Source organism: Nocardia sp. 2TAF39, assembly GCF_052114905.1.
Lineage (GTDB): Bacteria > Actinomycetota > Actinomycetes > Mycobacteriales > Mycobacteriaceae > Nocardia.
Map to the genome: position 1 here is coordinate 1 of NZ_JBFRFQ010000033.1, position 57,671 is coordinate 57,671.

Below are 57,671 nucleotides of genomic sequence, written 5' to 3' on the forward strand. Positions count from 1 at the left end.
CATGGAAAAGCGGGCCTCCTCCGAACGAAAGAGCTGGTCAGGTGTGGTAACCACCAGCTTCGGAGGAGGCCCGCCCTTCACGGCGGAGCCACACGGGACAAATGGGAATTTCGATGAGCGTCAGTGGGGAAATTCAGCGAGCGCCGTCAACGGTGACGGCCGGCATGTGGTGTGGGGAGGAAGTTGGCGGATGACCGAACTCGGCGCCGCCCTGGGATCGGCCCAGCTCGACCATTTCGACCGCGACCTCATCCGGCGGCGCGCCATCATCGACCGCTACATCACCGATCTATCCGGCATCGGGCTCGAGTTCCCGGTCCCGCACGGGCAGGTGAGCGGTCACAAATGCATCGCCCTCCTCAACCACGGCATAGAACGCGATCACTTGCGCGACAAGGTGTCAGCGGCGGGTGTCGAGCTGGCACGTGGCGTCTATGAGCAACCTCTACACCGCCAGCCGGTCTTCGGAGGTCTGAACATCGGCGACAGCTTCCCGGCCGCAAACAATTTTGCGGACCGTCACATTTGCCTGCCGCTGTGGCGGGGAATGACCGACGGCATCGTCGATCAGGTCATCAAGATTATCCGCACATCCGTAGCCGAGGCTGGCCAGAAGCTACCGTGATGCTTGGGGTGCGGCTTGGCCCCAGTCGAAGCCGAGTTCGCCCTTGTCGGCGAGGATCTGTTGCCACCAGTCGCGGTGCTCGACATACCAGTTGACCGTGTCTTCGATCCCGGTTGTGAAATCGTGCGTCGGTTGCCAGCCCAGCTGTGATTCGATCTTCTCCGGATTGATCAGGTAGCGGCGATCGTGATTCGGGCGGTCGGGGATGTGCTCGATCCACGCGCCCGGGTCACGTCCGAGCGTGGTGATGACCATGCGCGCGATATCGAGGTTGGTGACCTCGCAGCGAGCCGAAACGTCGAAGATCGGCAACAAGCCCGGATCGGTGGCTGCCTCCGCCGGGATCGCGTCGAGCTCTGCGTGCAGGACACGATGTACAGCAGCGCAGTGATCGGTGACGTGTAGCCAGTCCCGGCTTTGCAGGCCGTCGCCGTACACGGGCACCTTGCGCCCGCGCAGGACGTTCGTCACCGCCAGTGGGATCAGCTTCTCCGGTAGTTGATACGGGCCGTAGTTGTTGGCGCAGTGCGTCATCCGGATGTTCATCTCCGGATAGGTCTGCATGTAAGCGCGCACCATCTGATCTCCGGCCGCTTTGGCCGCGCTGTAAGGGGTTTTCGCGTTCAGCGGGGACCGCTCGGTGAACCATTCGTTCCCGGTCGCCAGCTCGCCGTATACCTCGATCGTCGATACGTGCACGTGCGAACGTACTGGAATAAGGCGACTGCACTCGGCCATCACCTGGGCGCCGAGGGCGTTGCTGCGCATAAACGCCGACGGGCCGAGGATCGCACGGTCGTTGTGCGACTCCGCCGCGAAGTTCACGACGAAATCTGGTCGATGTCGCCGGTAGACAGCCTCCATCGTTTCCAGTTCGGCGATATCGGCCTGTTGGAAAACGATGCGGTCGGCCACCGGGTTCAGGTTTGCCGTATTACCTGCGAAACCGATGTAGTCGACCGCTACTACCTCGGCGGTCGGCTCCCACTCCAGCAAACGGTGAACGTAATTCGCTCCGATGAAGCCTGCGGCACCGGTCACGAGGTAGACGGACATGGATGCCGATCGTAGCCGAGAGCCTAGCTAATTCATGACCCGGCTGCCGCCATGCCAATTCATATCGATTCGATGAGAAGCCCGCCGGGTTGTGAACCTTGCTGGCTCTCCTTGCCTCTGTATCCGCAAGTCCAACCCGGCTCTTTCGTGCGGCCGATGTGCTGGCCTGATCGGGTTGGGATTGGGTTTTGCGGCCGGCCGTAGAACGAAGTGATACGGGGCCCGCTCAGCGGGCTGGCTGCCGTGTTCCACGGGCCCGGAGTTTTCGGTCCTTTCGTTTGGGGGGTTTGTGCTGGTCAGCCGGGTTGCAGGCGGGCTGACGCGGTCAGGTCGACGACCACAGCGAGAAGTCCCCGCCGGTGGTCATGTCACCGGCGCATGCCCGCGGCATCCTCGAGATCCACAAGACGTGCGAGCCGCCGTGCCCGCGGAAATGTGGCGCACTGCTGCGCTTGGCGCTCGAGCGTGCCCTGGGCCCGCAGTGAGCGCCGAGAACGACCACGGGACAGCGTCATCCAATTCCACCGCGACCACTTGGACGCGGCATGGGGATTCGCGACCCGGACGCGGCCTGTATCGCGCACACCAGGTGCGAGGTCGGCGTGTGCGCGACCATTACTGCCACCGTAATCAGGCTGCGCCAACGGAGACCGCGCACGCCACATAATCTCCCCGGTATCGGCCGGGATTCGTAGGAAAGTAGTAAGGATTGAACTGGCCGAAGGAGGGCGTGTGAACGACCTTGATGGCCCCGGTCCGCATGGTGTCTCGCACGGCAACGGGAGCATCCCGGTAAACGCCGACGACGACAGCCAGGACTGAGCTCGACGCACGACAACGTCCCACCGGACTTGGGGCGGCTGTATCAGGAGCTGAAACGCTGTCCCGGTGCCCGTGATCATCACGGCAGCAAGGGTTTTCACCGCTAGGCGACGAATTTCACGCGACGCATCCGGTTGACGGTCGCGCGGTCGACGATGACGACGGAGCGCGACCCGTCCGTCGGCCGGCGTCGCTCGACCGTAATCGTCCGCATCAGCCGCCTCCAGCGCCGCACATGCAGTGTGAAGGCCACTCCGTTGATCCGACGCCCGCGGGCGTATTGACCGGCCCGCGCCACGGTCGCCGGCACATCGAGCATGATCACGTGCAGTTCCCGGCCGTAGCGCGCCGTCCAGTGCGCGATCAGCGCGCGTGTCCAGCGGAAGGTGGCGCAGTCGTGGATCACGACCGGACCTGCGGTGTCGCGCAACGCGGCATGGATCGCGAGGAAGTGCACGGTGTGGACCACCGGGCGCCACAGCGGATAAGGCAACCACCAGAGCCTGCGCCGCCAGCGGATGCGCGCCTGGTGCGAGTCGAGCACGGTCGCGCCGTCCGGGCCGTGCCACGGCGTATCGACGTCCGAGGTGGCGCCGAAGAACGTGCGCAGCGTGGTGCTCTTGCCCGCGCCAGGGACGCCGGCGACGACCAGCGCTGCCGAGCTCGGGTAACGCAACTCCTCGATCGCGCCGTCGCGCAGATCGTGCACGGAGTCCGGCGCCAGGGTGGATACCAGTGGTTCGGGGATGTCTATCGGCCGGGCTTCGAGCGGGGTGTTCACACCTTCCAGCGTCCGGAGTCGAGATTCGTTGGGCAACAGGGAAAACCCTGGGATTTCACTGAGATTCAGCGGAGGGGGAGCGCCTGGGGTGTCCACCTTTCCAGGGTCCCCAGTTCTGTGCTATTCGGCAATATCGGGCATTTCGGATAGTCTCTGGCTCACCCGCGTTTTCGTCCTGTCGAGCGCGCGCGAAGATGCATACGCTCACCTTGGCTGCCGAAAAGGCTCAGGATTTCCACGGCGCCCCGGCCCGTGCTGCCGAACCAATGTGGTTGGCGGGTATCGAATTCCGCGGCCTCGCCGGGGCCGAGTATGAGGTCGTGCGCGCCGAGCACCATCCGAAGCCGCCCGGACAGGACGTAGAGCCACTCGAAGCCCTCGTGCACCTTCGGGTCGGGCTCGGTGCGGTCGGCCGGGATGATCATCTTGAAGGCTTGCAGCGGCCCCGGCTGTCTGGTGAGCGGAACGATGGTGAGCCCGTTGATCTTGCGCGCCGTGGTATGTACCCGCGGGTCGGCGATCTTCGGCGCGGCGACCAGTTCGTCCAGCGGTACCTGGTGTGCCATGGCAATCGGCAGCAGTAGTTCCAGGCTGGCCTTGCGCTGGCCGGATTCCAGTCGTGACAGTGTGCTCTTGGAGATTCCGGTGGTCTCCGCAAGCGCTGTGAGCGTGACATCGCGGCGGGTGCGCAGCGCTTTGAGTCGTGGGCCGATGTCGGCGAGTGCCTGGGCGACGGTGGGTTGAATGGACATGTCTCCAGTGCACCGCGACTTCCCGGAATCGGCAACATTTGTTGCTGCTTCGGCGAAGTGGCGGCAGGCTGTCGGCAGAGGTGATCGCCGATGAGTGAGCGCAGCGAGCGAACAATGAACACAGCTGAGTTCTCGGTCATGGTGGAGCCGAGCGCTAGCGGCATGAGCGAGAGATATGACGTGGTGGTCGTGGGTGGCGGGGCGGCGGGACTGTCTGCGGCGCTGGTGCTCGCCAGGGCGCGACGACGGGTCGCGGTGGTCCGTGGCGGTGGGCCGCGCAACGCGCCCGCCGAGCACATGCACGGGTTCCTGTCCCGCGACGGGATGCCGCCCGCGAGCCTGCTGTCCGCGGGCGCGGACGAGGTTGCGGTCTACGGCGCCGACCTGATCAACGACGTCGTCACCGGCGCGGGGCCAGGCTAGGCGCACGACGGATACCCGATCCGGCTGAGCGGTTGCGGGGCGCTGCGGGCCCGCCGCGTGCTCGTCGCGACGGGGCTGCGCGAACAGCTCGATAAAGGGAATCCTCGGGGTAGAAAATGTCGGAAACTGAGAATTGGTTATGGATTACGGGTCCGCCCCCGGAACGACGGTAAAGTGTCAGGCGTAGGCGGAGTGTTCGGTGTCCCTCATCCACCGAAGACTCCGCCTTTCTCTGTCTCCAGTTCGGAAAGCCGCACGTCGATGGGCAAAAGGAACCCTCGCCGATGCTCACCGATGACCGGCTCCGACAAATGCCGGGCAGGTGTCGGGCCCGATCCGAACGACACCGCAACCGGCGCCCCTCGGGCATGCACAGCCCGAACGGACGACGCCGGAGCAGAGCGGGATCGACCGACCTGAAGTGCGCGGATCGGCGCGCTTTAGAATCGCGGGGTGACCAGCGCAGCCCCTGACAATACGCGTAATCGTGCCGATGCCCTCCCCAAGAGCTGGACTCCCAGCGAGGTGGAGGCCGAGATGTACGAGCGCTGGGTAGCCGCCGGATATTTCACCGCCGACACCTCCAGCGGCAAACCGGCGTACTCGATCGTGCTGCCACCACCCAACGTCACCGGCACGCTGCATATGGGTCACGCGCTCGACCACACTCTGATGGACACCCTCTCGCGCCGCAAGCGCATGCAGGGCTACGAGGTGCTCTGGCTGCCCGGCATGGACCACGCGGGCATCGCCACCCAGTCCGTGGTGGAGAAGCAGCTCGCGGTGGACGGCAAGACGAAGGAAGACTTCGGCCGCGAACTGTTCATCGAGAAGGTGTGGGACTGGAAGCGCGAGTCCGGCGGCGCCATCCAGTGGCAGATGCGCGCGCTCGGTGACGGCGTCGACTGGAGCCGCGACCGCTTCACCATGGATGAGGGCCTGTCGCGCGCCGTGCAGACCATCTTCAAGCGGCTCTACGACGCGGGCCTGATCTACCGCGCCGAGCGGCTGGTGAACTGGTCGCCGGAACTGCGCACCGCCATCTCCGACATCGAGGTCAAGTACGAGGACGTCGAAGGCGAGCTGGTCTCGCTGCGGTACGGCTCACTGAACGATGACGAGCCGCACGTGATCGTGGCCACCACCCGGGTGGAGACCATGCTCGGTGACACCGCCGTCGCCGTGCACCCCGAGGATCCGCGCTACCGGGCGCTGCTCGGCACCACCCTGGAACACCCGATCACCGGGCGGCAGATCCCGATCGTCGCCGACGACTACGTCGATCCCGAATTCGGGTCGGGCGCGGTGAAGATCACACCGGCGCACGATCCCAACGACTTCGAGATGGGCTTGCGGCACGGCCTGCCGATGCCGACCATCATGGACGAGCGGGGCCGGATCGCCGGTACCGGAACCGAATTCGACGGCATGGACCGTTTCGAGGCGCGCGTCAAGGTGCGCGAACAGCTTGCGGAAGAAGGCAGGGTCGTCGCCGAGAAGCGTCCGTACCTGCACAGCGTCGGGCATTCCGAGCGCAGCGGCGAACCGATCGAGCCCCGCCTGTCCATGCAGTGGTGGGTGAAGGTGGAATCGCTGGCCGAGGCCGCCGGCGACGCGGTGCGGGGCGGCGACACCGTGATCCACCCGAAGAGCCAGGAGCCGCGGTGGTTCGCGTGGGTCGACGACATGCACGACTGGTGCATCTCGCGCCAGCTGTGGTGGGGCCACCGGATCCCGATCTGGTACGGCCCCGAGGGTGAAGTGGTGTGCGTCGGTCCCGACGAGCAGGCACCCGAGGGCTGGGTGCAGGACCCGGACGTGCTCGACACCTGGTTCTCCTCCGGTCTGTGGCCGTTCTCCACCATGGGTTGGCCGGACGCCACCGACGAACTCGGGAAGTTCTATCCCACAAGCGTTCTCGTCACCGGCTACGACATCCTGTTCTTCTGGGTGGCGCGGATGATGATGTTCGGCACCTACGTCGCCGACGATGCCGTGCTGACGGCGGGCAAGGCCGGCGCGCGTCAGGTGCCGTTCAAGGACGTGTTCCTGCACGGCCTGATCCGCGACCAGTTCGGCAAGAAGATGTCCAAGTCCCGCGGCAACGGCATCGACCCGCTGGACTGGATCAACTCTTACGGCGCCGACGCCCTGCGCTTCACCCTGGCGCGCGGCGCGCAGCCGGGCGGCGACCTGTCGGTCGGTGAGCCGCACGCGCTCGCCTCGCGCAGCTTCGTGACCAAGCTGTTCAACGCCACCAAGTTCGCCCTGATGAACGGTGCGCGGGTCGGCGACCTGCCGGACCGCGCGCAGCTCACCGACGCCGACCGCTGGATCCTGGATCGGCTGGAGGAGGTGCGCGCCGAAGTGGATTCGGCGTTCGACGGCTACGAGTTCGGCAAGGCGTGTGAGGCGCTGTACCACTTCGCGTGGGACGAACTGTGCGACTGGTATCTGGAGTTGGCCAAGGTGCAGTTCGCCGCCGACGGCGCGCGCGCCGAGGCGACCCAGCTGGTGCTCGGCACCGTGCTCGACGCGGTTCTTCGCCTGCTGCATCCGGTCATCCCGTTCGTCACAGAGGCGCTCTGGCAGGCGCTGACCGGTGGCGAATCGGTGGTGGTCGCGCCGTGGCCGAAGAAGTCCGGCGTTCCCGGTGATCAGACTGCGGCGCAACGTATTTCGGACGCACAAAGGTTGATCACCGAGATCAGGAGGTTCCGCAGCGACCAGGGCCTCGGCGACAAGCAGAAGGTGGCGGCCAAGCTGATCGGGGTGGACGGCGCGAACCTGAGCTCCCTGGAGGCGTCGGTGGCGAACCTGGCCAGGCTCACCGAGCCGGGTGCGGATTTCGCCGCCACCGCGTCGCTGGAGGTGCGGCTCAGCGGGGCTACGGTGACCGTGGAGCTGGACACCTCCGGCGCGGTCGACCTGGACGCCGAACGACGCCGCCTGGAGAAGGACCTGGCCGCCGCGGAGAAGGAACTCCAGGGCACCGCCGCCAAACTCGGCAATGAAGCGTTCCTGGCCAAGGCGCCCGAGCACGTCGTCGACAAGATCAAGAGCAGGCAGCAGGTCGCCGCCGCCGAAGTGGCGCGCATCGGTGCCCGCCTCACCGAGTTGAGCAGCAAATGAACAGCGAACCGGAGCCGCAGTACGGCGACGACGAGCGCCACGGCGATGGCGCGCGGTTGACCTCCGGCCCCTCGCCGGTGGAACTGGCCGAGATGGCGCTGGTCGAGGCGGAACTCGACCGGCGCTGGCCGGAGACCAAGCTCGAGCCGTCGCTGACCAGGATCGCCACGCTGATGGACCTGCTCGGCTCGCCGCAGCAGAGCTATCCGGCGATCCACGTCGCGGGCACCAATGGCAAGACCTCGGTGACCAGGATGATCGACGCGCTGCTCACCGCGCTGCACCGGCGAACCGGCCGGATCACGAGCCCGCACCTGCAGCTGGCCACCGAGCGGATCAGCATCGACAACGCGCCGATCTCGCCGGCCGAATACGTGCGGACCTACCGCGAGCTGCTGCCCTATGTCGAGATGATCGACAAGCAGTCGGCCGCCGCGGACGGACCGGCCATGAGCAAGTTCGAGGTGCTCACCGGCATGGCATTCGCGGCTTTCGCCGAGGCGCCGGTCGACGTCGCGGTCGTGGAGACCGGCATGGGTGGCACCTGGGACGCCACCAACGTCGTCGACGGGCAGGTGGCGGTGATCACGCCGATCGGCCTGGACCACACCGACTACCTCGGCCCCGACCTGGCGTCCATCGCAGGGGAGAAGGCCGGGATCATCAAGCGCGCGCCGGAAAGCTTGATCCCGCGCGACAACGTCGCGGTGATCGCGGAGCAGGAGCCGGAGGCGATGGAGGTGCTGCTGCGCCGCGCCGTCGAGGTGGACGCCGCGGTGGCACGCGAGGGCGCCGAGTTCCGGGTGCTCGCGAGGCAGATCGCGGTGGGCGGGCAGCAGCTCGAATTACAGGGCCTCGGCGGCGTGTACGACGAGATCTTCCTTCCGCTGCACGGCGAACACCAGGCACACAACGCGGTGCTCGCGCTCGCCGCGGTGGAGGCGTTCTTCGGCGCCGGTGCCCAGCGGCAGCTCGACGTCGACGCCATTCGCTCGGGTTTCGCGAGCGTGACCAGCCCGGGCAGGTTGGAGCGAATCCGCAATGCGCCGACCATCTTCATCGACGCCGCGCACAACCCGGCGGGCGCGCGTGCGCTTGCCGCGACGCTCACCGCCGAGTTCGACTTCCGCAAGCTGGTCGGGGTGATCGCGGTGCTCGGCGACAAGGATGCCGACGGCATCCTCACCGCGTTGGAGCCGGTGTTCGACGAGATCGTCGTCACCAGCAACGGCTCGCCGCGCGCAATGGACGTGGAGACGCTGGCCGATCTCGCGGTGCAGCGGTTCGGTGACGAACGGGTGGTCACCGCGGCGACCCTGCCCGACGCGCTGGAGACCGCGATCGCGCTGGCCGAGGAGAGCGGCGAGCAGGGCGAAATGGTATCCGGTGCGGGTGTCGTGGTGACCGGCTCGGTGGTGACGGCGGGCGTGACGCGTGCGCTGTTCGGAAAGGACCCGGCATGAGTGAGCGCAGCGAGCGAACAGTGAGCACGGCCGAGTTCTCGGTCATGGCGGAGCCGAGCGCCAGCGAGGTGGAGGCATGAGCGAGCGCAGCGAGCGAACAGTGAGCACGGCCGAGTTCTCGGTCATGGCGGAGCCGAGCGCCAGCGAGGTGGAGGCATGAGCGAGGTGCGGGTATGAGCGTCAGGCCGGGAGGTGGCAGTTCGGGTAACCACGGAGGGTCCGCGAATGCCGAGGAGGACACAGCATGAGTGAACCCGTCGACCATGGCGAGCGGCCGGTGCCACCGCCCGCGACCGATCCGTGGAAGGGCTTCCGCGGGGTGATGGCAGGCACGCTGGTGCTCGAGGCGATCGTGGTGCTGCTCGCGCTGCCGGTGGTCGCCGACGTCGGCGGCGGGGTGACCTGGTTGTCGGGCACCTACCTTGTGGTGCTCGCGGTGGTGATGTTCTTGGGCGCCGGGCTGCAGCGACGCTCCTTGGCGTTGCCTTTCAACCTGGGCCTGCAGGTCTTCGTCCTGCTCGGTACGTTCATCCACGTATCGATCGGCGTCATCGGGGTGGTGTTCGCCGTGGTCTGGGGCTTCATCCTGGTGCTGCGCGCCGACGTGCGGGGTCGAATGGAAAAGGGTCTGCTGCCGAGCCAGCGCATGCCCCGCTCGTAGCCCGCTCGCGAGGTTCGATGATGGGGTGATTCGGTGATCCGACGCGCCGGGGGCAAGGCGTGGTCGGTCTCACGGTCGGTGGATTCGCTGACCGCTGGTTCGGTACCCGGGCGGGCGCCCGTTAGGCTGTGCGCCGTGACTGAGCAGACGTTGGTACTCATCAAGCCGGATGGTGTGGCCCGTGGCCTTGTCGGCGAGGTGCTGGCACGGATCGAGCGCAAGGGGTTGAAGATCGTCGCCCTCGAGCTGAAGCACGTATCCGAGGAGCTGGCCAAGGGCCACTACGCCGAGCATGCCGAGAAGCCGTTCTTCGGTTCCTTGATCGAGTTCATCACTTCCGGCCCGGTTGTCGCGGCCATTCTGGAGGGCCCGCGCGCCATCGCGGCGTTCCGGCAGATCGCTGGCGGCACCGACCCGGTCGAGAAGGCGGTGCCCGGCAGCATTCGCGGAGATTTCGCTCTGGAGACCCAGGAGAACCTGGTGCACGGGTCCGATTCGCCGGAGTCGGCCAAGCGTGAGATCACCCTCTGGTTCCCTGAGCTTCCGGCCTGATCGCAGTTCCTGATCGTCGTGTCTGTTGCGGCTGGGAGCAGGGCGAACGCGCTCCGGGCAGGACGGAGCCGAGCGCCGATGGCGAACGCCCGGCGCCTGGTGTGGGATACTGGCAACGGCTGCACTCGACACCGACTGTTCGCGCAGACGCGCGCACGGGAGGTGACGATCGCAGCCGGATGACACCACGGTTCGATGCCGATCATCGCTGCCATGGACAAACAGCCCGTTGCTGGGGCTCGCTGTTCGCGTCGGCACGCTGGATGAGCGCTCGATCCGCGGAGTTCAGCCACACAGCCAGGCGCCGCGTGACCAGTTAGCCCGAACGACGAACGACATGGTGATAACCGGGCACGCGGGGCGAGACCACTTGACCTCGCGCCACTGGGCGTGAGTCGAACAGACAGTGCCCCCGCGCCGGCCGCGTCACTCCTACCGGGAGGGACGCGCCCGGGGGCCCGAGGAGACTTCGTGGCCGATCAAGAGCCGCTGGAAACAACATCACAGGATGCCGAACAATTGCCGGAGCGAATCCGAGTTCACGCACTAGCCAAGCTGCTGGGGGTGACGAGCAAGCGCATCCTGGCGAAATTGACCGAGCTGGGAGCCGATGCCCGCAGCGCGCAATCGAATGTCGACCGTGCCGTAGCCGAGTCGGTGCGCGCCGCCCTGGTGCCAGCCGAGGGACCCCCGGCCGAGCCGACCGCGCAGGCGGATTCCGCTGTGCGGGCGAGCGACACCGGACCGGCCCCCGCCACCCTCGAGCAAACCGCGCGGCAACCGCGGGCCGAGGCGCCCTTCGCCGGTCCCGGCGTCGTCTTCTCCGCGCCGGACGCGCCCATCCACGGACAGCGGCCGGAGACGACGAGCGGCCCGGCGCACCTGCCGTCGACACAGCTGTTCACCCACTCGGTGCGGCAGGAGCCGGAGCCCGTCGCCCCTGTGGTGTTCGAGTCCGCCGCCGTCGTGCATGCACCACTGTTTCTTTCACCGGACGCCGCGGCCGTCGAGCAGGCCCGCAGGCAGCGCCGCGCGGAACGCGAGGCCCGCCGCGTCGAGGAGCCGACCCCGGAACCCGTCGAGGACGAGACCGAGGTCACCGAGGGCGACCATGAGCCGTCGGAGCAGCAGGATGACGAGGGTCAGCCGCGCCGCAGGCGTCGTGGCCGTCGTGGCCGTGGCCGCGGGCGCGGTGAGCAGCACTCCGATACCGACGGCGACGAGACCGACTCCGATGTCGAGGACGAGCAGACCGCCGAGACCGCCGAGCAGGCCGAATCCGCGGATGCCGCCGAGACCGCCGACTCCGAGGACGAGGACGGCGTGCCGGAGGGTGCGAGTCGTCGTCGCCGCCGTCGTCGTCGTCGCAAGGTGGCGGGCGAGTCCGGCGAGAACGAGCCTTCCGAGGACGATCCGCCGAACACCGTCGTGCACGAGCGCGAGCCGCGCAACAAGAGCCGCGGCCGCGTCGCCGTGGACGAGGTCCAGGGCATCACCGGTTCGACCCGGCTGGAAGCCAAGCGTCAGCGTCGCCGCGACGGCCGCGAGGCAGGCCGCCGCCGCCCGCCGATCCTGACCGAGTCGGAGTTCCTGGCCCGCCGCGAGGCGGTGGACCGGGTCATGGTCGTGCGCGAGAAGTCCTTCCCGGACCACCAGGCCGCCACGCAGGTCGCGGTGCTCGAGGACGACATCCTCGTCGAGCACTTCGTCACGAGCACCGGCTCCGCGTCCATGGTCGGCAACGTCTACCTGGGCAAGGTGCAGAATGTGCTGCCCAGTATGGAGGCGGCGTTCGTCGACATCGGCCGCGGCCGCAACGGCGTGCTCTACGCCGGTGAGGTGAACTGGGAGGCCGCCAAGCTCGGCGGCAAGGAGCGCAAGATCGAGCAGGCGCTCAAACCGGGCGACCAGGTGCTGGTGCAGGTCAGCAAGGACCCGGTCGGCCACAAGGGAGCCCGTCTCACCACCCAGATCAGCCTGGCCGGACGCTTCCTGGTGTACGTGCCGGGTGGCACCTCCACCGGGATCAGCCGCAAGCTGCCCGACACCGAGCGCAAGCGGCTCAAGGACATCCTGCGCGACATCGTGCCCGCCGATGCCGGTGTGATCATCCGCACCGCGTCCGAGGGCGTCAGCGAGGCCGAGCTGGCCCGCGACGTGGAACGGCTGCAGACGACGTGGCGCACGATCGACAAGCAGGCGAGCAAGGACGGCGGCGCGCCGAAGACGCTCTACGAGGAGCCCGACCTGCTGGTCAAGGTCATTCGCGACCTGTTCAACGAGGACTTCTCCAGGCTGGTCATCGAGGGTGACCGGGCGTGGAGCACGGTGGAGAAGTACATCGGTACCGTCGCGCCGGACCTGCTCGCGCGCGTCTCCCGGCACGAGAACAACGGCGTGGACGTGTTCGAGACCCACCGGATCGACGAACAGCTGGCCAAGGCGCTCGATCGCAAGGTGTGGCTGCCCTCGGGCGGCACCCTCGTGATCGACCGCACCGAGGCCATGACGGTGATCGACGTGAACACCGGCAAGTTCACCGGCTCCGGCGGCAGCAACCTGGAGGAGACGGTCACCAGGAACAACCTGGAGGCTGCCGAGGAGATCGTGCGCCAAATGCGGCTGCGCGACATCGGCGGCATGATCGTCGTCGACTTCATCGACATGGTGCTCGAGTCCAACCGGGACCTGGTGCTGCGCCGCCTGACCGAGGCGCTCGGTCGCGACCGCACCCGTCATCAGGTCTCCGAGGTCACCTCGCTCGGCTTGGTGCAGATGACCCGCAAGAAGCTGGGCACCGGCTTGGTCGAGGCGTTCTCCACCACCTGCGAGCACTGCCACGGCCGCGGCATCCTCGTGCACACGTACCCGGTGGAGCCCGGCTCCGGCGACGAGAGCACCGGGCGAACCCGCGAGAGCGGTTCGCGCAGGCGCCGTGGCCGGGACAAGGGTGCGGCGAGTGCCGCGCAGCCTCCGGCCGTGAACGGCGCCGGCCCCGTGCCGGAGCACGTCGAGGAGGATGCCGCCGTCAAGCGGGCGCACCCGGTCGCCCTGGCGATGGCGGCGCAGCACACCGAGGACACCGAGGGGGCGGAACAGCCGAAACAGGCACAGGAGGCCGCCACTGCGCAGTCGGTGGTCGCCGAGCCCGCCGCGAGCGAGGCCGCGCAGCCGGTCCAGACCGCGGCTGACCAGCCCGACGCGGCTGCCGAAGGTGTCGCCCTCGCCGAGGCCGAGGCCGAGGCCGAGGTCGCGGAGACGGTCCAGGCCGCGGTGGCCGTGCCCGCCGAAGAGCCGGAGACCGAACCCGCCGAAGTCGTCGAGGTCGTCGAAGAGGTCGAGCCCGCACCGGCCCCGGAGTCGCCCGCCGCGTCTACAACCAACGGGGTGTCGGAAGCGGCGGCCCGTCCGGCCCGTCGCCGCCGGGTCGCTCGTTCGGCTGCCGCGCCCGCCGCGGACAGCTCCGGCGCGGTGTTCGTGCTGCCCACCGGGGAGCAGGCGCCCGCGCCGGCCATCGACTATTCCGAGCCGGAGCCGGTCGAGTTGCCGCAGCGCAGGAGGCCGCGCAGGCGTGCGGTCGGCCGCGCGGCGGGGGCGCCCGACGCATCGCAGTAAGTCGTCGTGCACGTCCATGTGGCCCCGTCGGTTTATCGACGGGGCCACGTGCCTGCCACGACAGCGAATCCACAGCGTCGACAGGGCGGCCAGCAGGGCGCCGGTTTGGTTGTGGCGGTGGGCGTCCTGTAATCTTGGACAGTCGCTGCCCGGTGACAGCATGTTCTGTCTTCGTGGCCCGGTTCTCGACAGTTCGATACCGAGAGCCATCAGGCGCCGAGGCGGCGGCGATTACCAGACCATTTGTGTGGCGGTCTCCGGTGGGATCATCCGGCCGGAGGAGCTGCCGCGTGAGCAAGTGCCGAGCACTACAGGAAGAAGGGCAGCCGACCGATGGCAACGTACGCGATCGTCAAGACCGGCGGAAAGCAGTACAAGGTCGCGGTCGGTGACCTGGTGAAGGTCGAGAAGATCGAGGGTGCGCCGGGCACCGCCGTGGCACTGGATCCGGTCCTCGTCGTCGATGGCGCCGAGCTGACCACCGACGCCGCGAAGCTGGCCGAGGTCTCGGTGGCCGCCGAGGTGGTCGAGCAGACCAAGGGCCCGAAGATCCGCATCCACAAGTTCAAGAACAAGACCGGCTACCACAAACGCCAGGGTCACCGTCAGCAGCTGACGGTCCTGAAGGTCACCGGCATCAAGTAAGACACCCCCGAGGAGATTCAGCTATGGCACACAAGAAGGGTGCATCCAGCTCCCGGAACGGACGCGATTCCAACGCCCAGCGACTCGGCGTCAAGCGCTTCGGCGGCCAGACGGTCAAGGCGGGCGAGATCTTGGTGCGTCAGCGTGGCACGCACTTCCACCCCGGCGTGAACGTGGGCCGTGGCGGTGACGACACCCTGTTCGCCCTTGCGGCGGGCGCGGTCGAGTTCGGTAACAAGCGCGGACGCAAGACCGTCAACATCGTCGTCCCGGAGCCGGTTCAGGCCTGACCGCATAACGGGCACAGCCGGACGGAGTCCGTCCGCAGCCCGCGCTGGGCCGAGCGAAGGCTCGAGGCAGCCGAGCGAAGGCGAGGCAGCCGCCTCACCACTTCCGGACAACAACGAGCGGGTCAGGGTCTCGAAACCCTGGCCCGTTTTTCGTGTTTACGAACGACCAGCCCGAAGTACGACCAGCCCCGAAGGAGGATGATTCGGCGTATGTCCAAGTTCATCGACCGTGTCGTACTGCATGTGCGTGCGGGGACGGGTGGCCACGGCTGCTCCTCGGTGCACCGCGAGAAGTTCAAGCCGCTGGGTGGACCCGACGGCGGCAACGGAGGCAACGGGGGAGACGTGATCCTCGAGGTCGACTCCAACGTGCACACTCTGTTGGACTTCCACTTCCACCCGCACGCGAAGGCAGGCAACGGCAAGCCGGGCGAGGGCGGGAATCGCGACGGCAAGCAGGGCACCGAGTTGGTGCTGAAGGTGCCCGACGGCACAGTGGTACTCGACAACGACGGCAAGGTACTGGTCGACCTGGTCGGCGCGGGCAACCGCTTCATCGTGGCCCGTGGTGGCCGCGGCGGGCTCGGCAACGCCGCGCTGGCCTCGAAGGCGCGCAAGGCGCCTGGTTTCGCTCTGCTCGGCGAGGACGGCGAAGAGAGCGACCTGGTGCTCGAGCTGAAGTCGGTCGCCGATGTCGGGCTCGTCGGCTTTCCCTCGGCGGGAAAATCGTCGCTGGTCTCGGTGCTCTCGGCGGCCAAGCCGAAGATCGCGGACTACCCGTTCACCACGCTGGTGCCCAACCTCGGCGTGGTCGCCAGCGGCGACACCACCTTTACCGTCGCGGACGTGCCCGGCCTGATTCCGGGTGCCAGCGAGGGCCGCGGTCTGGGGCTGGACTTCCTGCGACACCTGGAGCGCTGCGCGGTGCTCGCCCACGTGGTGGACTGCGCCACCTTGGAGCCGGGCCGCGACCCGGTGTCGGATGTGGACGCACTGGAAGCCGAACTGGCCTCCTACAAGCCCGCGCTGAGCGCCGATGCCGGTCTCGGTGATCTGGCCGACCGACCGCGCGTGGTGATCCTGAACAAGATCGACGTGCCGGACGCCGCCGAGCTCGCCGAGATGGTGACCTCGGAGTTCACCGAGCGGGGTTGGCCGGTGTTCGAGATCTCCGCGGTGAGCCGGGCCGGCCTGCGCCCCTTGACCTTTGCCCTCGCCGAGCTGGTGCGCCGATATCGCGAGCAGCATCCGAAGGCTGCGCCCAAGCGCCCGGTCATTCGCCCGATCGCGGTCGACGAGACCGGATTCAGCGTGCTCGCCGACCCTGAGGAGCCGGGCGGCTTCATCGTGCGCGGCACCCGGCCCGAACGCTGGGTGCACCAGACCCAGTTCGACAACGACGAGGCCGTCGGCTACCTGGCCGACCGGCTCGCCCGCCTCGGCGTCGAGGACGAACTGGTGAAGCTCGGCGCCGAGCCCGGTGCGCCGGTGACCATCGGCGACGTGACCTTCGAGTGGGAGCCGCAGATCTCGGCGGGCATCGATATGGTGCGCACCGGTCGCGGCACCGACATCAGGCTGGAGCAGACCGATCGGGTGAGCGCGGCGGAGCGCAAGCACGCGTCCCGGGTGCGCCGAGGGCTGGTGGAAGAGGACGAGGAGTAGGACGTGTACGTCGGTCGAGTCGCCGCGCGCGGGGGTATGCGCCGCGTGTGCCGAGTTCGATCGGCTACGGTCCGGGCCGGGTCCGGGCATCCGCCGGGACCACCGTGGATTCGATTGTGGTGCAGGGAGTTCGGTGGCGATGCAGATGAGTTCGAGTACCGCCGAGGGGGATTCGGCGTCGGGTCTGAGTGCGGCCAGGCTGGCGATCGCGTCGGCGCGCCGAGTGGTGGTGAAGATCGGTTCGTCCGCACTGACCAGTCTGAAGGGCGGGCTGGATACCGCGCGCCTCGATCGGCTCGCGGACGCAGTCGAGGCGCGGATGCGCGCGGGCTCCGATGTGGTCGTAGTGTCTTCGGGTGCCATCGGCGCGGGCATCGCGCCACTGGGGCTGAGCCGCCGTCCGCGCGACCTGGCCACCAAACAGGCCGCCGCGAGCGTCGGGCAGCTGGCGCTGGCCCACGCCTGGGGTACGTCGTTCGCCCGTTTCGGCCGAACCGTCGGCCAAGTGCTGTTGAGCGCTGACGACTTCGCCCGCCGCGAGCACCACCGCAACGCGCAGCGCACCCTCGACCGGCTCCGTTCCCTCGGTGCGGTCGCGGTCGTGAACGAAAACGACACTGTCGCAACGGAAGAGATCCGCTTCGGCGACAACGATCGGCTCGCCGCGCTGGTCGCCCACCTGGTCGGCGCGGACGCGCTCGTGCTGCTGTCCGACGTCGAGGGCCTCTACGACGGCGACCCGCGCAAGGGTGCGGCAACCCTCATTCCCGAGGTCCGCAGCAGCGCCGATCTGGACGGCGTGATCGCGGGCAGTGGCGGCGCGCTCGGCACCGGTGGCATGGCGTCCAAACTGTCCGCCGCACGGCTCGCCGCCGACGCGGGCGTGCCTGTCCTGCTGGCCGCTGCCTCCTCGGCCGCTACCGCACTGACCACCGGCACCGTCGGCACCGCCTTCGCCGCGCGCCCGGTTCGCCTGTCCGCCCGCAAGTTCTGGGTCCGGCACGCGGCCGACAGCCGCGGTGCGCTGCTCATCGACGACGGCGCGGTGCAGGCGGTGGCGGATCGGCGCCGGTCGCTGCTCGCCGCGGGTATCACCGGCGTGCGCGGCCGTTTCTACGGCGGCGACGTCGTCGACCTGGTGGCTCCCGACAATCGCATCGTCGCCCGCGGTGTCGTCGAATACGACAGCACCGAACTCGCGGGCATGCTCGGCCGCTCCACGACCGAACTCCCGGACACCATGCAGCGCCCGGTCATCCACGCCGACGACTTGGTCAAGGTGTAGTCGCACGGCTTCTTCGGTTCCGGCTTTCGCGGCCGTCGAGGCGAGGCTGTGGTGTCTCCTGTAGGCGCGCCGGGCGTGCACATTCTGCCCGGCTGATAACCAGGCAAGAACCCGAACGCGACAGTTGGACACCGCTATAGCGTTGACCGCGAACGTTCGTCGGGTTGGGTGACACGCCGCCGGGTTCCGGCAGCGGGCCGGGAGTCTGGGGCACTTTCGGCGGCGGTAGCTGCTGTCGAGAGTGTGGGGTCGTGTGCCGGAACCGGTTGAGCCCGTCGGCTGAGCGACGCGGAAAGTCGACGGCCGCAGCCAACGGTTTTCTTGACCTTTGGGTCAACAATATATAGAGTCCTTCGCATGGGCAGGCCTCGGAACTTCGAAACCGATACTGTCATCGAGCGCGCGATGGAGGAGTTCTGGAGCCACGGGTACGGCGGCACCTCTCCCGCGCAACTCGCCGAGGCTACCGGCGTCGGTAAGGGCAGCCTGTACCACACGTTCGGCAGTAAACGGCAACTGTTCGACCAGGCATTGGCCCGCTATGGACGGATGGGCGTGGAGCGCGCCGTGGGGCTGCTGTTCCAGCCGGGAAGCACCTGCGAACGTATCGGCGCGTACCTGCGTGAGACCGTGGATTCCGATGTCGCACAGCCGGTTCGGCGTGGCTGTATGGTCGTGAATACGTCCGCTGAGCTCGGTGGCCACGATGAGGAGATCACCCGAGTCCTGCGTGGCATCGAGGAGGGTATCGTCGCCGTGCTGGCCACCCGGATCGAACAGGGCCGACGCGACGGCGACGTCGGTCCCGACGTCGATGCGCGGGCCACGGCCGAGTTCCTGCTCAACACCAGCGCCGGCCTGCGCATCATGGCCAAGACCCACGACATCGAAGCGCTGTATCGCATCATCGACATCGCCCTGACCGCCCTCTGACCGATCCGCTACGTTGCGGCGGCTCTCGTATGCCCGTGTTTTTGACCTGCAGTTCTAGAAAGGAAGTCTCCATGGATCTCGAATTGACCGGCAAGACCGCCGTCGTCACCGGAGCGAGCCGCGGCATCGGCCTGGCCGTCGCCGAGACCTTGTCCGCCGCGGGCGTACGCGTGGTCGGCGCCGCCCGCACCATCACACCCGAACTCGAAAAGGCCGCCGTGGCTACTGTTTCGGTGGACTTGAGCTCGCAAGACGGCGCGACTGCGCTCGTGGATACCGCGCTCGAGGAGCTCGGCGGCATCGACATCCTGATCAACAACGTTGGTGGCGGCGACCCCGACCGACTGACGCTGGGCGGGTTTCTCGACAGTACCGACGATCAGTGGCGGCACTTCCTGGATGTCAACCTGTTCAGTGCCGTCTGGGCGACCCGCGCCGCCCTGCCCAGCCTGCTCGACCGTCGCGGCGCGATCGTGAACGTCTCCTCGATCAACGCACACCTGCCGTCCGTCGGGCCGGTCGGCTACAGCGAGGCCAAGGCGGCGCTTACCGCCTTCGGCAAGCGTCTCAGCGAAGAGTTCGGTCCGCAGGGAGTCCGCGTCAACACGATCTCACCCGGCGTGGTGGGCACCCGGATCTGGCGCGGCTCCGAATGGGTGGGCGCGAAGATCGCTGCTGCACAGGGCATCTCGCACGAGCAGTTGCTGGCGGCGCTGCCGGAGCAGTTCGGCATCGCCTCGCGCCGAATCTCCGAACCGGAAGAGGTCGCGTCCCTCGTGACGTTCCTGGTCTCGGGCAAGGCTGCCAACATCGTCGGAGCCGACCTCGTCATCGACGGCGGGACAATCAAGACGAGCTGATCTGGCACCCTGCATCAGGACATCGCCCGGGCCGGCGTGTTGACCACGACCGTTCGCCGGTCAGGATCGGTTCACCGTCGGGTCGCGCGGCGCGGATCGACTTCAGCGCGGCAAGGCTGTGGTCGCCGCCTTTGCGGCGGCGGGTGACGCCCCACAACTGGTCGTCACCGACGAAGCCGCACCGGCTGCCTGCATGGCCCTGCGCATACTGATCGCCGAACCCTTACCGCGGCGCACCATCTGTTGCAGCCCTGGACCTTCCGCGTCGGTCAACCGACGCGCTCGAACGAGCTCCGCCACAAACCACCCACACTCTCGACAGCACCTATCACCGTGGACAGTGAACCCACCTCTGACTGCCGGACTCCCATGGGCGTGTCACCCGATCCGGCGAACGTTCGTGGTCAACGCACTATCGGCCGTGCGGGCGGACATGCGCCACACCTTGGAGACGACCCGGATCTACAACATATTGCGGCGCAGCGGTTCGCCACGGTCGGGGAGTTTGCCGCACCGCCGGAGGCGTGTGCGGCGAATCGGCCGTCCCGGCACGGGTTTTCGTCGTTGATTGATAGCATGCGAATCGCCGCCGAGCTACTGTGCCGGCGGTAGGTTAAGGGGTGTTGATGGAAGTGCAGGACGTCCACCACTCGTATGGCAGGCGGTCGGTGCTGCGTGGCATCGACTTTGTGTTGCCTGCGGGGGCGCTGGTGGGCATCGTCGGTGAGAACGGGGTGGGCAAGTCGACGTTGTTGAAGGTCCTCTCCGGAGGACTGCGACCGGACCGGGGGGTGGTCCGGCACCGTGGGCGGTTCGGTTACTGCCCGCAGCAGGTGGTCCTGAACGACGCGTTCACGGTTCGTCAGCACCTGGACTTCTTCGCCGCGGCCTATGCGATCCCGGACTTGCTGCGGGCCGAGGAGACCATGGAGATCTTGCGTTTCTCCGAGTACGCCGGTGAGCGGGTCGCGGCGCTGAGTGGGGGCACGCGGCAGAAGCTGAACCTGACGTTGGCGGTGATGCACGATCCGCAGGTTCTGCTGCTCGATGAGCCGTACCAGGGTTTCGACTGGGAAACCTATCTGCGTTTCTGGGATCTGGTCGCGGAGTTCCGTGACACCGGCCGGTCGGTTCTGGTCGTCTCGCATCTGGCCCACGACACCGACAAGCTCGATGAGGTGTGGCGGTTGTACGACGGCGTCCTACACAGCAGACAGGAGATGGCCGGATGAGCGAGGGTGTGCGGCTGTTCGTGATCGCCACGCGCTACGGTCTCGTCGAGCATGCTCGTAACCGGTTCGCCATGGTGTTGGTGGCGGTCTTCGTCCCTATATTGATCACTCTGGTGCACGTGGCCATCATCGACGTCGAGGTACCGTTCCGGCTTCGAGACACCGGTCTCGTTCTGCGCGCCAACGGCAATCAGCTCGCTCAGATCAGCGGAGCCCTGATGGCGGTTTCACTGATCATCGGGTTCATGATGTTCGCGGCGACTTTCAGCAGTGGAGCATTCGACAGGCGTCTGTCGATGGCCGGGTATCCCCGAGTGGCGCTGGCTCTGGCGAAGATTGCCTGTCTGGTGGTGGCCTCGGTGGTGGTGTGCGTGTACGCCACCGCTGTCATCTGCTGTTACTGGTCGCCCCGGCAGCCTGTTCTGCTCGCTGCGGCGCTTTTCTGCGTGGCGATGACCTACGGGGCGCTGGGTGTCGCGCTCGGCGCGCTGCTGCGCCGGGAGGTGGAGGGGATGTTCGCCATCGCGATGATCAGCTGTTTCGACATGGCCGTGCAGAACCCCATCGCCAGCGTCGGGGCGGACAGCGGATTCGTGCGCTGGCTGCCCTCCTACGGGGCGATGCAGGCTTCGACCGCGGCCGGTTTCTCCGACACCACGCCATATGGGGGTTTCGCCGTGCAACTGGCCTGGTTCACCGCGAGCGCCCTCATCGGACTGGCCGCGTTCCATCTGCGCACCCGCTCGTCGCTTCGACCCACGAGATGGATCCGCATCCCCGGACCGGCGAGGTCCGGACAGCCGGCGAAGCGCTGAGGGTGTGTCCCGCGCGACCACCACGGTAGATCGCGCGGGACACACTCTGCGGGGGCTTACAGCGCGGAAGGAGCCGGTTCGTCCGCTGGGTAGTAGATCTCACGGCGCAAGCGTTCCAAGTCCGGCGCTGCGGAAGCGGAGGTTTGCTCGTACCGATCGCTCTCGCGCGCCCAGAGCCCCACGCTCGCCATGTTTCGGTATACCTCCGCGTAGTGCTTCCCCTGGCCCGACAGGCCGGGAAGCACGCGCAGGAGCGCGGGGAGGTAGCGGAGCAGCGCCTCGAGCTGGGCGCGTTGTTCTGCCACCTGGCGCTGCAGCTGCTCGATGGCTTCGCCGCGGGTGCAGCCGGTCTCGTGCCGGACCGCCCGGACAAGGTTGTAGGGGACTTGGTCTGCCTCGTCCTGCTCCAACCCCACCAGGTCGTTCTCCACGAAGGTCACCCAGAAGGCGAGTTCCTCGAGACGGCGGATCACGGGGTGGTTGCGCAGCTTCGGCGGCAGTTCCCGGTTCTGGTGCACCTCCATGCAGGCGAGGGCGGTTTCGATCCCACTGGTCGACATCCGCAGCGGCAGGTAGTCGGCTGTGGGCGGGATGTAGCCGTTGATGCGATGGTGGGCTTCGCGTTCACAGGCTTCGCACCACGCCTCGAGGCCGTCGAGGAACTGCTCCTGCCAGCGGGTGCTGCGGCCCTCGCGCAGCCGCGGCCACACACTCGCCCACGACGTCGGGATCGCGCCGGGCCGCCACGGTTTCTCCGGGTCCTGGCGCAGTGTTGCCACCATGCCACGCCTCAGCGCGGTCACGGTTGCCGGGTCGGTCAGCTGCGGATCCTCGAACAGGTCGTCCCACGCGAGGAGTAGCACGGCCATGCGGTAGGAGTTCTGTTCAACGTCCGCGTCCGCTGCTGGGGTCCAGTGTCGCGGGATCCGGATCGCTCCTGTCCACCGGTGGTAGTCGGCCTCGGCCGGCGTGAGGGCAAGGCCGGTGTCCAACAGCCAGCTTTTCAGCCATTGCGCGAGCTGCGGTGAGAGCGCGTCGCTGTGAGCCCTGGATGGCTGTGTCGAGGGCCGGTGGACCGCGGGGCCAGGAGTTCGTCGGTCGAGCATGGACCGGGTGTAGGCGGTGATCGCGTGGCGGGCGCGCGGGTCAGCGGCCAGAGCGGCGAGCTGACCGGCGGCCTGGTCCATGAATTCATCGGCCTTTGCTTGTGCTTCGTCCACGGCGCCGGAGGCGATGACGAGCTCGTGGGCATGCGCGGCTTGCTCACGAGTCATTGTTCTGCACAGCATGTTGGCAAGGTCCTGGTCGCGGGCAGCGGCGCGGATCACGGGAAGGGTGTAGATGCCCTCGGGCAGATCCGCGTTGACCGGTTTACCCGTTTCTTCGGCGGTCGAGGTCAGGTCGAGGATGTCGTCATACAGTTGGTAGGCCAGTCCGAACTGTCGACCGAACCCGGCCAACGCCTCTTCCTCAGCCTCGGAGCGGCCGGCCTGCATCGCACCCACCCGGCATGCCAGCGACAGCACCGCCGCGGTCTTGCCGTCGATCGCGTCCAAGTAGGACTGCTCGCTGCGGGAGGCCACATACTGGTCGGCGGCCTCGGTCACCATGCCCGCGCACATCTGCTCGCCCGCGATCGCCCCCGCGAGAACTTCTCGTTGGCCGAGTTCGGCCAGCATGCGCACGCTCGTGAGTATCACGGAGTCCCCACCCAATACGGCCATATGCGATCCCCACACCACGTTGGCACTGGGACGGCCGCGACGCTGGTAGGCGTGATCGACGACGTCGTCGTGGTAGAGCGAACCCAGATGCAGCAACTCCACGGCAGCGGCGGCGCGCACCGCCCGGTCGTCGGCCGGGACCGTGGGATCGGTGAGCAGGTAGTACGACAGCAACGTCAAGGTGGGGCGGACCAGGCGGCGAGAGGTGTCAGGCCCTTCGTCGGTAAGTGCGGCCAGTTCGGGCCTGCCCTCCAGCTGCACGGGGCCGAGGAGGTCACGGACGCGGTCGAGGTCCGCCTCCAGGTGCGGGAAGACAGCCGAATCGATTTCACGTGGCACGCGGGCACTCCTGACTGGTTACAGCGGTCATCTACAACGCCGCCGATCAATGGCAATTTGACACCACCATCACCCGGAAGATGTTGATATCAGCGAATTTCGGTGTTCGGTGGCACCCGGCACTCGACGTCAGTACGGGACGACGCCGGGCTGGTTGGTCGTGGGTACCTGCTCGGGGTGTTCCTGCACCGGGCCGGTGACGCCCGGTTGGCCGCCTGGATCGGGCAGTTGTACCGGAGGCCCGGGGGGGCCGGGAATCGGCGGTGCGGGCTGCGGGATCTGTGGTGCGGCTGGGGGAGTCGGAAGTGTCTGCTGCGTCGGGGGTGCGGGTTCGGGGGACGGCGTCTGTTGTGTTGGGGGTGCGGGTAACGGTGCCTGCTGAGTCGGCGGCCCGGGGAGCGTGGACGGTTCCTGCGGGTGTGAGGGCGCCTGCTGAGTCGGCGGAGCCTGTTGCGTTGACGGCGTCGGCTGCGAATCGGGCGTCTGCTGAGTCGGCGGTGCCGGAGTCTGCGCCGGTGCTTGGGATTCCGGCGCGGAGGGCGCGGGTTGTGGTGTGTTCGGCGTCGAGTGGTCGCCGTACGGGCGCACGTGGGCGGGCGTCGAATAGCCTGGCTCCGCGGGTGAAACGGCCTGTGGTGCGAACTGAGAGTTCGGAGCGGGCGCCTGCGGCGGCGTGGGCAGGGCGGGCACCGACGTGCCCGCCAGGGTGTAAGCGGGCTTGTAGACCATGTTCATCGCGAGCACGGCCTCCTGCCGCAGCGTTTCCTGGGCGGTCTGCGCGTTGATGACGTGCGCGGCCTCCAGGAGCTTCGCCACGGTGCCGATCGGTCCGGAGTTGCCGGGTGGCGCCACCGCGAGCTTCACTGCCTCCGCGGCCGCGGCGACGCCGCCGAGCCGGGCGCCGACCTGGCCCATGACCGCGGCCAGCTCGTCTACGGACGCGGCGAAGCTGCGTGCGCTGGCATACGCGGCATCGGCGGTGGCGCCCTTCCACTCCGTCGAGTTCAGCACGCGGTCCACACTGCCCCGGGTGAGCGGGAACGAGGTGGTGAGCGTCCCGGCCACCTCCAGCCAGATCGCCGAGGCGCGCAGCACCTGGGCGGCGTCGATCTCCTGTGCCTTCGCGTAGATCTCCTCGTGCCGCATCGACTCGAAGTGCTCCATCGCACTGATGTAGGCGGGGTCCGAGCCGGTCATCGGGGCAACCTCGATTCGAGGGCGCGCAGGGCGTCGGCGTTCGCTGCGTCGGCCTCCTCGAGCAGTCCGCCGCTGATCAGGAACGCCTCCTTCATTCGATAGGCGGCTTCGATGTAGTGATCGAGCAGTGCCGCGGCGTCGCGCGCCTTGTGACCGAAACCTGCCTGCAGCTGCCGAGCGGAGTCGAATCCGCCGAATCCACCCAGATCCGAGGCGGATTCGAGGCGCAGTTTGAGGTGGATCAGCCGATCGGCCTGCCGGTCGTATTGTTCGGCGCACTGTCGCGCCGCCGCTGGATCGAACTGGACGCTCCCTGCCTGCGCTGCTTCCTTGAATCGGGCGATATCGGCTCGGCTGGTCTCGATCGTCATCGCTCACCCCTGAGATCGGTCGGTCCGACTCAGACTAACCGGAAGCCGAGTGCCGGGTCAGCAATGGCCGGCCGGTGCAACGGGACGAGACAGCCTATGCCGGAACGCGTTTTTGCAGTTGTGCGGCGATCTGTTCAGACGAGGCGGGGGTGATGCGCACTTCGTCGCCCGCCTTGATCAGGTAGCGCCCATCATTCCGCACATCGATCCACGTGTAGTGGATCGGCGGCGGCGGAATCGGACGGTCCAGCCGCGGCTCGATCCGGATGTATCCCTCTGCGGTGTGCGGCGCGAGGAGCAGCCTGCGGATCCGCGGCCCGGCCGGTTGCCGCGCCCGCACGATCTCCTCGTCGCGGACCGCGTCTGCCGGCGCGACTCGGGCAGGCTGCGTGCCCGGTGGGGTTTTCGGAAGCAGCGCCGCGATCCGCGTCCCCAGTTTGCCGCTGTGTCCGATCGAAACACGAACGCGGCCACCGAAATCCGGCGTCGCGCCGGGCTGCTGCACCGCGAGCACAGCGCGATCGTAGATCGTCGCGGCCAGCAGTCGCAGTTCACTGCCCGGCTCGTGTGCGCCGCCGATCGCCACGATCCTGGTGTGCGGCTTCGCCAGAATGCGAAGGCAGGCAGACAGATCCGGGTCGGAGCCGAGCGGCATCCGCTCGGCGAGTACGATCCGCAGCTTCTCGGCCTGGTCTTCGGTCCGTGGTGTTTCCAGGATGCGCAGCGGATACGGGTGGCGATCCAGGCTGGTTTCGCGCCAGATGTGGGCGAACTCGTCCGGAGTGAAGGTCCAATCCACGGCCGAATCACATCCTCACCGAACCCGCCAATGCTGCTCGTAGCCTAGCGGTCCGCAGGGCGGATCAGCCCTGTCGCACATGGGGACCCAGGACTATGGGCTAACACGACAGCGGATTATCGGATATACAACAAACGACCCCCTCTGCCTTTGCTCGGCTCGATCGTGCCGGAGCGCTGTGCTCGCAACGGTATCGGGGTGATGGGAGTGCGGCGTGCAGGTTCTCGGATCGTGGAGCGATACCGCGGCGATATCCGCCTTTGGCGGCGGGAAGGCCCGAGGGCTGTACCGCTTGCATCGGGGTGGGTTCCGAGTTCCCGACTGGACCGTGCTCGGCACGGACGTCTGTGCCCGGTTCCTCGCCACATCCTCTGCGGCGGACGTGACCGACGTCACTTCCGCTACGGATCTCGACGCGGCGCTCACCGCGGCCGCGGCGATGCGCGCGGTGATCGGCGCGACGCCCCTTCCACCCGAGATTCGTGCCCTGATCGCCGAGGCATACGACCGGCTCGGCGGGGGATCGATCGCGGTGCGTTCCTCCGTGGCCGCCGAGGACGGCGCCGAACACTCTTACGCGGGCCAATTCGACACATTCTTGAACGTCCACGGTCTGGACGCGGTGCTCGACCGGGTGCGGGACTGCTGGGCCTCGGCCTTCTCCGAGCGGTCGGTCCGGTATGCCTTCGCCGACGGGAAGCCGAGGGCGGTCGCGACCGCCGTTGTGCTGCAACGGTTGATCGCGGCGCGGGCGAGCGGTGTCGCGTTCACCGCGAACCCGATCAGCGGTGCGTCCGACGAACTCGTGATCAGCGCGGTCTACGGGCTCGGCGAGGGACTTGTCTCCGGCGCGGTGGACGCCGACTCGGTGGTGGTCGACAAATCCTCCGGCGCGGTCCTGGAGACAGTGGTAGGGGACAAGGACCGGTGCTACGCGTCGGCGGACGGGCAGGGCCTCGTGCTCACCGAGGTCGACAGGTCACGGCGGGGCGAGCCGACGCTGTCCGAGGCCGAAATCGCCGAGGTGATGGCGCTGGGCCGCAGGGTGGAGGATGCCTTCGGCGCGCCCCAGGACATCGAGTGGGCGATCGACGAGGGCGGCCTGTGGTTGCTGCAATCCCGGCCGATCACCACCGTGGTCGTCGTGCCGGACGGTGCGATACTTCGCGGGGCCGGTGAGGACATCGCCGACGACGAGCAGCGAATCTGGGACAACTCCAACATCATCGAGAGTTTCAGCGGGGTAACCTCCCCGCTGACCTACACGACCGCCGCCGACATCTACGGTCGGGTGTACCACGGCTACGCGAAATCGCTGCGGGTGCCACGCGAGCAGCTGCGTCAAACCGAGGACTGGACTTCGGTGCTGCTGGGCTATTTTCACGGTCGCGTCTACTACAACCTGCTGCACTGGTACCGGATGGTGGGCATTGCTCCCGGCTACCCACTCAACCGCAAAGTGCTCGAGGCCGCGCTCGGGGTAGACGAGCCGCTCGCCGATGGCATCGCGAAGTCGTTGCGCCCATTCACTTTCCGCTCTCGGTTTGCCAAGGCGCGATCCCGTGCGGTCACCACCGCGACCTATCTGCGCAGACTGTTCGGCATCGACGTGATGGTCGAGCGGTTCATGACCGACTTCTACCGCGTCTACGACGAGTACGACACCCTGGACTACGCCGCGCTCTCCGGCGAGCAGGCGTATGCCGCCTACCGCAGGGTGGACCGGGAACTGGTCGAACGCTGGGGTCCGCTGATGGTGCTGGATGCGATCCTGCTGACCTGCACCGGATTGATGTACCTGCTGACCAGGCTATTCCTGCCGAAAGCGCCGGAGTGGTTCCGCTACGCCGTGGTCGGGCCGGGCGCCGACGTCGAATCGGCCGAACCGGCGCGTGCGATGCAAGCGATGGCCGAGCTGGTGCGCGCCGATCCGGACCTGACCATATTGGTGAATTCGACGAAGCCGGAACGGATTTACCCCGCGTTGGCCGCTCATCCGGAATTCCGTACACGGGTCGACGAGTACATCGACCGCTACGGCTACCGCAGCCTCGACGAACTCAAACTCGAAACACCTGATCTGCGCGAGGATCCGGCGAGCCTGTTCGTCATGCTGCGCAGCGCCCTTCCGGACGCACCGCTCGGACGCGGAGACGACGTCGAGGCGTACCTCGACGCGCACCTGGGTGGTATCCGCCGCCGGATCTATGAACGGTTGCGTAGCAAGGTTTCCCGCTGCGCCGCGCACCGCGAGCGGCTGCGGTTCTGCCGTACGAGAGCCTTCGGTATGGTCAAGAGGATGATCCGCGTGATGGGCAGGGACCTGGTCGAGCGCGGCGTGATCGACGAGTTCTCCGACGTGTTCCACCTGACCGTGCAGGAGCTGCGCGCCAGCTACGAGGGGGCCGAGACCAACGGTCTGCGCGGGCTGGTAGCGGCGCGGAAGGCGCAGCGCATCAAGGATTCCGGGCTGGCTGCCCCGGCGCGGTTCGTTACGGTCGGCTCGACCTTCGGTCGCGCGGAACTGGCGAGCCAGGGGTGGGTTCCGATCACCGACACCCCGGCGGCCGAAGCGGGAACGGTACTTACGGGCACGCCCTCGGGCGCGGGCGTCGCCGAGGGAACAGCCGTGGTGGTCGACGAGCCACGCGACGTCGCGGGCGGAATCCTGGTGGCCTACCGCACCGATCCCGGATGGGTGGCCGCACTCCCCTCGGCCGCGGCGTTGGTGATCGAGCGCGGCAGCCCACTCACTCATGTGGCTATTGTGGCGCGGGAACTGGGCGTTCCGACGGTGGTCCAGGTCAAGGACGTCACCAAAAAGATACGGACCAGCACGAAAATCCGGGTGGACGGCACCAATGGAACGGTTACTGTGCTGTCCGAAGGAGACCACCCCGATGCTCAGTGACAAAGACGTTGCGGCAGTACGACATTGGCTGGCTGAGCCAGCGAGAACCACCGGTATCCACCTGGCCGACGAGACAGACGGGTGGGAGTTCCGCAGCTACGCCGAACTTGCCGAGCAGACCTGGTCCATCGCCGAGCTGATGCGCGCGCGCGGAATGACCAGCGGTGACGGCGCCTGCGTGATCATGCCGACCGGCTTCCCCTGTGTTGCCGCGTTCTACGCCGTGTGGGCCTGTGGCGGTGTCTGCACGCCAGTCGCACCGCCGATGTTCGGTGACCTGGCCCAGATCGTCGCCCACATCGCGGCGATCCTGACCGCGGCGAGCCCCCGGCTGGTGGTGACCTCCCCGGAGTTCGAGCAGCTGGTGCGGCAGGCGGCCGAGGCGGCGGGGCGCACCGACGAACCGCTCGTGCTCGATGCGGCGACGCTGCCCGCGCCACCTGAGGCGCGCGAGTTCGGCGAACCCGGCGAGTGCGCGCTGCTCCAATTCACCTCCGGCTCTACCGGCGCGCCGCGCGGGGTGCGGGTCAGCTGGCACAACCTGGCGAACAACATCGCCATGATCTCGGCGCTGATCGACTGGCGGGACGGCGAGGCAGGGGTCTCCTGGTTGCCGCTCTACCACGACATGGGCTTGGTCGGCGCGTTCCTGACCTTCGTGACAAATCAAGCCGAGCTGTATCTGATGCGCCCCGATCAGTTCGTCCGTGATCCGGTGCGGTGGTTGCGCGCCATGGCGCATGCTCAACATTCGTCCTCGCCATCGTTCGCGCTCGGCTACGTCGCGCATCGGGTGGGCCGAGCGGAAATCGCCGACCTCGACTTGTCCGGCTGGCGCACCCTCGCCGTCGGGTCCGATCCGGTTGCAGTGGCCGATCTGCAGTCATTTGCGAATCTAGCTGGAAGTCAAGGCTTTTCGACGAACGCCTACACACTGGCCTACGGCCTTGCCGAGGCGACGCTGATGGTGACCTCGTCGGCACGCAACCGGCCGATCACCGCGCTGCGGATCGACAACCCGAGCCTGCGGTTCGGCGAGCCGGTGCGCATCCTCGACGAGGAGCTGCTCGACGACACCCACCGCGTCGAGGGTGCGGGTTGGATCACCGGGCTCGGCTATTCGACGCCCGAATCGACGGTGCGGGTTGTGGACGAGGAGGGGCGGGAGCTGCCCGAAGGGGTGCTCGGTGAGATGGTGGTGGTCGGTGATTCGGTGGCCCTCGGCTACTCCGATGATTCGGCCACCGCCTCGACCCGGATCGACGACGGCGCGCTCTACAGCGGGGACGCCGGATTCCTGCACCGCGGTGAGGTTTTCGTGCTCGGGCGGATGGGGTCGAGCCTCAAAGTGCGCGGACGCTCGGTCTTCATGGAGGACATCGAATCGCGGGTTGCCGCGGAAACCGGGATCACCAAGGGCAAGCTCGCGGCCGTCGCGATCACCGATCCCGGCTCGCAGGGCATCGTGCTGTTCGCGGAGTCCGGGCCTGGGGAGTGGATCGCGGGAGCGCGCGGAATCATTCGCGGCGAACTCGGGCCCGCGCAGACGGTGACCATCGTCACCGGACCGCGCGGCATCATCCGGCGTACCTCCAGCGGCAAGCCGCGCCGGAGGTATATGTGGCAGCAGTTCCGTGACGGCGAACTGGCGGGAGCGGCGGTGCACACGTCCGATGGCAGTGTGGCGGCTGGCACGGTGGACGCGCACTCCGGTGGCGTGGGCGAGGTGAACGCGTCGGGCGACGAGAACGCACCTGTTGTCGGTCCCGGCGTCGCGGACAGCACACCGAAACCGACGTTGCCCGCCGACCGAGTGGCCATGCTGCTCGACCACGCCATGGACAGCGTCGAGGTCCCGGCGAACTCGACCATCCTGTTCGAGGGCTCGCTCGCCGAGGGTTTCGGCAACGAGGGCTCCGACGTGGACTTTCTGGTCCTGGCGCCCGGCGACGAGGAACTGCCGACCTTGCCGACGGTGCTGTTCGTCGACGGCCGCCGTGTGGAGATCCGCACCAGCTCGGTGGCGCAGCTGTGCCGTCGGCTCGAGCTGGTAGCGCACGCCGCGACCCCCGGTGAACTCGACGAGGATGTGCTCAATCGCTGCCAACGGTTTTTGCGCGCCAGCGTGGTGCGCACTGCGCCGAATGCTCCGGACGTCACCGAGTTGCGTGCTCTGCTACCGCATCCCGTCTGCACGGGCATCATCGCGGACTGGTGGCGCCGTCGTGCGTTCCACGCCCTGCGCTACGCCGCCGCGTTGCGCACCCTGAAGGCCCGCGACGAGGCCATCGGCTGGGCACGCGACGGGCTGCTCCAGGCGATGAAGGGGTGGGCGGCCCGCCGCGGCGAAACCTATCTGGAAACCAAGTGGCTACCCCAGCAGCTGGACCGGATCGGCGGCGGCGACCTGATCGACCGTTACCGCGACCTGAGCGCCCCGGCGGCATGGGCGGGTGACGATGAGGCACGCACCGTCGGCGGCACCCCGCCCAGCGTCCTCGGCACCGCGACCGCCCTGTCCGAAGCCGGCGCCTGGGAACAGCTGCTGGAGCTGGCCGCGGACCTCGGCGTAGCGGAACCGGTCGACGATCCACAGCGAATCCTGTTCGCCAGGGTCCCCGGCGTCACCACCTGGACGATCGGCCCGCGCATCCACGTCTTGCGCGGCGACAGCGACGTCTTCGCGCTATCCGACAGCGGCGCCCGAGCATGGCGGTCGGTGGTGTTCGGCCACTCGCTTGCCGACGTGCTGGCGCGCGCGCATCGCGACATCTCCGTCGAGCTGGCCGAGTTCCTCCGGCTCGGACTGGTCGGATTGCAGTGGCGCGGGGGAGAGCGCATCACGCCGGCGCTCGCGATGTGCGCACCGCTGCGGCCCTATACCCCGGTGCCCTCGATGATCGCGCCCGTGCTCGGAGTGGCGGGCGCGGCTCGTGCGGACGCGGTCGCCACGCTCTCGCCGCTGCCCGCACGGCGCTTCACCGAATGCGCGCTGAATCTGGTGTGGTCGAATATCGTGCTGGAGAACGCGCGCGAGGATCTGGCGGGCGCGGTGAAGAACACCCAGAGCGCGGTCGCCGACATCGCGGCGCATCGGTTGGTCGCGATGGCGGTGCGGGTGCTGTTGTGCGCCTTCGGTTTCCATCCGCTGCCCGCCGACGTCGCTCCCGCCGCGACGCTGCGACGGATCCTGCCCTCGTGCGCCGCGCACCGGGACGACCTGCTTGCGGGGCTGGAATCCGTTCAGCGCGTGCACTTCTCGGAGATCATCGCCGCGGGCGGAGACGCCATGGCTGGTCTGGCGATGCTCGACGACTTCGTCACCCTGGTGCGTCGGGTTGCCGCGGGAACCGATCCGGCGACAGGTGCGGCCGATTTCCCCGCCTCGTTCGACTCGCGCGAGCAATGGCGGCGCACGCTGGCGATCGGGTACGACTGGCTGCGCATGGCGGGCTATCTCGACACCGATCTGCCCCTGGACGAGGCGCGCGACCTGCTGGCCTCGGGTGGGCAGCAACCCCATCTACGGGAAAGAGGCCGGACATGACCGACGCCGATACCGCAGTGGCCGAACGGGTACGCGGGCTGGTCCGCGCCATGGCGCCCGATCACGGGGCGCCCGCAGGCGACGACCGGCGGCTCGTGGAGGACCTCGGCTTCGATTCGCTGCGGCTGATGGAGCTGACCGTGGTGCTCGAGCGGGCCTTCGGCCTGCCGCGCTATCGCCCGGAGGAGCTGGTCGGTGTCCGCCGGGTGGGCGAGGTGATCGCCCTGGTCGGGCGCAGCGTGGCGGAAGGCTCGTCGTGACGGGCGGCGACACGGTGCTGGTCACCGGTGCCACCGGACTTGTCGGCGCCGAAGTGGTCGCCCGGCTCGCCGCCGCGAGCAGACCGGTCGCCGCGGTGCTGCACAGCAAGGCGCGCATCGTCCGTAACGACGGCACCGAGATCGGCGCGGGCACGTCGGTCGCGGGCGACATCCGCGCCCCCGGCTTCGGTCTGTCCGACCGCGACCGGGACGATCTCGCCGAGCGGGTGGGGACGATCGTGCACTGCGCGGCGACCACGGCGTTCGACGCTTCCGAAATCGAGTACGACGAACTCAACGTGCGTGGAGCGGCGAACGCGATCGCCCTCGCCCGGCAGTGGGACGTGCCGCTGGTGCACGTCAGTACCGCGTATGTGTGCGGCATGCGGGGCGGGCTCGTCGCGGAGGGCGAACTCGATCTGGGGCAGTCGTTCGGAAACAGCTATGAGCGCGCAAAGTTTCGGGCTGAGCAGTTGGTGCGCGCCGCGAGCGAACAAGGTGTGCGCTCGGCCGTCGTGCGACCCGGCATCGTGACCGGAGCGAGCGACACCGGCGTGATCCGCGAGTACAAGAACCTCTACACCGTCGTCAAACTCATGGTCGAGGGCAAGTTGCGCTCGCTGCCCGGCCGCTACGACGCGACCCTGTCGCTGGCGCCGGTCGACCACGTCGCAGACGTGGTGGCCGCGGCGGTCTTGGATTTCGACTCGGCACACGGGCGCACGCTGCACGCGCTCGGCCGCGACACGCTATCGCTGCGTGAGGTTTCGGATGTCCTGGCCGAGTACCCGTCATTCGAGGTCGCGACGTTCGTGCCGGCGGCGACTTTCCGCGAGGACGATCTCGGCGCGATCGAGCGCGAATACTACCGGCGGATCGGGTCGCTCTACACCAGCTACTTCCAGCGCCGCCTGATCTTCGACACCACACATGCCGAGGTGTTGATCGACAGGCCGTCCCCGCCGACCGGCAAGGAGTATCTGCGGTTGCTGCTCGACCACTGTCTGGAATCCGGCTACCTCGGTGTCCCGCTCCCGAGTATCGAGGAAGTGCTGGCGGGCAACGACCTCGGCGGAGCAGGCCGGTGAACGCTCCGCTGCGCGAGCTGCTCGCCGCGCTGACACCGCAGCCGGAGAAGGTGGACGCCTACCTGGGCGACACCTACCTGCAGGAGACCGTCGATCAGCTCGATCGTCTCGGCATCGATGCGGGGAAGTTCGCCAGGGAGCACTCCCTGTTGCTGCTCAAGCCGGACGCGGTCGTCGCAAGGGCGGTCGAGCCCACCCTGGAGTGGCTGGGGGACAACGGGTTCCGGGTCGTGGCGGCCCGCCGCGTCCCGGTGGACCGGCACCTGGCCCGCGCATTGTGGTACTTCGGCTGGAACATCGCCTCGCCCGAGCGCAGGCGCCTGGCCGATCTGCTCGTTCGCATCGCGGACGTGCTGGTGCTGGTGGTGCGGGGTGCGGACGGCGACCTGCCGATCCCGGTCCGGCTCACCGAGGCGAAGGGCCCGACCGACCCACGCAAGCGCACGCCGGGCGAACTGCGTTACCTGCTCGGCCGCCACAGCTACCTGCTGAACCTGGTGCACTCGCCCGACGATCCCGCCGACGTGCTGCGGGAACTCTCCATCTACCTCGACGAGCGAAACAGGGCGACGGTGCTCGCGCAGATCACGACCGGCGCCGACCGTGCGTCCGACGCCGTCACGATCGCCCGAGACCTTTACGCACACACACCCGCCCGCAGTTTCGACCGCGCCGACGCACTGGAGCGCATCCTGCGTGATCTCGAGCGGGCCGGGGTATCGGTCCCGGCCGAGTTCGATCCGGCGGCGGACGCGGACTGCGCGCGCCTGCTGGACGCCGCGTGGGCCGAGGGTCGAGAGCTCGACCCGTGGTCGGTGATCGTGCTCGGGTCCTACGTACTTCCCATGCGGACCGGTACGCAGCCGCAGACGCTGCGGCCGGTGTCGACGCAAGAATGGTTGGAGGCACGACTGTGAATGTCCAAACGGTGAAGACAGCAACCCACCTCCGCACGATCTCCCGAGAGCTAGCGCACCGATGCGCGGTGTCGGAGGTGTTCATCACCTCGCTGGACGCCCTCGGCGAGGACGAATTCGTAGTCGGCGCTCAACTTCCCAGAATGCACGCCTATCACGGTGACCACGCCGGACGGCTGGGCCTGCGTTACGACCCACTGCTGGTCATGGAGGCGGCTCGGCAAGGCGCCATCGCACTCACCCATGAGTTCTACGGCGTGCCGCCGGAAATGGCCTTCATCGTACGAACTTTCAACGGCACCGGCGCTGACACGGCTGCGTGGGAGATCGCCACGACGCCAGCGGATCTGGTGATGAAGGTCCGGGTGCCCCGCCGCCACCACAGCGGTGACACGTTGATCGGACTGGACATGGTGCTCGAAATCGATGCCGGCGCCGAGCCGATGATGACGGTCGACGGATCGTTCTCCTGGACGACGCCGCAGCACTGGTCGGCACTGCGCTCCACGTTTCGCGACAGCCTCGGCCTCGACCCGTTCGTCGGGGCCGCCGTGCACACCGAACGCGCCGATTGCGCCGCGGTGGGCAGGGAGAACTGGCGCAACGTGGTGATCGGCCCGCCAGACCTGGACGGCGCGGTCGCTCGCGCGGCGCTGGCGCCGGACCTCAACCACCCCTTCCTGTTCGACCACCAGCTCGATCACGTGCCGGGTAGCTTGCTGATCGAGGCGTGCAGGCAGACCGCGCTGGCCATGCTGATCCCGCAGCTGCCGCGGCTCGAATGTGTCGGCAGCATGTTCGAGCGGTTCGTCGAGTTGGACCGTCCCGCCGAATGCGTCGCCGAGATCACCGGCAGCCAGGCCGATCGGACCGTGGTGCACTGCGAGATCCGTCAGTGCGGCGCGGTCGCCGCCGCGGTCGACCTCGAGTTCGCCGAGGACGACCTGGTCACGGAGCGGGACGGCGGGGACCTGAACCTGGACGGCATCTGATGGGCGTCGAACTGCTCACCACCACCCGGGCCTTCCGCCGCAGGCTGGACCTGACTCGCCCGGTGGCCCGTCAGGATGTGCTGGACTGTGTGCGGATCGCGGTCCACGCGCCGAGCGGAAGCAATCGCCAGCCGTGGCGCTTCCTGGTGGTGCAGGACTTCGAGACGAAGCAGCGGATCGCCGAGTATTACCGAAAAGCGTTCGCCGCCAACATTTCCAGCCGCGCCCCGCGTCCCGACCAACTCGACGACCTGTCCTCCGCCCGCCACTTGGCCGAGCATCTGCACGAGGTGCCCGCGCTGGTGCTGGTCTGCTCGATAGGTCGCCCGCCTGAACCCGCCTCGCCGCTGCGGCTGGCGAGTTTCTACGGCTCGATCTATCCGGCGGTGTGGAACTTCATGCTCGCGCTGCATGAGCGAGGGCTCGGCTCCTGCCTCACCACCGCGCATCTGTTCTACGAGCGCGAGATCGCCGAACTGCTCGGCATCCCGTTCGACGAGGTGGCACAGGTGGCGCTGATCCCGGTGGCGCATCTGCGGCCCGGGCCGTCCGCGGCCGGTCGACGCGCCCCCGCCACCGAGGTGACCATGTGGGACCGGTGGGGCACGGCGTGAGCGTCAGGCCTGGAGACGGTAGTTTGCGTAGCCACGGAGGGCCCGCGCATGCCGAGGGGGACACGGCATGAGCGTCAGGCCCGGAGGCGGTAGTTTGCGTAACCATGTAGGGCCCGGGAATGCCGAAGAGGATACGGCATGAGCGTCAGGCCCGGAGGCGGTAGTTTGCGTAACCATGTAGGGCCCGGGAATGCCGAAGAGGATACGGCATGAGCGTCAGGCCCGGAGGCGGCAGTTTGCGTAACCATGTAGGGCCCGGGAATGCCGAAGAGGATACGGCATGAGCGTCAGGCCCGGAGGCGGTAGTTTGCGTAACCATGTAGGGCCCGGGAATGCCGAAGAGGATACGGCATGAGCGTGCTCGCCTCCGCCACGCGGATCGCCCGCTTCACCGCGGTGATGTACAAGCCGCACTATCTGCTCTACGGCATCCTCTGGGTGCTCGCGCTGGAGGGCACCGCCGCGCTGGTGACCGGCCTGGACTGGCATCCGACCGGCGCCATCGTCGTCCGCATCGTGGTCGTCGCGTTCGTGCTGTTGTATCTCCGCATGGTCGACGAGCAGAAGGATCTCGAATACGACCGTGTGCACAATCCCGATCGTCCCTTGGTCACCGGCGCGGTGAGCGCCGCCGACCTGCGTATTGCCATGGGCCTCATCGCGGTCGGCGCCGGCGCCGCGAGTCTCGCGCTCTCGGTCGGATCGGCCGTAATGATCGTTACGGCGTTGGTTTACGGGCTTGCACTGTGGGGCATGGAGCGCCTTTTCGAGACGATTCGTACGAACATTCTGGTCAACCTCGTCGTCACCTATCCGGTGCAGCTGCTGGTCACCGCGTATGTCGTCGTTTCGGCGATCGACACCGGCGCCGTCGGCGCGCGGTGGCAGGCGGCGGCTGTCGCCGTCGTCTTCGCGGGGGCTTTTCTCCAGTTCGAGTTCGCGAGGAAGACGATGCGGGCCGGGCGTTCGGACGCGATGCTGTACTCGAATGTTGTGGGCGCCAGGGGTAGTGCGGCCGCCGCGCTGCTGTGCGCCGCGGTGGCGGTGGCGGGCGACCTCGCGCTGGTCCGACCGTGGGAATGTCCCGGGCCCGGGGTGTTGATCGCCTGGATTGCGTTGCCGCTGCTGCTGATTCCCGCCTTCGGTTTTTGGCGGTTCGTTGCTGGGGATCGGCCGGATCATCCGGTGCTTCCCGCGGTCGTGTTCATTCTCGCGCTCTATCTCGTCCTCATCGCACAGGCTCTGGTCCTTTCCTGAACGGCGCGGGGTTTCGGTGGTGTCGCGCTCGACCGTTCCGCCCGATTCTGGTGAAATTACCTCTGAGGGATTGGGACTCGAGGATGGTCCGAGCTCCGGACGCGGGCACGCCAGAGTTGCCGAGGAAAGGGTTGCGGTGCACACCACGATGCGGCGGATCAGCGGAGGCGGTGGCCTGCTGGTGATCGCGGTCGGACTCGTCCTCACCGGAGCCGGGCCCGCCTCCGCCGAACCGGCGGGCTGTTTCGTCGACCGCGGGGTCACCGACGCCGCCGCGCTCTGTCATAGCGGTGAGGGGTCTTCGGTGCTCGAGGCCGAGTGCCTCGGCTTCTTCGTCCCGCCTGCGCAGTCCGAACCGGTGTTCGGCTACTACAGCGGATTCGAGTCGCAGCAGACGCCGGTCGGCAGGGCGATGCGCGTCACCTGCGTTTCCGACAATACGGTGGGTATCGCGACCGCCGCGTACGTCATGCCTGCCGCGCCTCGAGCCGTGCGGCAGGAACGGAACAATGACGGGCGCTAGCTCGGCCGCGCCTCGAGCACGTTGTCGGGCGACAGGGTCGGCACGAGCCTGGTCAGCGTGAACCCGTGGCGGGCGAGGAACTCGCGGTACTCGGCCTCGGTTCGCTCTCGCCCGCCGGCGTTGACCAGCATCTCCAGGTCGATGTACTTGCTCGGGTGTGGACCGGTGTGTTCGGGAATGACCAACTCGATGATCAGCAACCGCGTGTCGGGCGTCATCGCCGCCCGCACCGCGCTCAGGATGCGTCCCGCCTCCGGCTCGGCCCAGTCGTGCACGATGTGTTTGAGGATGTAGGCGTCGCCGCCCTTCGGGACGGTGTCGAAGAACGATCCGCTCTCGACGGAGCAGCGGTCGGCCAAACCGAGTTCGGCGAGCCGGGCGGGTGCGGACTCCACCACCTCGGGCAGGTCGAACAGGATCCCGCGCGAGCGTGGTGCGCGGCGCAGGATTTCGGTGAGCAGGGTTCCTTCTCCGCCGCCCACGTCGACGATGGTCTCGTAGCGGCCGAAATCGTAGGCCGCGAACAGCGGTTCCATTGCCAGGGTGCTGATGCTCGTCATCGCGCGGTCGAACAGCTCGCCGAGTTCGCGATCGCTCTGCACGTAGTCGAAGAACGGCATCCCGTCCAGCTCTTCGCCGACCGGTTTGCCGGTGCGGACGGCATCGACCAGGTGCGACCAGTGATTGCGATGGCCGGGCGAGCCGAAGAACAGCACCGCGTCGCGCAGCGACACGTCGGCGTCGCGGCGCAGCGCCCGCGCCATCGGCGTCAGTGCGTACCTGCCGTCCCGGCGCTGGCTGAAGATGCCATGGCTGATCAGCAGTCGCAGCAGCCGCCGCAACGCGTCCTCGTCGGCGCCGACCGCGGCGGCCAGCTCCGCACTCGACTGTGGCCCCGCCGCGAGCCTGTCGGCTATCCCGAGCGCAGCCGCGGCATGGATCGCCTGGGTGATCCACCCGGCGGCGATCAGCTCCATCAGTGCGATATGTCCCGGCACCAGCTTGCGGAACGCCACCGCCAGCCCCGTGCGGACCGATTCGACAGCACGCACCAGCGGCCGCGGTGGGTTTTTCGGTGGGTCGGACGCCATGGTGACTCGTTCCGTCGAAGGTCGGCACTCTGCGCTTGTCTAGGAGGGTACGTCGCGGTGGGTCCGTTCGGGCGCACATACGGGAATGCGCGCTCTGACCTGCGGCCCCGGATCGGGCGATCGAGTATCGACGAGTCCCCGGGCCGACCCCCGGGGCAGGCCCCGGGTTCGTTTTCGCATTCTTCGCGCAGCCCTGAAGCCGAGTGTGATCGGTAGCGACCGTTCAGGTTTCAAGGGCCCGCGTTGCGAACGAGACGACAGTGGATCTACCGATCTCCCGACTGGTATCGCCTCGGAAAGACGCAACCTCGGTGATTTGTCTGCTCACCGATGTGGCCGGAAGATGAGTGCCCGTGTCGCAATGGGGGCAGGAGAAGCCGTCGAGGCCTGACATCCGGATGTCCATCAGTTCCGGTGCGGTAGCTCGCACTGTGTCGATTGCTTGCACTGACCGATGGCGACACCGGGACACCCTCGACCACCTACACCCGGCGGAGAAGATACCCGGCCGCCGCTGTTTTCATCCCGATGATCCGGTCGGCAAGCGCCTCGAGTTCCTCAAAGGAGGATCCGGTCGTGTCGACCGATGTCGGCATCGACCGTGGTTGAAACATATTGCTATATAGCCGATCTCGTGCTTGCAGTAAACACGCAGGAAGTGCGGTCGTCGAAGATCGATGTGAGCATCAATGGCCGAATGTGGGGCGTCGGCAACGAACGGCCGGAAGCAACGGTCCCGATCGGCAGGGCTGCGCAGGAGCGTCAGTGCCTGTCGAAATGGGGCGCCGCCAGGGCTTCTCGGACGAAGGATCGCGGTAGCTCGGGTGCCAGCGTAGGGTCCGCGTCGAGGGTAGCCAGTATCCGATCCATTGGCCAGCCCTCGTCGGCTGCGAAGCGGATCAACCCGTGCTCGGCACACCGTGTGAGCGCCGGGACGGCAAGGGCGATCGCCTCGTCCGGTCGTCCGGATGCGGAAAGACTTGCTGCCCATAGGAGTTCGGCCGATGTCGCCGCGCGGGGGCGGACGACGGCGGCGGTTTCGCGCATCAAGCGCTCGGCGAGCGTACACGCCAGCTCGGCCGCGGCGGGCGAGTGGTCGTCGAGCAACAGCCGAATCGCCGTGTCCTGCTGGAGTTCCGCTGTTAGTCTGTGTATCCCGTCCGGCTGACGGAGGTTGCGGGGCAGCTGGATGAGCTCGCCACGGTCATCCTGATCGATCGGTAGTCCGATGCGCACGCGTTCGTTCACGATGCGCGCGGCCAGCCGGGGCAGGGAGAGGTTGGCCGCGATCTTGGCTCCCTCCATCAGCCGTGCCTCCGCCGCATCCCGGTCGCCGCGCACCGCCTTCACCCTGGCTCCGATTCCGTAGGTGGCGTTCATGAATTCGACGAGGGCGCCTTCGGGGCCGAGCGCGGCGCTGTCGTCGAGCAGCTCGTCGGCGCCGACGAGATCGCCGCGGTGGTATTGCAGCGCGCCGAGAAGTGCGGATGCCAGCGTAGCGCCGTGCGTACGGGTTCCGATCGTCCGTGCCAGTGCGAGCGCCGTCCGCAGGTCGGATTCGGCCGCCGCAATGTCGAGCTGTTCGTAGGCCGCTATCGCGGCCAGGCAGTACCCGTAGACGACGGCGAATGGCCCGTTGCACTGCGGGCGATACGGTGCTGCCCAGTGTTGCCAGCGGCGCGCCTCGTCGAAGTCGAAGCGGTTCAACGCGCATGTGGACCCGGTGCTGGCGGCAACCATGGCGAAGAAGGGGTCGAGCTGCCCTCCCGCCCCGTCGCCACGCAAGAGCTGCTCGACCGCCTCCGGCAAGCAACCGTAGTCATCGGTGAAGTTCCCTGCCCCCGTGCGGATCAAGGACGCCTCCACTCGCATGGCGGCGGCGGCCTCGTCCGGTACACCCGCATCCAGGAGCGCATCGACCAGATCCAGTGCGGTGCGCGCCGCCAACGGTCGTTGTAGTGCGACGTCAGCCCAGGCCACCAAGAGCTGTACCCGTGGATTGGTTGTCGCGTATGCCGGTGGCAGTTTCGCGACGAGGCCGAGCACTGTCGCCATCTTCGCCTGTTCCAGCAGTTCTCGCCCGCGTTCTTCGATGATGCGGACCGCGCAGCCGACCTCGTTGGCGGCCAAGGCGTGGTCGACGGCCTCGTTGAGCATCTTGTGATCGGCGAACCATTTCGACGCTGTCTGGTGTAGCCGTCGGAGCCGGTCGGGGTCGTACCGGGTAAGCCTGTGTCGCAATAGATCTGCGAAGAGCCGGTGATATCGGAACCATGTGGAGTGATCGTCGAGGCGGTGCAGAAACAGCTCCAGATGTTCGGCTTCCTCCAGCATTTCCTGCCCATAGCCCACGCCCGCGAGCGCATCGGCGAGGTCGCCACAGATGGTCTCGGTCACCGAGGTCGACAGCAGGAAGTCGAGTAGGGCGGGGTCGAGCGTGTCCAGGATGTTCGATTCGACGTATTCGCCGATGGTGTAGTTGTGCCCGGACAGTCGCCCGATACATTCCGCGGGATTGTCCTTGCCGCGCAGTGACAAGGACGCCAGTTGCAGTGCGGCCGCCCAACCCTCGGTCGATTCCTGCAGGCTGGCGATGTCGCTCGCAGCCAACTCCAGTAAGTTGACGTCGACCAGGAAGGAATTGGTTTCTGCTTCATTGAATCGCAGGTCGTCGGAGTCGATTTCGACGAGTTCGTCGCATACCCGCATCCGGCTGAGCGGAAGCCCGGCGAGGCTTCGGCTGGCGACGATGATGCGCAGGTGGTGGCAGGCATTGTCGAGCAGGAATTCCATGGTCGCGAGGGCTGCGCGGTTGGTCACCCGATGCCAGTCGTCGATCACTATCGCGAATGTTTCCCCGCTGGAGTGAATCTCGTTGATCAGTGCGGTGCCGACGTAGCGGGTGGCGTCGATGGCTCGTTCCTCGAGAATCTGATCCAGTTCGCTGCCGAGCGAGGGCCGTGCGCGGCGGATCGCCTCGACCAGGTGTGCCAGAAACCAGACGGCGTTGTTGTCATCGGCATCGATGGTGAGCCACGCGACCTGAATCTGATCGGCTGCCAGCGTCTTCGCCCACTGGGCGGCAAGCGTGCTCTTTCCGAAACCCGCCGGCGCATGAATCACCGTCAACCGGCGCTGCTTGCCCTCCCGCAGGATCCGCAGCAGCCGGGGCCGGTCCACGAGTGCCCGCGGCGGTGTCGGTGGTCGGAACTTGGTCAGCGCCGTCGGCGGAGGCGTGGTCTGGCGCCCCACGCTCGCGCGTGACGGAACATACTCCAGCAGCGGCGGATGCCCGGACTGCCTCGGAGGGCCGGGGCCGGTGGCCGGGGCGCAGCGGCTCAGCACGTCCCGCAACTGACGTTGGTAGGCGACAGCGGATTCCGGGCGTGCCCGTGGGTCGCGTGCCATAGCTGCCTCGACCGCGGCGACAGCCTCGGCGGGAATCTCCGTTCCGCGCAGGTCCGGGATCGGTTCGGTCTTCATCCGCAGGAATTGCGCTATGACGCTTTCGTTGGTCCGGCGCTCGAAGGCCGCATGCCCGGTCAGTAGGCAGAACAGCGTCGCACCGAGACCGTAGATGTCCGAGGCCGGGTTAGGTATCTCATCGTCGAGCACCTCAGGTGCGGTGAATGCCGGAGTGCCGGTGATGCGCCCCGCCGCGGTCTCGAAACCACCGCTGATGCGGGCGATGCCGAAGTCGGCCAGCTGTGGGTGACCGTAGTCGGTGACCAGGATGTTGGCGGGCTTTACATCGCGGTGGATGGTCCTGGCGGCATGGGCGGCGGCTAGGGCTCCGGCGATGCGTTCCCCGATCGACAGCACCTCATCCCAGGGGATCGGCCCCGTCGAGCGTAGTCGGCTTTCCAATGATCCCCGGGAGTGGAAGGGCATGACGATGTAGGGTCGGCCGGTGGCCGTGATGTCGGCCTGCAAGATCTGCACGATGTTGGGATGCCCGTACAGACGACCCAGCGCGTGCTGCTCGCGGACGAAGCGCTCTCGCTCCTCACCAGTGAGTTCCGACGTGAGGACCTTGATAGCAACGGCGCGGTCCAATGATTGCTCGGTGCAGCGGTACACGACGCCGAATCCGCCCCGTCCGATCTCTTCGGCGTCGATGAATCCGGCCGCGGCCAGCTCCGCCATGAGGCCAACCTGCAGGTCAGGCTGGGTTGGGGTGGGATCGTATTCCGACATGGCATGCGCCCACTGTCACCATGCCGGATCCGCGTGCTCATGGGCCGCCCGGCGTCGCCGAAAGACGACGTCACCGTGGCTGCGAAGGTAGATAACCATATGATCACCTCGCGAAGCAGAAACCTTCACACTACTTCCGAGCATAGACACTGTGGCGATGTCAGCCGACGGTTGCGCCCGCGGACGGGGTGAGGCGGTCGTCGGCTGCGGTAAGCACCCACTTATTCATACCCTGTCCTTCCGCGCTCAGTACCCGAGTGCGGGATCGATCGGCGCCAGCAGCTCGCGTCCGGCGAGGAACCGCGTCACGTTCTCGCCGACGTGATCCGCGAACGCCGCGAACCGCAACTGTGGCGGGTTCGAATCATGCGGCGTGACAATGGCATTCGGCAGCACCCAGAGCGGGTGGCCGTCCGGAAGCGGTTCGGGGTCGGTGACGTCCAGCGCGGCGCCGCCGATCGCGCCCGACGCCAGCGCCGCCACCAGGGCGTCGGTGTCGATGAGGCTGCCGCGAGCCACATTGACGACCCAGGACGACGGCTTGAGCCGGGAGAGTTCGTCCGCGCCGAGGAGGTTCCTGGTGTCGGGGGTGGCGGGCGCAGCGATGACCACATGGTCGGTGCGCGGCCAGATCCGGGCGAGATGGTGGGCGGCGAGCGTTTCGACGGTGTCCGGGATGCCGGGACCGGTGACCGGTCGCCCGCTGCGGTTGACGGCGATCACGTGCGCGCCGAGCGGAACCAGCATCGGGATCAGCGCGCGGCCGATGCCGCCCGCGCCGACGATGGTCACCGTCTTGCCGCGCAGCGTGCCGACATGCGGAAAGAAGTCCTGTTGGCGCCAGCGCGCGGCGCGCAGGTGTTCGGGCAGATACCGGACGCCCGCGAGCAGCAGCATGAGCGCGTGCTCGGCCACGCTGGCCGCGAAAGCGCCTGCGGCGGAGGTGAATCGGACATCGGGATACTTGGCGAAGATGCCCGCGGCGAACCAGTCCTCGATGCCGGCGGCGGGGAGCTGCACCCATTCGATGGTGGCGGGCAGCTCGTCGGGGAACTCACCGGGACCCTCGGCCCAGATCAGCGCGCGCGCTTCATCGACTTCCGACACAGCGGCCCCCGCCTCCAGCACCGCCTTCTCCAACAGTGCGGGGGGAGGTTCGGCCGGGCCGATCGCGATCGGTACTGCCGGTCGGCTCATGGATGGACCTCCTTCGGTGCAGTATGGCGCGGTCAGCGGCGGTGCGAACAGGCCGACGACGACCCGGGGTCGCCGCAGCGACGGTAGCACCGTCGCGCGGCCGCCGGACGGCGGAGTGTCGCACAGCACCCGCCCACATCGGCTCGCGCTAGCTCTCGTCCAGGTCCGTCTGCGCGTCCAGCTCGGCGTCCACCTTGTCCCGGTCGGCCCACTCCAGCAGTCGATCCAGGTGGAACACCGCGTCGTCGATGCCTACGTGCAGGTCGCCGAGTTCGGCGAAGCGCGCGGGCACGGTGGACATGGTGAAGTCGCGCGGATCGATGTCGGGAATCTCGTCCCACCGCACCGGTGTGGAGACCGTCGCAGCGGGGACGCCGCGCACCGAGTACGCGGCGGCGATCGTGTGGTCGCGTGCGTTCTGGTTGTAGTCGACGAACAGCAGTTCCGGGTCGCGGTCGCGGCGCCACCAGGTGGTGGTCACGTCGTCGGGCGCGCGGCGCTCGACTTCGCGGGCGAACGCGAGCGCGGCGCGGCGGACGTCCTTGAATCCCCAGTCCGGCGCGATCCGGACGTAGATGTGCAGACCCTTGCCCCCTGAGGTCTTCGGCCAGCCGACCGCGCCGAGTTCGTCGAGCACCTCGTGCACGACGCCCGCCACCCGACGCACCCGCGACCACCGGCAATCCGGCATCGGGTCCAGGTCGATGCGCCATTCATCGGGCCTCTCGGTGTCAGCGGAGCGGGAGTTCCAGGGATGGAACTCGACCGTCGACATCTGCACCGCCCAGATGACATCGGCGAGCTCGGTGACGCAGAGCTCGTCGGCGTGCCTGCCGTAGCGTGGGAAGAACACCCGCACGGTGGTAATCCAGTCCGGCGCGCCAGCGGGCAGCCGCTTCTGGTGCACTTTGTTTCCCGCCAGCCCTTTGGGGAACCGGTGCAGCATGCACGGCCGGTCGCGCAGCGCGTTGACCATGCCGCCTCCGACGCTCAGGTAGTACTGCACCAGGTCGAGCTTGGTCGCGCCGGTTTCCGGAAAGTAGACCCGGTCCGGGTTGGAAATGCGGATCGTGCGGTCACCGACCTCGAGTTCGACCGCCGGCGCCGCAGACTTGCTGGCCACGCGTCCGACCCTAACCGATGCCCCGGACAGGTTTCGGACCTTGCACCGTTCTGGTATGCATACGAGTGTGAGCAAGTCGACGCGCGTGACGGTCACACTGGATCCCCAAGTGGCCGAATGGGCCAGGCAGGCCGCCGATCGCCAGAACCGCAGCCTTTCCTCCGTGATCAACGCCGCGCTGCGCACCACGCTCGTGCACGAAAGCCTGACCGCCCTGGTCATCGACGAGGAGGCCGAGTTGGGCGCCGCGTACGAGGACGTGCAGCTCACCCAGGCCGCCGAGAACGACGCCAGCGGCGCGGCATGAGGCGCGGCGAGGTCTGGCGCTATGCCCCTACGCTGCGCGACGGCACCTTTTTGCCGCGGCGTCCGACCGTCGTGCTGGTGTCCGACTCGGCGGTGATCACGTCGCATTACCGCTGGCTGCACGTGGTTCCGCTGCGCGACGCGGACCCGGGCCATGTGCTGGCCACTCGAACCGAGCACGGCTGGGCGGACACCCTCGAACTGCTCCGCGCCTACCGGCCGTGGCTCACCGAACAGCTCGGCGTCCTGACCGCGGCCGAGACGGAATCCCTCGACGCGAGGCTGCGGGCGACACTCAGTCTGTGAGGGTGCGCGGCGACGTGTGCGGCCGACCCCGCATCCCACAGACGGGAATAGCGGGGGAACCATTCGCGCACCTGGGCGAGGTCCGGCAACTCGCGTTCGTCGAAACCGACTCGACAAAGTCCTATGAGGCGCTCGACCGCGTTCGCGCGCTTTCGACCACCAGTCGATGCAGCACCTTCGCCGGACCGCATGCACCCTCACCACACAACTCGACTTCCGCGAAGGCCACCACCAAAGCCTCGCGGGGATGGAATCGCCCGCGAATGATGCTGCGGCCACTCAATTGCGAACGCCACTGCCGGTAACCGCGGACCACCCGCGCGAGCGGCTCGGCCCCGCTCCACGGGCCACTGATCCGCCGGTATTCGGCGATCAACGACCGCTGCGCCAGCTGCCGCGGTTGCCGGCCCGCCAAGGCTTCGAGGATCCGGCCCAGATCCGCGACGATGATCGAATACATCGGCTGCTCTTCGGATCCAGAAATCGACACGCCTGATTGCCCTGCAGCAGAAAGTATTTCGGCAACTTTGGCGGGATTCACCGCGGCTGCCCGATCGAGCTGGATCCAAGGCGCCGTCTTCGCCCCGTCCGGCTCGCCGACCGGGCGATCCCATGCCACCCGAGATATTTCGCCGCCGCCGAGTTCGGCGATCTCGATGCCGCCGAGGTTGAGGAACGGGTAGTGCCCAAGGATGTTGTCGATGGCCGCGGCAATTTCGTGGACTGTGGTTTCCGCGATGCCCGAGGTGTCGAACCCGACGACGTGCAGGTCGTGCCTGGCGGCGAGCGTCCGTGCTGCCGCCATAGCTGCACCGTCGGTCTCCACCTCGACGCGCGTCGGCTTTGCCGATACACGTTTCGGCTTGCGCGCCTTGGAATCCCGGTGTAGCTGCGCCGGCTTCGCCGCACGCGGCGGGGGACCGGTGGGGTGTGGCGGAATGGCTTGACCGGGTGCCCCGGAGCCGGGACCCGACCAGGGGGTGCCTGCGACGCTTCGCGGGGAGGGTGTCCTGCTCTGGCGACTCGACCACGGCGTGCCCGCCCCGCCGGTCGTCGCCGGGCGGGCGCCGGCGGTGGGAGTTGCGGTCGCCGGGGTCGCGGTGTCCCGGCCCGGCTGGGGCGTGGCGCCCTGGACGGCCCGCGGCGGGCTGCCGTGGACAGCCTGCGGGGCGACGGCGCCCGGGTCTACCTGCAGACCGTCGGGCGTTCGGGAGCCATCCACCGGCTCGTAGTCAGGGGATCCCGGTTGCCTGGGCGCACCTGGGTTGCCGTAGGGCTGGTATCCCGGCTGCCCGGATGTGACGGGGGCGTCGGCGGAGCCCGGAGACGCGGTGCTGCCGTTCGTGTTCGACTGGGGAGCGTAGGAGGACGGCACTGATTGGGGCACGAGACCGTTCTGCGCTACCGGCTGCTCGACCAACGGGCTGGTCGACGGGAGCCCGTCCGAACCGATGCCGTTCTGCCCGATCGCGTTGATCTGCCGGCCGATTTCCTGGTCCTGATTATCGAAAGTCTTTGTGACGCCTGCAATTCCGTCACTCAAGCCGCGGATGTTGTCGACCAGGTTCTGGAAGCCCGTCAGGCCCTTCTTCGCCTCCGGCTCGTAGGTGTCGCCGATGACCCGTCCCGGCTCGTCGTTGCCCCAGCACGCACCCTCCTGATGCAGGGTGTCCTTCAATCGGGTCAGATCCTGCTGTGCGGCATCGGCCAGTGCGGCGAGTTCGTTGACGAGCGCCTCCGCCAAGTCGGAATCTACGCGCAACGAATCACCCATGTCCGGCAACCCTTCAACCCCTCGCCAGCGGAACCGAGAAAGTGATTATCCGACGGATCGGATCGCCGCGGCACCCGCCTTCCCGATGCTAGGAAGGATGGATGCCGGCTGCGGTTGCACTACAACCGTTCGTGCCCGGATTCGAGCGGCTCACGCAAGCTGGGTGCGCCGGGCACCAGATCGGATAGGTCCGGCATCGCGTCGGCGGCAGCGGTGATCGGAGCGATGATTTCCTGGGTTTGCTCGCTCGCCAGCCGCGCCGCCTCCCGTGCTGCCTCGGTCACCGACCGGCCGAGCTGTTCCAGGCTGCTACGGACGGCTTCCGCTGCGAACCGTACGTCGGTGACGACACCGCCGGAGTCGGTGGTCACTTCCACCAGGCCGTCGGCCGACTTCGCGACGGACCGCGCCGCAGCCAACTTCTCCTGGACCTCCGACAGGTGGGCGCGCTGTTCGGCGAGTTGGTTCAAAATGTAGTCGACCTGGTTACGCATGCCATAGTTGGCCGAGCGCAGCCCTTCCCGCTCCCAGCGATCCATCGGTCACCCTCCTCCCATCTCGTCTCCGAACACCAGCCGTGGCGTTCGGCGAACCGCCGCTCGAAATCGGCCCGGTACACCGGAACGGATCCTCGCCGTAATCATATTCGACCTCGATCTCGCCGGAACTGGCCAGCACCACCAGTATTCGCCACCACGGTTCCGCACCTGACGAGTTTCGCTGAAGTGTTGGCATTGCCGAAGCCGCCAAGCAACCCCGCGGTCGGCGCACCCTGGCGCGAAACCGGCTTATCCTCCTATGTTTTCGTTGCTATTCGTACCGTTACGCGGCACGAGAAGCCGGTGTTACTACTCCTCTGCTCGGCGACAGTCGATGCTGGTCGGGATGTCGATTCAATCCCTTCGTTCGTGGAGGTACCGTCGTGGCCGAGTCCATCATTCAGCTCCGGACTTGTGACGGTTGCGTGGATCACTGGACGTTGCGTCGAATCCCGCACGGCCGCCTTCACGCTAGGGGCCACCCGATATCCCACGCCGGCGAGTGCGGCGCGTGGATCAGTCGTGTCGAGCCCGCGGCGAGTGGCTCGAGCGCTCGGGTGTAGACCGCCATCAATAGCCCGGCTCGATCTTTGTAGCGATAGAAGATGCTGCCCTGCATCACTTCTGCTCGCTCGGCGATGGCTTTGGTGGTCGGTCGCACAATGCCCTTCTCGCGCAGCAAATCGTAGGCGGCTGTGAGTACGCGGGCGTGATCGACCGACGCCGGCCTACCCGGCCGCGCGGACTTCGGATCGGACATATCAGCAGCATGCCGTGGCGTGTTTGAGTGCGCTCGAAAACAGGGGAGGTTCGATATGCCCAGCTCGCTGTTCGTAGATCCGAGTCAACTCCGTTTCATCGCACTGGAATTCGCCGCGATCGAGGGTGAGTGTTGGGGATCCGACGATCTGAGTCGGGTGTTCGCCGAGACGTACGTGCCGGGTGCCGAAGGTATGCGGGGGCTCGGGAACGCCGCGGCGAACGGGGCGACCGCCGCCGTGGTCGACCTGGCTACCTCGTTCGAGGACAACCAGGGCTATCCCACGTGGATACGCAACATGACCGATCCCGGTACGACCACTCGCGCCCCGGATAACAGTGGCGGCACTGCCGTGCCAGCGTGTCCGGCCGACCGTCCGGTGCAGACGTCGACCACCTTGCCCGACAACACAAAGACAGCAGCTCGACAGCCCGTGCAGTGTTGCACCGGCTGGTGCTCGAAAGCGCGCGAGAATGGTCGAACACCTGGTGAATCTGGACTTTCCACCTGACATGTTCCCGTGGATACGGGATCTGGTGCTCGGACATCTCCCGGTGGGGAGCCCGGCCGGGATGCGCCGGGTGGCCGACGCCTGGGCGGAATCGGCGCAACAGCTGACCGACAAGCTGGACAGACTGCAGACGCTCGCCGCCCACGAAGCCGCCTCGGCGATCGACGGCGACACCGGTGACGCGATCCGCAAGCATCTGAAACAGCAGATCGCCGACGTGCAGGCACAGATCGGTTTCGCCGACAACATGGCCGAGCTGATGTACGAGAACGCCAATTCGCTCGAGTTGGAGATTTACGCTGTGTGGGGCGCCGGGATCGTCCTGTTCGGGTGGGTGCTGGCGGATCTGGCGATGGCTGCTCCGGCGAAAGTGGCCATAGACCGCAATGCAGCCGAGGCCACGATGAATCTCGCGCGCGCCGACAACGTGCTCACGCTGACGCAACGGGCCGGGGCATTCTTCGCCAGACATTTCGCCCTGGCAGCACGCAGTGCGGTCCCTGGCGCGGTCCTGCAGGGCGCGACATATGCCGGTGCCGAATATTTGCAGATCGTGCAGGGGCGCGGTAAACCCGGGCGTCGTACCTCGATGGATTGGGGTCAGGTTGGGGTGGCCGCGGCCGCGGGTGGTGTCGGTGGTTTCGTAGGCGCGGAGGTCGGGCGCGTGGTCGCGCCCGTGGTCAGCCGGCAGGTGCTGTCCACGGTGGCGGCGGGGGCCGCGGGTGGGGTTGTCGGCGGTATCAGCGGCGGCCTGACCGCATCATGGATGACCGGCGGCCAGCTGGAAGGCCGGAATCTGGCCCAGATGGTGCTGACCGGGCTCGGGTCCGGCATCGTCGGCGCTGTCGGCTCCGCGGTGCGGGTCGCGCGCGTCGGCGCCCCCGCTGGAGTGCCGATGAGCGGGGACCTCGCCGGCCAGGTCCCGGCGGACAGGGGGGCGAACGTGCCTCAGCATGGACAATCCATGCCCGCCTCCGGTGACGGCCGGACACCCCGACCGGCCGAGCTGCACTCGGACAGCGCGAAGAACATCCCGGGCAGGCTCGCAGGGGAACTGCGGGCGGGGCCCGAACAAGACGCCGTCAACAGCTTCGTCCCGGGCGATAGCAACCCACCCCGCAAACCAGGCGAGTTCGTCTCCGGTGACGACAACTCACCTCGCCGACCAGGCGAGCTGCGGGAAGTCCGTCCAGAGGAACTGCAAGCGATGGCCGACGCCCAGCACTTGGAGAAGCTTGCGGCCGCGGACGGCGGCGCTGTCGCGCCAGATGTGAAACCGACAGGCCCGCAGCATGGTTCACCGGAAAGGCCGCCCTCGTCAGCGACCTCGGGTGGTGCGCCGTCTCGACCCGGCCGCCCGGAGGACTGGCGTGTGTGGAAAACGGTGTCCGAGCAGATCAAGTACTCAGGCGACGGGGCGCCGATGCGTGTGGACGGGCCCGTTGTCTCGGTGGAACCGGCTTTGTCGGCGGGGCATCAAGCGACCGGACAGGCACACGGCGGCGAGCCGGGCGCTACCGGCACGAGCCCGGGCAAGGCCGGCACCAATGTCATTGTGGAAGCCCCTGCCGGGCAACGTGACCATCTTGTAGTGGATGCGGCCTCCACCGCCGAATCGGGCGGCCGTGTCGAGCACCACAGCGGGAAGGTCGAGGATGGCGGCCACGTGTCCGCGCCCTGGGACGGATCGCCAGTCGGTGGCGAACAGGCTCATCCGACAGGATCGGGGGACGCACCGCATGATTCGCCGCATCAGGGTGGGTCCGACGGTGTCGCAACGAGCGGGCAGGGTACGCCCGTCGAGAATGGCGGCGAGCTGGTGCCGGCCCATACTGTGGACGCGGGTTTGCGTAACTGTGCCCCCGAAGCGGTATCCCACACCAAGGAGGTGACCGGGAACGAGGATATCGATCCATCGATGCTCGGCGAGGTTGGTCCGCAGGGGGTTCCTGGTGAACTGTACGCGCAAGCGCTGCACGGGGATTGGCAGCTTTTTCCCTCGACGAAGGCGATAGCCGACCACGTTCACAGCACCGGAGACACAGTTTCCGCCGGTCTGCAGTTCAAGAATGGTGCGGGTGCACACGCCGTCGTGTTCAGCAAGAACGCTCAGGCCCAGGTCTTGCTGCACGAACGGGTCGGCGATACGGTCCGTGAGTTTTCCGGTGATCGCGTCCGACAGTGGAAAGTCGACGCACATGGGCGCCGAATCGGCGACATTGCTCAGCACAGGGAAGCGGATGCGGTCAACCAATGGTTGAGCAAGGTGTCACCACATGTCTTCAGTGCCCACGGGATCGTGTTCAGAGCACCGACACACGAGGGTGCCGCCCAACAACCCGCGTTGCCATCAGCGCCCGGACAAGCACCCAAAGGACCGGGTCCACACGACAAGTTGGCCGGCATGACCGGGCTCCTCGAACGAGACTCACCCGCAGCCATCCGCACCGAACACCCCCTCGACCTCAACCTCGACTTCGACAACTTCAAGGCCGGATTCGATCGAGACCTGGCACGGATGGGCGTCGACGCCCCCGCAGATCCAACAAACCCAACACCAGAGATCGCGCAATCAGCACCGTCGCATCCCCCTGCGGCCGCGGATAGCACTGCCGCACAGACGATCACGCCGAGACCAGACCCGGATGCCGCAGTGTCGGTGTCGCCGCTCCGTACCCCTGAAGCAGACGATCTCACCCCGCAAACGGTCTCACTGAAACCATCCGCGGATGCCGCAGTGTCGGTGTCGCCGCTCCGTACCCCTGAAGCAGACGATCTCACCCCGCAAACGGTCTCACTGAAAMCATCCGCGGATGCCGCAGTGTCGGTGTCGCCGCTCCGTACCCCTGAAGCAGACGATCTCACCCCGCAAACGGTCCCACCGAGACCAGCCCCAGATGCCGCACTATCGGCATCATCACGCCAAGTTCAAGACCTGAGCAGTCCCGCCGCACAGACGATCCCCCCGAGAACGGTTCCGGAGGTCGGGCCTCTGACGAGGAGCCCGCAGCTACACCCGCCCATCTCCGAGGCGATGGACGGCCCGCCGAGAACTCTCGTCGCAAATCCGGCCCCGCACGGTGCCGACGGCGACGAACTTCCCACCGCACCCCCGGACGTCGTCTTTCCGGAGCCGCTCACCTTCCCGGACCCCCGGCCGAGCGTCGTTCCGAACCCACACGTTCACGGTGTGCCGGACATTCAGGCGGAAAGGCCCGAGGAGTCCCCACTACCGAAGCCGGCCTACGTGCCGGTACCAGGCATTTCAGACGTGCCGGAGGAGGATCTGCCTCGGGACGCCACGCCCGTGCTGCCGCAGCTGCCCGCCCAATCCCCGGAGCGTTTGCCTGCCGCACCTGCGCGCGTCACGTCGCCATTCATCGACCCTGACGAGACCGATGACCCGAACAGTCCGATTACGCCCTGGACCGGGCCGAAAACACCCGCGGAGTTAACGCCTCCGACGCACGCACCTGACGCACCTTCGACCCACTTGCCGGCCACGCCCGCAAAAGGACCGGCCGAATTCACTCCGTCCACCCGATACGCCACTCCACCGAACCCGGAAACCCCAGGAGCGCCCCAGGATCCGACAAACCTGCCTGGTCTGCGCCCCGACGACCTCAGCTACATCCCCGACATCAGCGGGATCCCTCACATCAGTGGGCCCCCGCCCCATCAACTCGCGGCACCGGTCGCGGCGGTAGAGCCCCGTCCGGTCCCGTGGGCCAAGGCGGCAATGGGCGACGACCACGATCGTCGCCCTGATCGCCGCCGCCGCAAGAGGCAACGGGACTCTCCGACACCTGCGCAGGAGACGCCTCCGACACCGGACACGGCTGTGGGCCCGTTATCTACTCCGTGGTCTGCAAACAATCTCGGGCCGGTGACGCCGGAGAACGCCGATCCGGTCCCGGACCCGACCCGACCACCCGGCACATCACCAGAGACGGGCGACGCCGAGGCGACGGGCGCGGAGTCGGTGCGCCCGGGGCCAGGTCAGGACGAGGTGGTGTCGGCAGAGGCGCCCTCCGCGCGACGGACCCGGTGGTGGCGGGGATCGCGTCGTAGCCGGTCATCGGCGTCGGACGCGAAAGTTATCAAAATGCTGATCATGAGCAGCACGGTATCGAGCGCTGGTGGCAGCGTTCAGGCCGCCGGTCTCGGGCTGCTTGCTTTTGCCTTGACCGGCTCGCCAATTCTCGCTGGCCTGATCGCTGCCGCGGGCAGAATATCCGTTCTTCTGGCCGAGCCTCTGGCGGGCGTAATCGCCGATCGCTTCGAAAGTCGGCGAACCATGATTGCTGCCGAGGCCGTAGGTCTTGCTATGGCGATCACCGCTGGTGGCGCGATCTTCGCGGGTGTCGCGGGGGCACCTCTCGGCTGGTTGCTGGTTGCTACGGTGCTTGTAGAGGGGGCTGCGGCCACAATCTACGATCGCACTCTGAAAGTCGTGGTAAATAAACTCCTCACTGAGGAGAATGCACTGGAAAATACTCGAAAACTCAACATAAGGCCGTATCTCTCCGACCTCCTCGGGAGAGTTGCCGGCACTACCCTGATGGGCATAATTCGTTGGTTGCCGAACGTGGTCAACTCTGCATCCTATGTGTGGAATCTGGCAACCTTGAGTGCACTACGAAATGACTTCCCAGAACATCAACGAAATAACTCTGCGACCTCCAGGGGAAGGTTTAGCAGCGTTAGAAGCTTCGGGAAAGGTGTTCGCACGGTTTGGGGAAATCCGTTCCTCCGAAAAGCGTCCCTGGCGCTGTCGATCACCAACCTCGCCTTTGTTGGGATCAATCTCAAAACGGTGAATTTGATCGCTGACTCCGGCATGCCTGGGTGGGCCGCTGGAACCGTGCTCAGTGCGACCGCCGTCGGCGGAGTGGTGGGCGCTAAACTGCCGAAACGGCTGTACGAGCGTTTCAGCTACACAACCCTTTTTGGGTGGGGGCTCGGCCTGTGGACATTTCCCGTCGTTCTCCAAGCGCTCACCGCCAACCCATTCGCTCTTGCCGTGAGTGGCTTCACCATCCCGGTGATCGGCGTGGGGCTGAACAACAGCCGTGCTTTGTATGAGCGGGCCGTCTATCCCCCGGAGGTCTATGGCAGAGCTTCCAGCGCAATGGGACTGATCACCGGTGTCGGCACGGCATTCGGCGGCCTGCTGGGCGGGGTTCTGCTATCCACATTCGGTACTGTCACGACAGGTTGGATACAGGCCGCTGTCGTCGGAACGGTGGCGGCGGCCTCAGCATTCGGCGGCTCGTTCAGGTGGGGTAAGAAAGTGCTCCGCGGCCTGTTCAGGCGGGGTGGGTAGGAAGGGATCGCGTGAGGCTCCCCCGAGTAGTGAACACGGAATAAGCAGCCAGGATGAACAGGATCAGTTGTATCGCGAGGTCCAGATCTTTCGCCGGTCCGACGTATCGGCCTGATCCGGTTCGGATTCGGTTTTCGACTGAGTTTCTGGTCGTCGAGCGTGGCTGGGTAGCCCTTCAGCGGGTTGGCTGCCGGGTCCTATGGATGCCGACGTCCTCCACGTCATGTTGTGAATGTTATTGTGCCCGAAGGGGATCCGATCCAGCAGGCGGCGACCGCACGAATGGGCGGGCGCCAGCTGCTCCTTGCCCGGCGCTATGTCGGCGTGGCCAGCGCGAACGGCAGGACCGCGTCGGCTCCTGTGGCGCGTAGCGCGTGGGCGGCGACGGTGAACGTCCAGCCGGTGTCGGTGACGGTGTCCACCAACAGGATCGGGCCTGTCACGTCGGTGAGGTCGGGCACCTCCCACGAGTCGAACAGCCCCGCGACCCGGTGTGCGGAGTTCGCTGCGGAGACCGCCGGCCGGTCCGGCCGGGTCCGCAGCGTGCCGAGGTCGCGCAGGCGGCCGACTTCGGCGAGCCGGGCGGCGAGGGTGGCCGTCAGCACGGGATAGCGGGGGGATTCCTGCGCCAGCACCGCGGTGGGGCGGGCTGGCCAGTTCCATTCGCGCAGCACGGCGATACACGCGTCGAAGACCGCGTCGGGGACGGGGGCGTCCGGGCCGTCGAGCAACGCGCGCAGGCGCTGCCCCCAGCCGAGGTCGGTGAGCCTGCCGAGGACGCGGCCGGTCTCGGCGCCACCGGTGATCTTGCCGGACAACGGGATTCCGAGCTTCGCCATGCCGGTGGGCCACTGCTTGCGCGGAGCGAGGTCGATGCCGGGGCGGTCGAGGCGAGCTCTGGTCGCGGCGACGGCATCGGCGGCCACGGTGCGGTCGGGGCGGGCGCCGGTGCAGTTGTCACAGCGGCCGCAGCCGGGCGAATCCGCTCGGCCCGCGGGCAGTCCAGGGTCGTCGAGCTGACGACGCAGGAACTCCATCCGGCAGCCGGAAGTCGACTGGAAGTCGACCATGGCCTGCTGTTCGATCTCGCGGGCGGCGGACAGACGCTCATAGCGTTCGGTGTCGTAGATCCACGGCTGTCCGGTCGCGATCCAGCCGCCGCGTACCCGGCGCACCGCGCCGTCCACGTCGAGCACCTTCAGCACCATCTCCAGTCGGGAGCGATTCAGCTCGACCAGCGGTTCCAGCGCCGCCGTCGACAGCGCCCGGTCGGAGTCCAGCGCGTCGAGTACCGCGCGCACGATATGTTCGCGCGGAAAGGCGACGGAGGCGAAGTAGCTCCAGATCCGCGCGTCCTCGGGACCGGGCAGCAGGAGCACCTCGGCGCGGTCGGTGCCGCGCCCCGCGCGACCGACCTGCTGGTAATAGGCGATAGGCGAGGACGGCGCGCCGACGTGCACTACGAATCCGAGGTCGGGTTTGTCGAATCCCATGCCCAGCGCGGAGGTGGCGACGAGTGCCTTCACCTCGTTGTCCAGCAGCGCGGCCTCCAACGCCTCGCGTTCGGCGGGGTCGGTCTGGCCGGTGTAGGCGGCGACCCGGTGGCCGTGCGAGTTCAGCACGTCGGCCAGATCGTGGGCGGCGGCGACGGTGAGTGTGTAGACGATTCCGGAGCCGGGCAGCCGGTGCAGGTGACCGCTGAGCCAGGCGGTGCGTTCCACCGCGTCGTCGAAACGGACCACCGACAGGTGCAGCGATTCGCGATCCAGCGTGCCGCGCAGGACCAGGGTGTCGGTGCCGATCTGGGTGGCGACGTCGGTAACCACTCGGTCGTTGGCGGTCGCGGTGGTCGCGAGCACGGGCACGTCCGAACCCAAGTCGGCGATCAGGGTGCGGATACGGCGATAATCCGGCCGGAAGTCGTGGCCCCAGTCCGACACACAGTGCGCCTCGTCGATCACCACGAGTCCCGCGTCCGCGGCGAGCCTGGGCAGCACTTGGTCGCGGAAGTCCGGGTTGTTCAGCCGCTCCGGGCTGACCAGCAGCACATCGACCGCCCCATCGGCGACCCGCACGTGGATCTCGTCCCATTCGGTGACGTTGCCCGAGTTGATGGTCGCGGCGACCACCCCCGCACGCTGGGCCGCCGCCACTTGGTTGCGCATGAGGGCCAGCAGCGGCGAGACGATCACCGTCGGCCCGCGACCGGCCCCGCGCAGCAGCTTGGCCGCGATGAAGTACACCGCCGACTTACCCCAGCCGGTCCGCTGCACGACCAGCGCCCTGCGTCGGCGCACGACCAGCGCTTCGATGGCGGTCCACTGGTCCTCCCGCAGCCGCGCGCCGGGTCCGGCCAGCTCGCGCAGCAGATGCTCCGCGCGATCGCGCAGGTCGG

43 protein-coding genes (1 of these 43 running past the window's edge) are annotated in these 57,671 nt (G+C 67.5%); 28 read left to right on the forward strand and 15 right to left on the reverse strand.

The annotated features are described in order from the left end of the window. A partial coding sequence (locus AB4Z47_RS20065) for a DegT/DnrJ/EryC1/StrS family aminotransferase (RefSeq protein ID WP_441952815.1) occupies positions 1 to 625 on the forward strand: 625 nt, incomplete at its 5' end. On the opposite strand, the gene AB4Z47_RS20070 is transcribed toward AB4Z47_RS20065, so the two are convergent. From AB4Z47_RS20070 to AB4Z47_RS20080, 3 genes are all read right to left on the reverse strand, one after another. Beyond that, positions 617 to 1,681 carry a dTDP-glucose 4,6-dehydratase gene (locus AB4Z47_RS20070; RefSeq protein ID WP_441952817.1) on the reverse strand — a complete coding sequence of 355 codons (1,065 nt, stop codon included), beginning with the start codon at positions 1,679 to 1,681 and terminating at the stop codon, positions 617 to 619. The genes AB4Z47_RS20065 and AB4Z47_RS20070 overlap by 9 nt on opposite strands. Before the next feature lie 925 nt (positions 1,682 to 2,606). Next, positions 2,607 to 3,284: an AAA family ATPase gene (locus AB4Z47_RS20075; protein ID WP_441952819.1), complete on the reverse strand. Its 678-nt coding sequence runs from the start codon at positions 3,282 to 3,284 to the stop codon at positions 2,607 to 2,609. A gap of 158 nt (positions 3,285 to 3,442) precedes the next feature. Beyond that, positions 3,443 to 4,036, reverse strand: coding sequence for a helix-turn-helix domain-containing protein (locus AB4Z47_RS20080; RefSeq protein ID WP_441952821.1), 594 nt, complete (start codon positions 4,034 to 4,036; stop codon positions 3,443 to 3,445). A gap of 162 nt (positions 4,037 to 4,198) precedes the next feature. Between AB4Z47_RS20080 and AB4Z47_RS20085 the strand changes: the two genes are divergently transcribed. The 14 genes from AB4Z47_RS20085 (at position 4,199) to AB4Z47_RS20150 (ending at position 21,607) form a co-directional block, all read left to right on the forward strand. Continuing rightward, complete coding sequence (locus AB4Z47_RS20085; protein ID WP_441952823.1) at positions 4,199 to 4,459, forward strand: FAD-binding protein; 261 nt, start codon at positions 4,199 to 4,201, stop codon at positions 4,457 to 4,459. 453 nt (positions 4,460 to 4,912) lie between these two features. Further along, positions 4,913 to 7,591 carry a valine--tRNA ligase gene (locus AB4Z47_RS20090; RefSeq protein WP_441952825.1) on the forward strand — a complete coding sequence of 893 codons (2,679 nt, stop codon included), beginning with the start codon at positions 4,913 to 4,915 and terminating at the stop codon, positions 7,589 to 7,591. Beyond that, on the forward strand, positions 7,588 to 9,054 hold the full coding sequence (folC, locus tag AB4Z47_RS20095; protein WP_441952827.1) for a bifunctional tetrahydrofolate synthase/dihydrofolate synthase: 1,467 nt from the start codon (positions 7,588 to 7,590) through the stop codon (positions 9,052 to 9,054). The genes AB4Z47_RS20090 and folC overlap by 4 nt, the downstream gene beginning before the upstream one ends. Positions 9,055 to 9,298: 244 nt before the next feature. Then, positions 9,299 to 9,715: a DUF4233 domain-containing protein gene (locus AB4Z47_RS20100; protein WP_441952829.1), complete on the forward strand. Its 417-nt coding sequence runs from the start codon at positions 9,299 to 9,301 to the stop codon at positions 9,713 to 9,715. Between the two features lie 135 nt (positions 9,716 to 9,850). Further along, a complete protein-coding gene (gene ndk / locus AB4Z47_RS20105; protein ID WP_441952831.1) occupies positions 9,851 to 10,267 on the forward strand; it encodes a nucleoside-diphosphate kinase in 417 nt (138 codons plus the stop codon). A 471-nt stretch (positions 10,268 to 10,738) separates the two neighbouring features. Next, entirely contained in the window at positions 10,739 to 13,882 is a 3,144-nt protein-coding gene (locus AB4Z47_RS20110; RefSeq protein WP_441952833.1) for a translation initiation factor IF-2 N-terminal domain-containing protein, read from the forward strand. A 333-nt stretch (positions 13,883 to 14,215) separates the two neighbouring features. Next, positions 14,216 to 14,527 (forward strand): 50S ribosomal protein L21, encoded by a 312-nt coding sequence (gene rplU / locus AB4Z47_RS20115; protein ID WP_441952835.1) that lies wholly within the window; start codon positions 14,216 to 14,218, stop codon positions 14,525 to 14,527. A 23-nt stretch (positions 14,528 to 14,550) separates the two neighbouring features. Further along, on the forward strand, positions 14,551 to 14,817 hold the full coding sequence (gene rpmA, locus AB4Z47_RS20120; protein ID WP_327113721.1) for a 50S ribosomal protein L27: 267 nt from the start codon (positions 14,551 to 14,553) through the stop codon (positions 14,815 to 14,817). 210 nt (positions 14,818 to 15,027) lie between these two features. Next, entirely contained in the window at positions 15,028 to 16,482 is a 1,455-nt protein-coding gene (gene obgE / locus AB4Z47_RS20125) for a GTPase ObgE (protein ID WP_441952837.1), read from the forward strand. 184 nt (positions 16,483 to 16,666) lie between these two features. Beyond that, entirely contained in the window at positions 16,667 to 17,767 is a 1,101-nt protein-coding gene (proB, locus tag AB4Z47_RS20130; RefSeq protein ID WP_441952888.1) for a glutamate 5-kinase, read from the forward strand. 357 nt (positions 17,768 to 18,124) lie between these two features. Continuing rightward, positions 18,125 to 18,700, forward strand: coding sequence for a TetR/AcrR family transcriptional regulator (locus AB4Z47_RS20135; RefSeq protein WP_441952839.1), 576 nt, complete (start codon positions 18,125 to 18,127; stop codon positions 18,698 to 18,700). A 71-nt stretch (positions 18,701 to 18,771) separates the two neighbouring features. Beyond that, the gene (locus tag AB4Z47_RS20140; RefSeq protein ID WP_441952841.1) at positions 18,772 to 19,560 is read left to right on the forward strand and encodes an oxidoreductase; all 789 of its coding nucleotides are present in this window, start codon (positions 18,772 to 18,774) and stop codon (positions 19,558 to 19,560) included. Positions 19,561 to 20,186: 626 nt separating this feature from the next. Then, positions 20,187 to 20,792, forward strand: coding sequence for an ABC transporter ATP-binding protein (locus tag AB4Z47_RS20145; RefSeq protein ID WP_441952843.1), 606 nt, complete (start codon positions 20,187 to 20,189; stop codon positions 20,790 to 20,792). Continuing rightward, a complete protein-coding gene (locus tag AB4Z47_RS20150; RefSeq protein WP_441952845.1) occupies positions 20,789 to 21,607 on the forward strand; it encodes an ABC transporter permease in 819 nt (272 codons plus the stop codon). The genes AB4Z47_RS20145 and AB4Z47_RS20150 overlap by 4 nt, the downstream gene beginning before the upstream one ends. Before the next feature lie 56 nt (positions 21,608 to 21,663). Here the strand turns inward: AB4Z47_RS20150 and AB4Z47_RS20155 are convergent, their stop codons facing one another. The 4 genes from AB4Z47_RS20155 to AB4Z47_RS20170 all read right to left on the reverse strand — a co-directional run bounded on the left by AB4Z47_RS20155 (position 21,664) and on the right by AB4Z47_RS20170 (position 26,037). Next, the gene (locus AB4Z47_RS20155; protein ID WP_441952847.1) at positions 21,664 to 23,670 is read right to left on the reverse strand and encodes a polyprenyl synthetase family protein; all 2,007 of its coding nucleotides are present in this window, start codon (positions 23,668 to 23,670) and stop codon (positions 21,664 to 21,666) included. Between the two features lie 129 nt (positions 23,671 to 23,799). After that, complete coding sequence (locus AB4Z47_RS20160) at positions 23,800 to 24,867, reverse strand: hypothetical protein (RefSeq protein WP_441952849.1); 1,068 nt, start codon at positions 24,865 to 24,867, stop codon at positions 23,800 to 23,802. Continuing rightward, positions 24,864 to 25,238 (reverse strand): hypothetical protein, encoded by a 375-nt coding sequence (locus tag AB4Z47_RS20165; protein ID WP_441952851.1) that lies wholly within the window; start codon positions 25,236 to 25,238, stop codon positions 24,864 to 24,866. Before AB4Z47_RS20165 ends, AB4Z47_RS20160 begins: the two co-directional genes overlap by 4 nt. Before the next feature lie 94 nt (positions 25,239 to 25,332). Beyond that, positions 25,333 to 26,037, reverse strand: coding sequence for an ESX secretion-associated protein EspG (locus AB4Z47_RS20170; protein ID WP_441952852.1), 705 nt, complete (start codon positions 26,035 to 26,037; stop codon positions 25,333 to 25,335). Between the two features lie 214 nt (positions 26,038 to 26,251). Between AB4Z47_RS20170 and AB4Z47_RS20175 the strand changes: the two genes are divergently transcribed. The 9 genes from AB4Z47_RS20175 (at position 26,252) to AB4Z47_RS20215 (ending at position 38,146) form a co-directional block, all read left to right on the forward strand. After that, on the forward strand, positions 26,252 to 28,948 hold the full coding sequence (locus tag AB4Z47_RS20175) for a phosphoenolpyruvate synthase (RefSeq protein WP_441952853.1): 2,697 nt from the start codon (positions 26,252 to 26,254) through the stop codon (positions 28,946 to 28,948). Next, positions 28,938 to 32,495: an AMP-binding protein gene (locus AB4Z47_RS20180; protein WP_441952854.1), complete on the forward strand. Its 3,558-nt coding sequence runs from the start codon at positions 28,938 to 28,940 to the stop codon at positions 32,493 to 32,495. The genes AB4Z47_RS20175 and AB4Z47_RS20180 overlap by 11 nt, the downstream gene beginning before the upstream one ends. Beyond that, positions 32,492 to 32,755, forward strand: coding sequence for an acyl carrier protein (locus AB4Z47_RS20185; RefSeq protein ID WP_441952855.1), 264 nt, complete (start codon positions 32,492 to 32,494; stop codon positions 32,753 to 32,755). The genes AB4Z47_RS20180 and AB4Z47_RS20185 overlap by 4 nt, the downstream gene beginning before the upstream one ends. After that, positions 32,752 to 33,843 carry an SDR family oxidoreductase gene (locus tag AB4Z47_RS20190; protein WP_441952856.1) on the forward strand — a complete coding sequence of 364 codons (1,092 nt, stop codon included), beginning with the start codon at positions 32,752 to 32,754 and terminating at the stop codon, positions 33,841 to 33,843. The genes AB4Z47_RS20185 and AB4Z47_RS20190 overlap by 4 nt, the downstream gene beginning before the upstream one ends. Further along, on the forward strand, positions 33,840 to 34,760 hold the full coding sequence (locus AB4Z47_RS20195) for a nucleoside-diphosphate kinase (protein ID WP_441952857.1): 921 nt from the start codon (positions 33,840 to 33,842) through the stop codon (positions 34,758 to 34,760). The genes AB4Z47_RS20190 and AB4Z47_RS20195 overlap by 4 nt, the downstream gene beginning before the upstream one ends. A gap of 11 nt (positions 34,761 to 34,771) precedes the next feature. Next, positions 34,772 to 35,752, forward strand: coding sequence for a ScbA/BarX family gamma-butyrolactone biosynthesis protein (locus AB4Z47_RS20200; RefSeq protein ID WP_441952858.1), 981 nt, complete (start codon positions 34,772 to 34,774; stop codon positions 35,750 to 35,752). Then, positions 35,752 to 36,366 carry a nitroreductase family protein gene (locus tag AB4Z47_RS20205; protein WP_441952859.1) on the forward strand — a complete coding sequence of 205 codons (615 nt, stop codon included), beginning with the start codon at positions 35,752 to 35,754 and terminating at the stop codon, positions 36,364 to 36,366. Before AB4Z47_RS20200 ends, AB4Z47_RS20205 begins: the two co-directional genes overlap by 1 nt. A 351-nt stretch (positions 36,367 to 36,717) precedes the next feature. Beyond that, entirely contained in the window at positions 36,718 to 37,623 is a 906-nt protein-coding gene (locus AB4Z47_RS20210; protein WP_441952860.1) for a hypothetical protein, read from the forward strand. A 136-nt stretch (positions 37,624 to 37,759) separates the two neighbouring features. After that, positions 37,760 to 38,146 carry a hypothetical protein gene (locus AB4Z47_RS20215; protein ID WP_441952861.1) on the forward strand — a complete coding sequence of 129 codons (387 nt, stop codon included), beginning with the start codon at positions 37,760 to 37,762 and terminating at the stop codon, positions 38,144 to 38,146. Here the strand turns inward: AB4Z47_RS20215 and AB4Z47_RS20220 are convergent. From AB4Z47_RS20220 to ligD, 4 genes are all read right to left on the reverse strand, one after another. Then, a complete protein-coding gene (locus AB4Z47_RS20220) occupies positions 38,143 to 39,237 on the reverse strand; it encodes a methyltransferase (RefSeq protein WP_441952862.1) in 1,095 nt (364 codons plus the stop codon). The two genes, AB4Z47_RS20215 and AB4Z47_RS20220, sit on opposite strands and share 4 nt — an antisense overlap. A 762-nt stretch (positions 39,238 to 39,999) precedes the next feature. Continuing rightward, complete coding sequence (locus tag AB4Z47_RS20225; RefSeq protein WP_441952863.1) at positions 40,000 to 43,434, reverse strand: protein kinase domain-containing protein; 3,435 nt, start codon at positions 43,432 to 43,434, stop codon at positions 40,000 to 40,002. Positions 43,435 to 43,680: 246 nt separating this feature from the next. Then, a complete protein-coding gene (locus AB4Z47_RS20230; protein WP_441952864.1) occupies positions 43,681 to 44,631 on the reverse strand; it encodes a D-isomer specific 2-hydroxyacid dehydrogenase family protein in 951 nt (316 codons plus the stop codon). A gap of 148 nt (positions 44,632 to 44,779) precedes the next feature. Next, positions 44,780 to 45,754: a non-homologous end-joining DNA ligase gene (gene ligD / locus AB4Z47_RS20235; protein ID WP_441952865.1), complete on the reverse strand. Its 975-nt coding sequence runs from the start codon at positions 45,752 to 45,754 to the stop codon at positions 44,780 to 44,782. A 55-nt stretch (positions 45,755 to 45,809) separates the two neighbouring features. Between ligD and AB4Z47_RS20240 the strand changes: the two genes are divergently transcribed. Both AB4Z47_RS20240 and AB4Z47_RS20245 read left to right on the forward strand, forming a co-directional pair. Then, a complete protein-coding gene (locus tag AB4Z47_RS20240; RefSeq protein ID WP_441952866.1) occupies positions 45,810 to 46,061 on the forward strand; it encodes a DUF6364 family protein in 252 nt (83 codons plus the stop codon). After that, positions 46,058 to 46,366, forward strand: a complete 309-nt coding sequence (locus AB4Z47_RS20245) for a hypothetical protein (RefSeq protein ID WP_441952867.1) — start codon at positions 46,058 to 46,060, stop codon at positions 46,364 to 46,366. Before AB4Z47_RS20240 ends, AB4Z47_RS20245 begins: the two co-directional genes overlap by 4 nt. A gap of 121 nt (positions 46,367 to 46,487) precedes the next feature. On the opposite strand, the gene AB4Z47_RS20250 is transcribed toward AB4Z47_RS20245, so the two are convergent. The 3 genes from AB4Z47_RS20250 to AB4Z47_RS20260 form a co-directional block, all read right to left on the reverse strand. Next, positions 46,488 to 48,140 carry a hypothetical protein gene (locus AB4Z47_RS20250; RefSeq protein WP_441952868.1) on the reverse strand — a complete coding sequence of 551 codons (1,653 nt, stop codon included), beginning with the start codon at positions 48,138 to 48,140 and terminating at the stop codon, positions 46,488 to 46,490. A 119-nt stretch (positions 48,141 to 48,259) separates the two neighbouring features. Next, positions 48,260 to 48,679: a YbaB/EbfC family nucleoid-associated protein gene (locus tag AB4Z47_RS20255; RefSeq protein ID WP_441952869.1), complete on the reverse strand. Its 420-nt coding sequence runs from the start codon at positions 48,677 to 48,679 to the stop codon at positions 48,260 to 48,262. 466 nt (positions 48,680 to 49,145) lie between these two features. After that, positions 49,146 to 49,439: a TetR/AcrR family transcriptional regulator gene (locus AB4Z47_RS20260; RefSeq protein ID WP_441952870.1), complete on the reverse strand. Its 294-nt coding sequence runs from the start codon at positions 49,437 to 49,439 to the stop codon at positions 49,146 to 49,148. A 55-nt stretch (positions 49,440 to 49,494) separates the two neighbouring features. Between AB4Z47_RS20260 and AB4Z47_RS20265 the strand changes: the two genes are divergently transcribed. Further along, a complete protein-coding gene (locus AB4Z47_RS20265) occupies positions 49,495 to 49,950 on the forward strand; it encodes a hypothetical protein (RefSeq protein ID WP_441952871.1) in 456 nt (151 codons plus the stop codon). Then, positions 49,913 to 55,276 carry a hypothetical protein gene (locus AB4Z47_RS20270; protein WP_441952872.1) on the forward strand — a complete coding sequence of 1,788 codons (5,364 nt, stop codon included), beginning with the start codon at positions 49,913 to 49,915 and terminating at the stop codon, positions 55,274 to 55,276. Before AB4Z47_RS20265 ends, AB4Z47_RS20270 begins: the two co-directional genes overlap by 38 nt. Before the next feature lie 314 nt (positions 55,277 to 55,590). Here the strand turns inward: AB4Z47_RS20270 and AB4Z47_RS20275 are convergent, their stop codons facing one another. Further along, positions 55,591 to 57,671, reverse strand: the 3' portion of a protein-coding gene (locus AB4Z47_RS20275; RefSeq protein WP_441952873.1) for a RecQ family ATP-dependent DNA helicase. It continues 43 nt past the right edge of the window; the window shows 2,081 of its 2,124 coding nt (coding positions 44–2,124); the start codon falls outside the window, past its right edge — the gene reads right to left on this strand; it ends in the stop codon at positions 55,591 to 55,593.

Excerpts from the sequence above, each read along its gene's own strand:
- AB4Z47_RS20070 (WP_441952817.1), bottom strand. The coding sequence starts at position 1,681 with ATGTCCGTCTACCTCGTGACCGGTGCCGCAGGCTTCATCGGAGCGAAT.
- AB4Z47_RS20080 (WP_441952821.1), bottom strand. The coding sequence starts at position 4,036 with ATGTCCATTCAACCCACCGTCGCCCAGGCACTCGCCGACATCGGCCCA.
- AB4Z47_RS20085 (WP_441952823.1), top strand. The coding sequence starts at position 4,199 with ATGAGCGAGAGATATGACGTGGTGGTCGTGGGTGGCGGGGCGGCGGGA.
- folC (WP_441952827.1), top strand. The coding sequence starts at position 7,588 with ATGAACAGCGAACCGGAGCCGCAGTACGGCGACGACGAGCGCCACGGC.
- AB4Z47_RS20100 (WP_441952829.1), top strand. The coding sequence starts at position 9,299 with ATGAGTGAACCCGTCGACCATGGCGAGCGGCCGGTGCCACCGCCCGCG.
- rplU (WP_441952835.1), top strand. The coding sequence starts at position 14,216 with ATGGCAACGTACGCGATCGTCAAGACCGGCGGAAAGCAGTACAAGGTC.
- rpmA (WP_327113721.1), top strand. The coding sequence starts at position 14,551 with ATGGCACACAAGAAGGGTGCATCCAGCTCCCGGAACGGACGCGATTCC.
- obgE (WP_441952837.1), top strand. The coding sequence starts at position 15,028 with ATGTCCAAGTTCATCGACCGTGTCGTACTGCATGTGCGTGCGGGGACG.
- AB4Z47_RS20135 (WP_441952839.1), top strand. The coding sequence starts at position 18,125 with ATGGGCAGGCCTCGGAACTTCGAAACCGATACTGTCATCGAGCGCGCG.
- AB4Z47_RS20140 (WP_441952841.1), top strand. The coding sequence starts at position 18,772 with ATGGATCTCGAATTGACCGGCAAGACCGCCGTCGTCACCGGAGCGAGC.
- AB4Z47_RS20145 (WP_441952843.1), top strand. The coding sequence starts at position 20,187 with ATGGAAGTGCAGGACGTCCACCACTCGTATGGCAGGCGGTCGGTGCTG.
- AB4Z47_RS20150 (WP_441952845.1), top strand. The coding sequence starts at position 20,789 with ATGAGCGAGGGTGTGCGGCTGTTCGTGATCGCCACGCGCTACGGTCTC.
- AB4Z47_RS20160 (WP_441952849.1), bottom strand. The coding sequence starts at position 24,867 with ATGACCGGCTCGGACCCCGCCTACATCAGTGCGATGGAGCACTTCGAG.
- AB4Z47_RS20165 (WP_441952851.1), bottom strand. The coding sequence starts at position 25,238 with ATGACGATCGAGACCAGCCGAGCCGATATCGCCCGATTCAAGGAAGCA.
- AB4Z47_RS20180 (WP_441952854.1), top strand. The coding sequence starts at position 28,938 with ATGCTCAGTGACAAAGACGTTGCGGCAGTACGACATTGGCTGGCTGAG.
- AB4Z47_RS20185 (WP_441952855.1), top strand. The coding sequence starts at position 32,492 with ATGACCGACGCCGATACCGCAGTGGCCGAACGGGTACGCGGGCTGGTC.
- AB4Z47_RS20205 (WP_441952859.1), top strand. The coding sequence starts at position 35,752 with ATGGGCGTCGAACTGCTCACCACCACCCGGGCCTTCCGCCGCAGGCTG.
- AB4Z47_RS20210 (WP_441952860.1), top strand. The coding sequence starts at position 36,718 with ATGAGCGTGCTCGCCTCCGCCACGCGGATCGCCCGCTTCACCGCGGTG.
- AB4Z47_RS20220 (WP_441952862.1), bottom strand. The coding sequence starts at position 39,237 with ATGGCGTCCGACCCACCGAAAAACCCACCGCGGCCGCTGGTGCGTGCT.
- AB4Z47_RS20225 (WP_441952863.1), bottom strand. The coding sequence starts at position 43,434 with ATGTCGGAATACGATCCCACCCCAACCCAGCCTGACCTGCAGGTTGGC.
- AB4Z47_RS20230 (WP_441952864.1), bottom strand. The coding sequence starts at position 44,631 with ATGAGCCGACCGGCAGTACCGATCGCGATCGGCCCGGCCGAACCTCCC.
- AB4Z47_RS20240 (WP_441952866.1), top strand. The coding sequence starts at position 45,810 with ATGCATACGAGTGTGAGCAAGTCGACGCGCGTGACGGTCACACTGGAT.
- AB4Z47_RS20245 (WP_441952867.1), top strand. The coding sequence starts at position 46,058 with ATGAGGCGCGGCGAGGTCTGGCGCTATGCCCCTACGCTGCGCGACGGC.
- AB4Z47_RS20250 (WP_441952868.1), bottom strand. The coding sequence starts at position 48,140 with ATGGGTGATTCGTTGCGCGTAGATTCCGACTTGGCGGAGGCGCTCGTC.
- AB4Z47_RS20255 (WP_441952869.1), bottom strand. The coding sequence starts at position 48,679 with ATGGATCGCTGGGAGCGGGAAGGGCTGCGCTCGGCCAACTATGGCATG.
- AB4Z47_RS20260 (WP_441952870.1), bottom strand. The coding sequence starts at position 49,439 with ATGTCCGATCCGAAGTCCGCGCGGCCGGGTAGGCCGGCGTCGGTCGAT.
- AB4Z47_RS20265 (WP_441952871.1), top strand. The coding sequence starts at position 49,495 with ATGCCCAGCTCGCTGTTCGTAGATCCGAGTCAACTCCGTTTCATCGCA.